The organism is Nocardia jejuensis NBRC 103114 (assembly GCF_001613145.1).
Taxonomy (GTDB): domain Bacteria; phylum Actinomycetota; class Actinomycetes; order Mycobacteriales; family Mycobacteriaceae; genus Nocardia; species Nocardia jejuensis.
Genome location: NZ_BDBU01000030.1, coordinates 113,747 through 171,417, shown reverse-complemented (window position 1 = coordinate 171,417; position 57,671 = coordinate 113,747). Strand labels below are relative to the sequence as shown.

52 protein-coding genes (2 of these 52 running past the window's edge) are annotated in these 57,671 nt (G+C 68.5%); 19 read left to right on the top strand and 33 right to left on the bottom strand.

From position 1 onward, the window contains the following. On the top strand, positions 1 to 369 hold the 3' portion of the coding sequence (locus NJ1_RS24700; RefSeq protein WP_067698431.1) for a GtrA family protein. Its footprint begins 174 nt before the window's first position; 369 of the gene's 543 nt are visible here — the last part of the coding sequence; the start codon falls outside the window, past its left edge; its stop codon occupies positions 367 to 369. Positions 370 to 478: 109 nt separating this feature from the next. Here the strand turns inward: NJ1_RS24700 and NJ1_RS40870 are convergent, their stop codons facing one another. The 6 genes from NJ1_RS40870 to NJ1_RS24670 form a co-directional block, all read right to left on the bottom strand. Next, the gene (locus NJ1_RS40870) at positions 479 to 1,954 is read right to left on the bottom strand and encodes a sensor histidine kinase (protein WP_067698429.1); all 1,476 of its coding nucleotides are present in this window, start codon (positions 1,952 to 1,954) and stop codon (positions 479 to 481) included. Positions 1,955 to 2,019: 65 nt separating this feature from the next. Then, entirely contained in the window at positions 2,020 to 2,721 is a 702-nt protein-coding gene (locus NJ1_RS24690; protein WP_067698427.1) for a response regulator transcription factor, read from the bottom strand. Positions 2,722 to 2,824: 103 nt separating this feature from the next. After that, on the bottom strand, positions 2,825 to 3,247 hold the full coding sequence (locus NJ1_RS24685) for a hypothetical protein (protein WP_067698425.1): 423 nt from the start codon (positions 3,245 to 3,247) through the stop codon (positions 2,825 to 2,827). 147 nt (positions 3,248 to 3,394) lie between these two features. After that, positions 3,395 to 4,708, bottom strand: a complete 1,314-nt coding sequence (locus tag NJ1_RS24680; protein WP_067698423.1) for a sensor histidine kinase — start codon at positions 4,706 to 4,708, stop codon at positions 3,395 to 3,397. Positions 4,709 to 4,788: 80 nt separating this feature from the next. Beyond that, entirely contained in the window at positions 4,789 to 5,466 is a 678-nt protein-coding gene (locus NJ1_RS24675) for a response regulator transcription factor (protein ID WP_067698421.1), read from the bottom strand. Positions 5,467 to 5,475: 9 nt separating this feature from the next. Further along, a complete protein-coding gene (locus NJ1_RS24670) occupies positions 5,476 to 6,018 on the bottom strand; it encodes a PH domain-containing protein (RefSeq protein ID WP_067698419.1) in 543 nt (180 codons plus the stop codon). Positions 6,019 to 6,233: 215 nt separating this feature from the next. Here NJ1_RS24670 and NJ1_RS24665 point away from each other — a divergent pair, with 215 nt between their 5' ends. Further along, positions 6,234 to 7,187, top strand: a complete 954-nt coding sequence (locus tag NJ1_RS24665; protein WP_067698418.1) for an acyl-ACP desaturase — start codon at positions 6,234 to 6,236, stop codon at positions 7,185 to 7,187. A gap of 158 nt (positions 7,188 to 7,345) precedes the next feature. Here the strand turns inward: NJ1_RS24665 and NJ1_RS24660 are convergent, their stop codons facing one another. The 5 genes from NJ1_RS24660 to NJ1_RS24640 form a co-directional block, all read right to left on the bottom strand. Beyond that, a complete protein-coding gene (locus tag NJ1_RS24660) occupies positions 7,346 to 8,146 on the bottom strand; it encodes a biotin--[acetyl-CoA-carboxylase] ligase (RefSeq protein WP_067698416.1) in 801 nt (266 codons plus the stop codon). A 421-nt stretch (positions 8,147 to 8,567) separates the two neighbouring features. Continuing rightward, positions 8,568 to 8,915 carry a hypothetical protein gene (locus NJ1_RS24655; protein WP_067698413.1) on the bottom strand — a complete coding sequence of 116 codons (348 nt, stop codon included), beginning with the start codon at positions 8,913 to 8,915 and terminating at the stop codon, positions 8,568 to 8,570. Beyond that, on the bottom strand, positions 8,915 to 9,325 hold the full coding sequence (locus tag NJ1_RS24650) for a DUF1707 SHOCT-like domain-containing protein (protein ID WP_067698411.1): 411 nt from the start codon (positions 9,323 to 9,325) through the stop codon (positions 8,915 to 8,917). The genes NJ1_RS24655 and NJ1_RS24650 overlap by 1 nt, the downstream gene beginning before the upstream one ends. A 144-nt stretch (positions 9,326 to 9,469) precedes the next feature. Next, on the bottom strand, positions 9,470 to 11,266 hold the full coding sequence (locus NJ1_RS24645) for an acetyl/propionyl/methylcrotonyl-CoA carboxylase subunit alpha (protein WP_067698409.1): 1,797 nt from the start codon (positions 11,264 to 11,266) through the stop codon (positions 9,470 to 9,472). A 104-nt stretch (positions 11,267 to 11,370) separates the two neighbouring features. After that, the gene (locus NJ1_RS24640) at positions 11,371 to 12,267 is read right to left on the bottom strand and encodes a sulfurtransferase (protein ID WP_067698501.1); all 897 of its coding nucleotides are present in this window, start codon (positions 12,265 to 12,267) and stop codon (positions 11,371 to 11,373) included. A gap of 165 nt (positions 12,268 to 12,432) precedes the next feature. Between NJ1_RS24640 and NJ1_RS24635 the strand changes: the two genes are divergently transcribed. Next, positions 12,433 to 13,242, top strand: coding sequence for a helix-turn-helix transcriptional regulator (locus tag NJ1_RS24635; RefSeq protein ID WP_067698407.1), 810 nt, complete (start codon positions 12,433 to 12,435; stop codon positions 13,240 to 13,242). Positions 13,243 to 13,308: 66 nt separating this feature from the next. Here NJ1_RS24635 and NJ1_RS24630 read toward each other — a convergent pair whose 3' ends face one another. The 5 genes from NJ1_RS24630 to NJ1_RS24610 form a co-directional block, all read right to left on the bottom strand. Next, entirely contained in the window at positions 13,309 to 13,932 is a 624-nt protein-coding gene (locus NJ1_RS24630) for a Maf family protein (RefSeq protein WP_067698405.1), read from the bottom strand. A 6-nt stretch (positions 13,933 to 13,938) separates the two neighbouring features. Next, positions 13,939 to 14,262 (bottom strand): acyl-CoA carboxylase subunit epsilon, encoded by a 324-nt coding sequence (locus tag NJ1_RS24625; protein ID WP_067698499.1) that lies wholly within the window; start codon positions 14,260 to 14,262, stop codon positions 13,939 to 13,941. A gap of 218 nt (positions 14,263 to 14,480) precedes the next feature. Further along, complete coding sequence (locus NJ1_RS24620) at positions 14,481 to 16,121, bottom strand: acyl-CoA carboxylase subunit beta (protein ID WP_067698404.1); 1,641 nt, start codon at positions 16,119 to 16,121, stop codon at positions 14,481 to 14,483. Positions 16,122 to 16,508: 387 nt separating this feature from the next. Then, positions 16,509 to 17,849 (bottom strand): L-lysine 6-transaminase, encoded by a 1,341-nt coding sequence (gene lat / locus NJ1_RS24615; RefSeq protein WP_422615775.1) that lies wholly within the window; start codon positions 17,847 to 17,849, stop codon positions 16,509 to 16,511. Between the two features lie 64 nt (positions 17,850 to 17,913). Then, on the bottom strand, positions 17,914 to 18,366 hold the full coding sequence (locus tag NJ1_RS24610; protein ID WP_067698399.1) for an Lrp/AsnC family transcriptional regulator: 453 nt from the start codon (positions 18,364 to 18,366) through the stop codon (positions 17,914 to 17,916). A gap of 62 nt (positions 18,367 to 18,428) precedes the next feature. Here NJ1_RS24610 and amaB point away from each other — a divergent pair, with 62 nt between their 5' ends. Next, positions 18,429 to 19,958, top strand: coding sequence for an L-piperidine-6-carboxylate dehydrogenase (gene amaB, locus NJ1_RS24605; RefSeq protein WP_067698497.1), 1,530 nt, complete (start codon positions 18,429 to 18,431; stop codon positions 19,956 to 19,958). Between the two features lie 130 nt (positions 19,959 to 20,088). On the opposite strand, the gene NJ1_RS24600 is transcribed toward amaB, so the two are convergent. After that, positions 20,089 to 20,931, bottom strand: coding sequence for an SDR family oxidoreductase (locus NJ1_RS24600; protein WP_067698397.1), 843 nt, complete (start codon positions 20,929 to 20,931; stop codon positions 20,089 to 20,091). Positions 20,932 to 21,001: 70 nt separating this feature from the next. Next, complete coding sequence (locus NJ1_RS24595) at positions 21,002 to 21,961, bottom strand: patatin-like phospholipase family protein (RefSeq protein WP_067698394.1); 960 nt, start codon at positions 21,959 to 21,961, stop codon at positions 21,002 to 21,004. A gap of 68 nt (positions 21,962 to 22,029) precedes the next feature. On the opposite strand from NJ1_RS24595, the gene NJ1_RS24590 reads away from it, so the two are divergent. After that, entirely contained in the window at positions 22,030 to 22,629 is a 600-nt protein-coding gene (locus NJ1_RS24590) for a TetR/AcrR family transcriptional regulator (RefSeq protein ID WP_067698392.1), read from the top strand. 13 nt (positions 22,630 to 22,642) lie between these two features. Here NJ1_RS24590 and NJ1_RS24585 read toward each other — a convergent pair whose 3' ends face one another. Further along, positions 22,643 to 23,188: a histidine phosphatase family protein gene (locus tag NJ1_RS24585; RefSeq protein ID WP_067698495.1), complete on the bottom strand. Its 546-nt coding sequence runs from the start codon at positions 23,186 to 23,188 to the stop codon at positions 22,643 to 22,645. A 177-nt stretch (positions 23,189 to 23,365) separates the two neighbouring features. On the opposite strand from NJ1_RS24585, the gene NJ1_RS24580 reads away from it, so the two are divergent. Both NJ1_RS24580 and NJ1_RS24570 read left to right on the top strand, forming a co-directional pair. Continuing rightward, entirely contained in the window at positions 23,366 to 28,621 is a 5,256-nt protein-coding gene (locus NJ1_RS24580) for an Lhr family ATP-dependent helicase (RefSeq protein ID WP_169813197.1), read from the top strand. Positions 28,622 to 29,083: 462 nt separating this feature from the next. Beyond that, positions 29,084 to 29,851, top strand: a complete 768-nt coding sequence (locus NJ1_RS24570; RefSeq protein ID WP_067698388.1) for a DNA-formamidopyrimidine glycosylase family protein — start codon at positions 29,084 to 29,086, stop codon at positions 29,849 to 29,851. A 201-nt stretch (positions 29,852 to 30,052) separates the two neighbouring features. On the opposite strand, the gene NJ1_RS24565 is transcribed toward NJ1_RS24570, so the two are convergent. Both NJ1_RS24565 and NJ1_RS24560 read right to left on the bottom strand, forming a co-directional pair. After that, the gene (locus NJ1_RS24565) at positions 30,053 to 30,598 is read right to left on the bottom strand and encodes a hypothetical protein (protein WP_157574185.1); all 546 of its coding nucleotides are present in this window, start codon (positions 30,596 to 30,598) and stop codon (positions 30,053 to 30,055) included. 12 nt (positions 30,599 to 30,610) lie between these two features. Beyond that, positions 30,611 to 30,859: a hypothetical protein gene (locus NJ1_RS24560; protein ID WP_067698384.1), complete on the bottom strand. Its 249-nt coding sequence runs from the start codon at positions 30,857 to 30,859 to the stop codon at positions 30,611 to 30,613. A 154-nt stretch (positions 30,860 to 31,013) separates the two neighbouring features. Here NJ1_RS24560 and NJ1_RS24555 point away from each other — a divergent pair, with 154 nt between their 5' ends. The 3 genes from NJ1_RS24555 to NJ1_RS24545 all read left to right on the top strand — a co-directional run bounded on the left by NJ1_RS24555 (position 31,014) and on the right by NJ1_RS24545 (position 33,762). Further along, positions 31,014 to 31,919, top strand: coding sequence for a helix-turn-helix domain-containing protein (locus NJ1_RS24555; protein WP_067698381.1), 906 nt, complete (start codon positions 31,014 to 31,016; stop codon positions 31,917 to 31,919). Next, on the top strand, positions 31,909 to 32,115 hold the full coding sequence (locus NJ1_RS24550) for a DUF397 domain-containing protein (protein WP_067698379.1): 207 nt from the start codon (positions 31,909 to 31,911) through the stop codon (positions 32,113 to 32,115). Before NJ1_RS24555 ends, NJ1_RS24550 begins: the two co-directional genes overlap by 11 nt. Before the next feature lie 159 nt (positions 32,116 to 32,274). Next, positions 32,275 to 33,762, top strand: a complete 1,488-nt coding sequence (locus tag NJ1_RS24545; RefSeq protein WP_067698377.1) for an HNH endonuclease signature motif containing protein — start codon at positions 32,275 to 32,277, stop codon at positions 33,760 to 33,762. Between the two features lie 1,095 nt (positions 33,763 to 34,857). Here the strand turns inward: NJ1_RS24545 and glpD are convergent. Further along, on the bottom strand, positions 34,858 to 36,594 hold the full coding sequence (gene glpD, locus NJ1_RS24540; RefSeq protein WP_067698375.1) for a glycerol-3-phosphate dehydrogenase: 1,737 nt from the start codon (positions 36,592 to 36,594) through the stop codon (positions 34,858 to 34,860). A 165-nt stretch (positions 36,595 to 36,759) separates the two neighbouring features. Between glpD and glpK the strand changes: the two genes are divergently transcribed. After that, the gene (gene glpK / locus NJ1_RS24535; protein ID WP_067698373.1) at positions 36,760 to 38,256 is read left to right on the top strand and encodes a glycerol kinase GlpK; all 1,497 of its coding nucleotides are present in this window, start codon (positions 36,760 to 36,762) and stop codon (positions 38,254 to 38,256) included. Here glpK and NJ1_RS24530 read toward each other — a convergent pair. The 4 genes from NJ1_RS24530 to NJ1_RS24515 form a co-directional block, all read right to left on the bottom strand. Then, positions 38,241 to 39,452, bottom strand: a complete 1,212-nt coding sequence (locus tag NJ1_RS24530; protein WP_067698371.1) for an aminotransferase-like domain-containing protein — start codon at positions 39,450 to 39,452, stop codon at positions 38,241 to 38,243. The two genes, glpK and NJ1_RS24530, sit on opposite strands and share 16 nt — an antisense overlap. A 158-nt stretch (positions 39,453 to 39,610) precedes the next feature. Continuing rightward, positions 39,611 to 40,717 carry a DUF8176 domain-containing protein gene (locus NJ1_RS24525; RefSeq protein WP_067698367.1) on the bottom strand — a complete coding sequence of 369 codons (1,107 nt, stop codon included), beginning with the start codon at positions 40,715 to 40,717 and terminating at the stop codon, positions 39,611 to 39,613. 118 nt (positions 40,718 to 40,835) lie between these two features. Then, on the bottom strand, positions 40,836 to 41,984 hold the full coding sequence (locus NJ1_RS24520; RefSeq protein WP_067698365.1) for a hypothetical protein: 1,149 nt from the start codon (positions 41,982 to 41,984) through the stop codon (positions 40,836 to 40,838). Between the two features lie 234 nt (positions 41,985 to 42,218). Then, positions 42,219 to 43,622 (bottom strand): NAD(P)H-quinone dehydrogenase, encoded by a 1,404-nt coding sequence (locus NJ1_RS24515; protein ID WP_067698363.1) that lies wholly within the window; start codon positions 43,620 to 43,622, stop codon positions 42,219 to 42,221. A gap of 246 nt (positions 43,623 to 43,868) precedes the next feature. On the opposite strand from NJ1_RS24515, the gene NJ1_RS24510 reads away from it, so the two are divergent. Continuing rightward, positions 43,869 to 44,348 (top strand): gamma-glutamylcyclotransferase family protein, encoded by a 480-nt coding sequence (locus NJ1_RS24510; RefSeq protein ID WP_067698361.1) that lies wholly within the window; start codon positions 43,869 to 43,871, stop codon positions 44,346 to 44,348. 129 nt (positions 44,349 to 44,477) lie between these two features. Here NJ1_RS24510 and NJ1_RS24505 read toward each other — a convergent pair whose 3' ends face one another. The 3 genes from NJ1_RS24505 to NJ1_RS24495 all read right to left on the bottom strand — a co-directional run bounded on the left by NJ1_RS24505 (position 44,478) and on the right by NJ1_RS24495 (position 48,071). Then, positions 44,478 to 45,647 (bottom strand): M20 family metallopeptidase, encoded by a 1,170-nt coding sequence (locus NJ1_RS24505; protein ID WP_067698493.1) that lies wholly within the window; start codon positions 45,645 to 45,647, stop codon positions 44,478 to 44,480. A gap of 152 nt (positions 45,648 to 45,799) precedes the next feature. Continuing rightward, positions 45,800 to 46,987, bottom strand: coding sequence for a M20 family metallopeptidase (locus tag NJ1_RS24500; RefSeq protein ID WP_067698492.1), 1,188 nt, complete (start codon positions 46,985 to 46,987; stop codon positions 45,800 to 45,802). 376 nt (positions 46,988 to 47,363) lie between these two features. Then, positions 47,364 to 48,071, bottom strand: a complete 708-nt coding sequence (locus NJ1_RS24495) for an enoyl-CoA hydratase/isomerase family protein (RefSeq protein ID WP_067698359.1) — start codon at positions 48,069 to 48,071, stop codon at positions 47,364 to 47,366. Positions 48,072 to 48,218: 147 nt separating this feature from the next. On the opposite strand from NJ1_RS24495, the gene NJ1_RS24490 reads away from it, so the two are divergent. After that, complete coding sequence (locus tag NJ1_RS24490; protein WP_067698491.1) at positions 48,219 to 48,998, top strand: purine-nucleoside phosphorylase; 780 nt, start codon at positions 48,219 to 48,221, stop codon at positions 48,996 to 48,998. Positions 48,999 to 49,007: 9 nt separating this feature from the next. Next, positions 49,008 to 50,615 (top strand): phospho-sugar mutase, encoded by a 1,608-nt coding sequence (locus tag NJ1_RS24485; RefSeq protein WP_067698358.1) that lies wholly within the window; start codon positions 49,008 to 49,010, stop codon positions 50,613 to 50,615. A gap of 204 nt (positions 50,616 to 50,819) precedes the next feature. Here the strand turns inward: NJ1_RS24485 and upp are convergent, their stop codons facing one another. Then, entirely contained in the window at positions 50,820 to 51,443 is a 624-nt protein-coding gene (gene upp, locus NJ1_RS24480) for a uracil phosphoribosyltransferase (RefSeq protein ID WP_067698356.1), read from the bottom strand. A 139-nt stretch (positions 51,444 to 51,582) separates the two neighbouring features. On the opposite strand from upp, the gene NJ1_RS24475 reads away from it, so the two are divergent. From NJ1_RS24475 to NJ1_RS24455, 5 genes are all read left to right on the top strand, one after another. After that, complete coding sequence (locus NJ1_RS24475) at positions 51,583 to 51,915, top strand: type VII secretion target (RefSeq protein ID WP_067698354.1); 333 nt, start codon at positions 51,583 to 51,585, stop codon at positions 51,913 to 51,915. Positions 51,916 to 51,982: 67 nt separating this feature from the next. Next, the gene (locus tag NJ1_RS24470; RefSeq protein ID WP_067698352.1) at positions 51,983 to 53,215 is read left to right on the top strand and encodes a C40 family peptidase; all 1,233 of its coding nucleotides are present in this window, start codon (positions 51,983 to 51,985) and stop codon (positions 53,213 to 53,215) included. A 118-nt stretch (positions 53,216 to 53,333) separates the two neighbouring features. Continuing rightward, entirely contained in the window at positions 53,334 to 53,675 is a 342-nt protein-coding gene (locus NJ1_RS24465) for a hypothetical protein (RefSeq protein WP_067698350.1), read from the top strand. After that, positions 53,672 to 53,968 carry a YbaB/EbfC family nucleoid-associated protein gene (locus NJ1_RS24460; RefSeq protein ID WP_067698348.1) on the top strand — a complete coding sequence of 99 codons (297 nt, stop codon included), beginning with the start codon at positions 53,672 to 53,674 and terminating at the stop codon, positions 53,966 to 53,968. The genes NJ1_RS24465 and NJ1_RS24460 overlap by 4 nt, the downstream gene beginning before the upstream one ends. Before the next feature lie 128 nt (positions 53,969 to 54,096). Further along, the gene (locus NJ1_RS24455; RefSeq protein ID WP_067698346.1) at positions 54,097 to 55,338 is read left to right on the top strand and encodes a SatS C-terminal domain-containing protein; all 1,242 of its coding nucleotides are present in this window, start codon (positions 54,097 to 54,099) and stop codon (positions 55,336 to 55,338) included. Positions 55,339 to 55,492: 154 nt separating this feature from the next. On the opposite strand, the gene NJ1_RS24450 is transcribed toward NJ1_RS24455, so the two are convergent. The 3 genes from NJ1_RS24450 to NJ1_RS24440 form a co-directional block, all read right to left on the bottom strand. Beyond that, the gene (locus NJ1_RS24450; protein ID WP_067698344.1) at positions 55,493 to 56,584 is read right to left on the bottom strand and encodes an adenosine deaminase; all 1,092 of its coding nucleotides are present in this window, start codon (positions 56,582 to 56,584) and stop codon (positions 55,493 to 55,495) included. A 231-nt stretch (positions 56,585 to 56,815) separates the two neighbouring features. Next, a complete protein-coding gene (locus NJ1_RS24445) occupies positions 56,816 to 57,058 on the bottom strand; it encodes an excalibur calcium-binding domain-containing protein (protein WP_218025257.1) in 243 nt (80 codons plus the stop codon). A gap of 438 nt (positions 57,059 to 57,496) precedes the next feature. Beyond that, positions 57,497 to 57,671 carry the 3' end of a thymidine phosphorylase gene (locus NJ1_RS24440; RefSeq protein WP_067698490.1) on the bottom strand. The gene runs 1,112 nt beyond the window's last position, so only the last 175 of its 1,287 coding nucleotides appear in the window; its start codon lies off the right edge, out of view; the stop codon is at positions 57,497 to 57,499.

The following is a 57,671-nucleotide window of genomic DNA, read 5'->3' as shown; positions in this document are numbered from 1 at the left end:
CGAATCCTCTCGGGCACGGTCGCGGTCATCGTGTCGTACATCCTGAACCGGGAATGGACCTTCGACAAGCGCGGCGGGCGCGAGAAGCACCACGAGGCGCTGCTGTTCTTCCTCGTCAGCGGCGTGGGCGTGCTCTTGGCCGCGGTGCCGCTGTACATCTCCAGCTACGTGTTCGACCTGCGGCAGCCGAACGTGAGTTTCACGGTCGAGAACATCGCCGACTTCTTCAGCGCGTTCATCATCGGCAACCTGTTGCAGATGGTTTTCCGGTTCTGGTCGATGAAGCGGTGGGTGTTCCCGAACGAAATGGAAGAACTCCAGGAGGAGTTCGAAGACCTCATGAACGAGGAACAACTCGGACATAGCTGAGGGCACTGCCCTGGGGCGCTCAAGGCAAACCCCTCGCTCTTGTCTGACGACAGCGTCGCGGCCCGGAACCTGACGGTTCCGGGCCGCGTTCGTTTCCACGCGCCGAAGTTCAGCTCGATGCCGCCGGGGCGCTCGGCGCGGCGGGGCGGAATTGCCCCGATGCGTGCGCTCGGTCCGGGACGAGGGTGACGATGAGCCGGACGCCGCCGAGCGGGCTGTTCTCGATGGTCGCGTCACCGCCGTGCAGGCGGGCCTGCTGAGCCACCAGCGCCAGCCCCAGGCCGAGTCCGGGGGTGGTGGCGGCGCGGTGGAAGCGGTCGAAGACGCGTTCGCGATCGGCGGCGGGGATGCCGGTGCCGTTGTCGTCGATGGTCAGGATCACCGCGCCGGAATCCGGGGAGTGTGGGACCGCGGGAGCCTCGGGGCCGCTCGAATGCGCCCGGCCGCGTGCATCCGCCCGGCCGGGCTGGTCCCCGGAGTCGTCCGTGGCCGGGGATGAGCGGGGAACGTGGTGGGCGGCGATGTCGATGCGGGTGGCCGCGCCGTGGCGGACCGCGTTGGTGACGGCGTTGTCGATGACCGAGCGCAGGCCCGCGGCCAAGCCGCGCAGGCGGATCGGGTCCACGCCGTCGGTGTCGATGGTGACCGCGGGGTGGGCGCGGCGGGCGTCCTCCACCACCTGGTCGACCAGTTGGCCGAGATCGACCTCCTCCCAGTCGGATTCGGTGGTCAAGTCGCCCACGGCCAGGCGTTCCAGGGCGGCGAGGGTGGATTCGACGGTGTGCTGGCTGGCCAGGACCTCACCGATGATCTCCGCGCGTTCGGCCTCGGACAGCGGCATGGATTGCAGCACTTGCAGATCCGTCCGCATGGCGGTGAGCGGGGTGCGCAGCTCGTGCGCGGCGGTCGCGGCGAAATCCCGTGCGGTGACCAGGGCTTCGTCGGTGTGGCGGCGTTCGGCCGAAATACGGCCGAGCATGGTGTTCATCGCCTCGGTCAGTTCGGCGGTCTCGCTCGCGACCGATCGGTTCGAGGTGGCCAGGGCGAGATGATCGGGGGCGTCCGGGCGAGTTCCCAGCCCGGCCGTCGCCGCCGTGAGCCGGCGCAGCGGAGCCACCGCGCGGGAGGCGAAGTACCAGCCGAGCAGCGCGGCCAGCGCGATCCCGGCCAGACCCACCGCGATGATCCGAACCCGTTGCTTGGCAACCGAATCCGAGGCCACGTTCTGCGGAACGGTCAACATCACCGTCTGCCCGTCCACCGGAACGGTGCGGGCGAATTCCGCGGGCAGCGGCGGCAGGGCGGACGCATCGGAATCCGTTCCGGGAAAGGGTGTTCCGGGGTTCACCGTGATGACCCGCTGCGGCGTCCGCGCGTCGGCCGGGCCGTCGGCCGGGGGCTCGGTGCTGAGCGGTTCGGCGCGCTGGATCGCCAGGGCGCTGACCACCGTCCCGACCTGCGTCCTGGCATCGGTGGGCGCGACCGCGAAGAGCACCGCGCTCATACCGCCCACCACGACCGCGGCGGTCACCGCGCTGGCGAGCGCGACTCGCGTACGCAGCGAGATCGGCCGCCCCACTGCCACGGCGGCAGAACCTCTGCCGCCGTGGCAGTTTCGCAGGTGATCGCGAAGGCTCGAGGGCACAAGCCTCATGCGTCGGTCCGTAGGACGAAGCCGACGCCGCGGACCGTGTGGACCAACCGGGGGCAGCCGGTGTCCTCGATCTTGCGGCGTACATAGGAGACGAACACATCGACCACCTTGGTCTGGGTTTCGAAGTCGTAGCCCCACACTCGATCCAGCAGCTGGGCGCGGGTGAAGACCTGGCCGGGGGCCGAGGACAGCGCGGCCAGGAGGTCGAACTCGCGCTTGGTGAGGTCCAGCAGGGCGTCGTTGGCGTAGGCGCGGCGGGCACTGGGGTGAATGGTCAAGGGGCCCACCGATACTCGGTCGGAACCATGGTCGGGGGCGGGGGCTCGGCGCAGCATGGCCCGCAGCCGGGCCACCAGTTCGCCGAGATCGAACGGCTTGGTCAGATAGTCGTCGGCGCCGGCCTCGAGCGCCCCGATCCGGTCGGTGACCTCCGACCGCGCGCTGAGCACGCAGATCGGGATGTCGTTGCCGAACGAGCGCAGTGCCGTGACCACCTGCACTCCGTCCAGCATCGGCATGTTCAGATCCAGCACCATGGCCTGCGGCGCGCTCGCGGTGATGCGCTGCAGGGCGGCGGCTCCGTCCGTCGCGGTCTCGACATCGAAACCGGACAGGCGCAGCCCCCGCGCCACCGAGGCCAGCACCCTGACGTCGTCGTCCACAACCAGAATTCGGGGACTACTCACCGCACCGACGATACTGATCCGCGGGAGTGGTCACCGTCAGGCAAACATCACAGCGGGCCGGTCCCGACGCAGGGTGTCGCTTCCGGATGCGAGGCACGGACCGGCGCCGACCGGATCAGGAACCGCTGCCCGTCGAGGGGCGCGCGGGCTGGATCGGGAGCGCCGGGAGCGTGTCGGCGCCCGGTCGCGCGCGCTGGACGATCGCGTGATCGCCGTCGCGCTGGATGATCACCGTGTCGCCGTCGCGGTCCGGCCCGCGCTGCACGATCACCGGACCACGGTCGGCCGGCTGGGCGGGATCCGCCGGGATCGCGCGATCGTCGAGCGGATGCGCGGGCTGCACCTGCACGGCCTCCGGCTGACCCGTATCCGGGTTCACCACGGTGAAGCTGCCGTCCGGATTCTGGGTGACGTCGATGGTGGTGCTCGGCGAGACCGGGGCGGCATTCGCGATGCCGGGCACGATCAGCGCGCCGAACACGGCGGCCCCGGCGATTCCGCCGACGATGACGCCGCGGCGAATCGTGGTCTTCTGCATACCTTCTCCTTCAGGTCGCCGGCGATCTCTCGCCGGTGTCGGTGAACGATTCCGAAGGTATGAAGCGTTTTCTCAGGCTCGGCTAGCGAATGGTTAGGGAATCGATAGAACTCGATTCGCCACCGGAAAACCCGGCGGAGAGCCGCCTCAGCGCGGCTCGGTGATCGGACCGTTCGGAATCCGGGCCACCCCGGACGAGCCCAGGAACACCGCGAACAGCGCCGGGCGGCGACGCTGCAGTTCGAGACGACCGCCATCGGCCTCGATGAGCGCACGCGCCAGCGCCAGGCCCACACCGGTGGATCCGGCGGCGGAGAAACCGCGGTCGAAGATGTGCGGGGCGAGTTCGTCGCGCACGCCGTCGCCCTCGTCGGCGATCTCCACCACCACCAGCGGTTCCCGGTCGTCGCGCACGCCGGTCACCGTGCGCACCGACACGGTGCAGGTCCCGGCCCCGTGCATGAGGGCATTGTCGACCAGCACCGCGACCGCCTCGCGCAGGCGGGATCCGGTCACCGGAGCCTTGAGGGTCGGATCGCCGAGCAGGACGAGTTTGCGGCCCGCCTCCGCGAACGGATGGCGCCATTCGGCCACCACGCCACGCAGTTCCGCGACCACCGGCACCGGATCGCGCTCGGCGGCGCCCTCGTCGCGGGAGGCGCGAACCAGATCGTCGATCGCGTCGGTGAGGCGATCCACCTGCGCCATGGCCTCCTCGGCCTCGTGCACGACCGCCGGATCGTCGTGGGTGGACAGTTCGTCCAGGCGCAGGCGCACGGCCGTCAATCGGCTGCGCAGCTGATGCGAGACATCCGCGACCAATGCGTGCTCGCGCTGCAAACGACCCGCTATCTCCACGGTCGCCGAATCGAGCACGTCCGAGACGCGATCGAGTTCGGTGATGCCGTGCCGGCGCGGATCCGCGCGGAAATCACCCATGGCCAAGCGCGCGGCGCGCCCCGCCACGTCGCGCAGCGGATCGGCCACCCGCCGCGCGGTCACCACCGCCACCGCGATGCCCGCACCGAGCGAGATCAGCACCAGCCCGGCCACCGCGCCCAGCGCTTGGCGCTGCATCGAATGCATCGGCGCCGCAGGCGTTTCCAGCCGCAACGAACCCGAGGTACCCATGGCGAGCGACTCGACCAGCGGATCCTGCACCGACTCCACGCCCACGTCGATGCGCGAGGCATTGTCCGAGGGCGTCGGATAGACGATGGTCAAGCGGCCGCCCTCCGGAATCAGCGGCGCGGCCGAGCGCAGATCGAGGGTGCCGTGCACCAGCCCGTCGTCCTTCTCCTGCGCCACCACCTCCACCGCGATGCGGTCCAGCCGATTGCGCAGTTCGTTGCGGGTGATGTCCTCGACCCACTGCCAGGCGGTGAAGGCCAGCGGCACCCCGAGCACGAGCGTGGTCAGGGTCAGCGCGGCCACCATGGACAGCAGGATCCTGCGCCTCATCGTCGAGATGCCTCGCTTCGCTGGGCTTTCGGGAATGCCGGCACTTTCCGGAGAGAACTGGATTCGCCTACCGCGCACCGCTAGTCGGTATTGAAGCGGAACCCTACGCCGCGCACCGTCACGATTCGCCGTTCGGCCACCGGACCCTCGTCGCCGATCTTGCGACGCAACCACGACATATGCATATCCAAGGTCTTGGAACCACGCAAATCGGCGTCACCCCAGACCTCGCGCAGGATGGTCTCGCGCGAGACCACCTGTCCGGCACGGTCGATGAGCACCTTGAGCAGCTCGTACTCCTTGTTGGCGAGATTCACCTCGGCGCCGTTCACCAGCACCCGGCGCGCGGCCGGCTCGAGCCGGATCCCGCCGACCTCCACCGCCTCGTCACCGATTCCGCTGCGGCGCAACAGCGCTCGCACCCGGGCCAGCAACTCCGCGAGCCGGAAGGGCTTACCCACGTAGTCGTCCGCGCCGGCATCGAGACCGACCACGAAATCCACTTCGTCGGTGCGCGCGGTGAGCATGAGCACGGCCAGATCGGCCCCGCGCGCCCGCACCTGGCGGCACACCTCGAGCCCATCCATGCCGGGCAACCCCAGATCCAGGATCAGCAGGTCATGGCCACCCTCGAGGGCTCGCTCCAGAACGGCGGGACCGTAACTCTCGACGGTCACCGCATATCCTTCGCGCCCCAGCGCTCGCGACAGCGGCGCAGCGATAGCCTCGTCGTCTTCGGCCAGCAGTACGGCGGTCACGGGACAAGACTACGGGTACGACGGGTCGGATCCGTAGGAGCCGCCATTCTGGTTGTTCTGCACCACATCGAAGACCTGGTGATAGAGCAGCGCGTGCACCTTCTGCACCTCCGGAATGTCGTCGTACTCCAGCGGGTCCTCCGACGCGGATCCGACGATCAGCGTTCCGGTGCCCAGCATTCGGTCGAACAGTCCATGGCGGAACTGCACATTCGAGATCCGGTTCATCGGAATGTCGATGCCGGTGTGCGTCAGCACGCCCTGCCGGATCAGCACCCGGCGATCGGTGATGATGAAATGCGTCGACTTCCACCGCATCAGCGGAGCGATGCACCGCCACACCACGATTGCCGTCCACGCCACCAGAATCGCGATCAACAGACCGGTGCGCAGGGTGCCCTCGGTGTTGTGCACCGCGACCCCCGCACCGAACCCGGCCAAAGCGGTGATCAGGATGAAAGTGACAGCGGGCCAGAACAACATCTTCCAATGCGGATGCCGATGCAGCAGCAGCCGCTCCTCCGGTGCGAGCGCGTCCTCCGGATAACCCATGCTGGAACATTAGCGCGAAGAGATGTCAGAATGCTTCACGCCGAACGATCGGGCAGGCGCGGAATCATCACGCACCGCGTAGCATCTGCGTCCACGATCTGCCTTATCTCGTTATCTCGCGTAACCGATTGCCGAGCTTTTCGAGCTTCACCCTTCGCTTTCCAGCGCTACACCCATCCCGGACGCCTTCGCGGCGCACTTCACAGGAGACGTGTGTGACCCGAGAGTTGACCCAGCATCAGATTCTCCACGAACTGGAGCCGGTGGCCGAGCAGAACCTCAACCGGCACCTGTCCATGGCCAAGGAATGGCACCCCCACGACTACGTGCCGTGGGACCAGGGCCGCAACTTCGCCGCCATGGGCGGACAGGACTGGGACCCCTCCCAGTCCACCCTGTCCGAAGTCGCCAAGATCGCCATGGTCACCAACCTGCTCACCGAGGACAACCTGCCCTCCTACCACCGCGAGATCGCCGAGAACTTCTCCCAGGACGGCGCCTGGGGCACCTGGGTCGGACGCTGGACCGCCGAGGAGAACCGGCACGGCATCGTGCTGCGCGACTACCTCGTGGTCACCCGCGGCGTGGACCCCGTCGCGCTCGAGGAAGCCCGGATGATCCACATGACCACCGGCGCACAGTCTCCCGACGACTGGGGCGGATTCCTCGAGAACGTCGCCTACGTGACCTTCCAGGAACTGGCCACCCGCGTCTCACACCGCAACACCGGCCGCGTCTGCAACGACGCCGTCGCCGATCGCATGCTCCAGCGCATCGCGGCGGACGAGAACCTGCACATGATCTTCTACCGCACCCTGTGCGGCGCGGGCCTGGACCTGGTCCCGGACCAGGCGGTCGCGGCGATCACCAAGGTGCTCACCAACTTCGTGATGCCGGGGGCGGGCATGCCGAACTTCCGGCGCAACGGCGTCATCATGGCCAAGCACGGCATCTACGATCTGCGCCAGCATCTGGAGGAGGTCGTACAGCCGGTGCTCAAGAACTGGAACATCTTCGAGCGCACCGACTTCGGCGCGCGCGGCGAGCAGGCACGGGAAACCCTCGCCGCCTACGTGGAGAAGCTCGAGGTCGATGTGCTCAAGTTCGAGGAGCAGCGCGATCGACTCCTCGCCCGGGAGGCCTCGCGCGGCCAACTCCAGCCCGCCTGAACGCTTTTCGCCGATCGACCGAACTCGATACGTTTCGAATCCCGGCGTGCGCCGGGATGACCGGGACCGCGCCTCACTCGCGGAATCCGCTCATTCCGGCGCACGCCGGGATTTCGCGCTGGGCGCGCCGCACGGTCCGTGCGGCGCGCGGCAGTCGCTCAGTACTCCGCGCGCAGGTGGGTGACGTCGCCCGCCGAGACCGAACGCTCGCCGATCAGCAGCCGGCCGTGCTCGTCCACGCCGGTCGCGACTCCGGTGAGCACGTCGCCGCCCGGCAGCTCGGCCCGCACGTGCGCGCCGATGGTCGAGCAGCGCTCGCGATAGGCCGCCGCGAGATCGGTGATGCTCCAGCGCGCGGCCTCCCAGGCGGCGAAACGCCGGGCGAACTCGCGGAGAATCGCGGCGGCCAATTCGGTGCGATCCGCCGCGGCCGCGCCCGACAGCTCGAGCGACGTGGCGTGCGGGACAGGCAGTTCCGCCTCGGTGAGACTCACGTTCAGGCCGATGCCGACCACGACGGCCGGATCCGGTCCGACGGCGGCGATCTCGGCCAGAATTCCGGCCAACTTACGCCCCTCGACCAGAACATCGTTGGGCCACTTCAAGATCGCCTTCACACCGGTGTCGGCGCGCACCGCGTCAACGACCGCGACTCCGGTCAACAGCGGGAGCCACCCCAGTACCGCCGGATCGATCCCGCGCACGCGCACCAGCAGCGACATCGCCAGCTGCGCGCGCGGTGGACTCACCCATTGACGCTCGTGCCGGCCGCGTCCGCGCTGCTGTTCCTCCGCGATCAAGACCAGCCGATCGGCCGACGAATCCGCCGCCCGCGCAACCAGATCGGCATTCGTCGACCCGGTCGAGGTCACCACCTCGACCTCGGTGAAGAACTTCGACTCCGGCGATTCGACGACGAGGTGCCGCAGTCGCGCCACATCCAGGGGTGCCCGGTTCATGCCCGCAGGCTACTCCATCGGGGTCCCCCGACCCGGTGGGCATGGACGCGGATTCGTCGAGCTCACGGGTGTAGCGCGCGGTGGCGCGCCCGCCGTCATCGGCGGGCGCGCCGTCCTCGCCCCCGGGGCGATCGGTGCGGAAATCGGGATCGGTCACGGTCGGCTTCGGGTCCCGGACCCGCCCGCTGGTGAACGCCGCGGCTTGCGCTCTGTCGAATTGATGTCTGCTCCAGCCCCACATGACCGTCTCCCCTTCGCCGGCTTCGGATGCCTTCTCAGGGTCCATCATCGAGTGGATGAGCACGAATGATTAATTGCCGGAAGGGCATCGAAACACCCGCTCACAGGCGGATAATCCGGCGCGAAAAGTCTTCCGGACCGGATGGATTCGCGGTCCCGGGAGTGCCGCACGAGCTCGGACTCAGGAGGCGTCGCGGGGTTCCAAGCCGAGGGCTCCGGCGGTGAAACGGCGCACCGAACTCAGCCCGTCCGCCAGTGCCTCGTCGTAGCCCGCTCTGGCCCAGCCGACCACCGTCGCCGTGCCGTCCGACGCGGGGGTGACGCCGATCTCCGCGACCAACTCCGCTGTCGTGGGGACGCACACCGCCCACGAGAAGTGCGTCTCGTCAGCCCATTCCGCGTTCCGGCGCTCGACGTAGCCGGGTTCGGTGATGCCGCCGTCCGCGAGCGCGGGACGATCGTCGATGCGCTCGTCCGCGCGCAGGGCCCGCAGGTACCAGTTGCCCGCGTTGATCTCGATGGGTTCCACTAGCGCTCACGCCTCCGGTCACGACGGTCACGGCGGTCGCCGCGGCGATCCCGGCCGCTCTCCCCGACCAGCAGGGCGCCGGCCAGTGGAATCAACAGGAACACCCACCACTGATGGAAGACGAAGAACAGGATCACCGCGAGGATCGGCACCACCGGCATGACCCGCGCGGGCCAGTTCGATCCGAACCGCGACTCCTGTTTCGCCGGAACCGGTTTCGCGATCACCGGTTCGGGGAGATCGGTGAACACCCGCTCCAGATCCCCGCGCACCACCGCGGCCGCGACGATCCCGCTGCGCTCGTCGAATTCGGCCACGCTGAGCCGGCCCGCCGCGAAGTGATCGGACAGCCGCTTCAGGGCGTCCTCACGCTCCTGCGTCCCGATGCGAATGTCCGGTGGTTCAGCCATGTGTCGACCTTAGCGCGGTGGGTCTGTGAACTGCCTGGGAGGAACGCGAACGGGCCGCTCGCGTGGGCGAGCGGCCCGTTCGGGAAACCTGTTGCCGGACATGTGCCGTCCGGCATTCGGAGGCGAGGCCCCCGGGATTCGGTCCTACTTGATCTCGGCGAGCACGGTGCCCTGCGTGATGGCGGCGCCGGCCTCGACGGACAGACCCGTGATCACACCGGCCTTGTGCGCGGTGACCGGGTTCTCCATCTTCATGGCCTCGAGCACCACGACCAGATCCCCGGCCTCGACGGTCTGGCCCTCTTCGACCGCGACCTTCACGACGGTGCCCTGCATCGGAGCGGTCACCGCGTCACCGGAGGCAGCGCCACCGGCCGCACCGCCGCGCTTGCGCGCCTTGGGCTTCTTGCGGATCGCACCCGCGGCACCGTTACCGGCGGCCGCGGCGTTGACCGAGAACTGACCCGGAAGCGACACCTCGAGACGACGACCGCCGACCTCGACGACCACCTTCTGACGCGGAGCCTCGTCCTCGTCCTCGATCGCGGCACCACCGGTGTACGGCTCGATGACATTGGTCCACTCGTTCTCGATCCACTTGGTGTAGACGTCGAACTTGGTGCCGTCACCGATGAACGCCGGGTTCTCCACGATGTGGCGGTGGAACGGGATGACCGTCGCCAGGCCCTCGATGTGGTACTCGGCCAGCGCGCGGGCGGCACGCTGCAGCGCCTGCTCGCGGTTCTCGCCGGTGACGATCAGCTTCGAGAGCATGGAGTCGAACTGGCCACCGATGACCGAACCCGCGACCACACCGGAATCGACGCGCACGCCCGGGCCCGAGGGCTCGGAGTAGACGACGACCGGGCCGGGGGCGGGCATGAAGCCGCGACCCGCGTCCTCACCGTTGATGCGGAACTCGAAGGAGTGCCCACGCGGAGTCGGGTCCTCCTTGATCGAGAGCTCGTGGCCCTCGGCGATGCGGAACTGCTGACGCACCAGGTCGATTCCCGCGGTCTCCTCGGTCACCGGGTGCTCGACCTGCAGGCGGGTGTTGACCTCGAGGAACGACACCGTCTCGCCCTGCACCAGGTACTCCACGGTGCCCGCGCCGTAGTAGCCGGCCTCGCGGCAGATGGCCTTGGCCGAAGCGTGGATCTTGCCGCGCACCTCATCGGACAGGAACGGCGCGGGCGCCTCCTCGACCAGCTTCTGGAAACGACGCTGCAGCGAGCAGTCACGGGTGCCCGCGACCACCACGTTGCCGTGCTGATCCGCGATCACCTGCGCCTCGACGTGGCGCGCCTTGTCCAGGTACTGCTCCACGAAGCATTCACCGCGACCGAAGGCGGCGATGGCCTCACGGGTGGCGGACTCGAAAAGCTCCGGGATCTCCTCGATGGTCTGGGCGACCTTCATGCCGCGGCCACCACCGCCGAAGGCGGCCTTGATGGCGACGGGCACGCCGAATTCCTTGGCGAACGCGACGACCTCGTCGGCGTTCTTGACCGGGTCCTTGGTACCCGCGGCCATCGGAGCCTTCGCGCGCTCGGCGATGTGCCGCGCGGTGACCTTGTCACCCAGGTCGCGAATGGACTGCGGGGACGGGCCGATCCAGATCAGACCGGCGTCGATCACAGCCTGGGCGAAGTCGGCGTTCTCGGAAAGGAAACCGTAACCGGGGTGGATCGCGTCCGCGCCGGCCTTGGCGGCGGCGTCGAGGATCTTGTCGAACACCAGGTACGACTCGGCCGAGGTCTGGCCGCCGAGCGCGAAGGCTTCATCGGCGAGCTTCACGAACGGGGCATCCGCGTCCGGTTCGGCATACACCGCGACGCTGGCGATTCCGGCGTCCTTGGCGGCCCGGATCACGCGCACGGCGATCTCGCCTCGATTGGCTACGAGGACCTTTGTGATCTGCGCGTTGGCATGGCTGGGCACTGAGCCTCCTGTGCTGTGAAAACTTAGTCTTGGGCAGTGTAGGCAGTCTGCCAACAACTACCGAACGGGGCTAGGGCTACCGAGCAGTAGGTGACAGATACCAACTACCGCACGATGTCCTTGGGGACCGGACCCGGCTCGGAGCCGAAGACGATCGGAGCCCCGACCGCATTAGACCATTCGGTCCAGGAGCCGTCATAGTTACGCACCCCGTCCACTCCCAGCAGGTAGGTCAGGACGAACCAGGTGAGGGCGGAGCGTTCCCCGATGCGGGAGTACACCAGCGGCGCACTCCCCTCGGCGACCCCACCGTAGATCACTTCCAGCTCGGCGCGCGGGCGGAATCGAGCATCCGCACCGACCGAGGAGGTCCAGGGGATATTGACGGCGGTCGGGATGTGGCCCGCGCGCAGCGCCTGCTCCTCCGGACGGTCCAGCACCACCAGCTCGCCGGTGTACTCGTCGAAGACCCGCGAATCGACCAGCGGTCCGCCCAGGTGCGCGAGGACGTCGGCGCGGAAGGCGCGGCTGGTCTTGTCGTCACGGTCCACGACCGGATATTCGCCGAAACCGGCGGACGGCACATCGAAGGTGGTGTCGCGGCCCTCGTTGATCCAGGCGTCGCGGCCGCCGTCCAGCAGGCGCACGTCCTCGTGCCCGAAGAGCCCGAACGCCCACAGGGTGGCTGCCGCGGTGCCGTTGGCCTTGTCGCCGTAGATGACTACGGTGTCATCACGGGTGACGCCCTTGATTCGCATGAGTTCGGCGAAGGCAGCGCCGTCGACCACGTCCCGGGTGCGAGGATCTATCAACTCGTTCCGCCAGTCGATCTTGATGGCGCCGGGCACATGGCCGATGTCGTATAGCAATATGTCTTCGTTGGACTCGATGATCTTGAGTCCCGGCGCGCCGATGTTTGCCGACAGCCATTCTGTGGTTACTAGTCGGTGAGGATGTGCGTAGGAGCCGAACGAGTGATGCGGATCCGGGGCGACGGGCACGGTGTGGTCCTTCACGCGTGGTGGGTTAGATAGTGACGGTTCGAATCTCTGCACCGATCGTAGGCAACTGGCGGTAACGAAACTCGTTTCAGATCACGAATCGGATGATTGAGCGAATTAAGCGCAGCTTCATCCGATAAAGTCTCCAGGGAGGAGGGGTGAGCTATGTCCGATTCTTGGCCGCGACGACGACTGCTCGCGATCCTACGTGGCGCCAGCGAGCCTCTCGACGCGCAAGAACTCGCGCGCGTCACCGGCCAGCATGTGACAACGGTACGTTTCCATTTGGATGTGCTCACTCGTGAGTCGCTGGTGCGGCAATTCCAACAGCCGCCACGCGGGCGCGGGCGCCCCCGAATCGGTTACACCGCAGTTCAGCGATCCGTCGGTTATCAGGAATTGGCACAGGTTCTAGCCGACCAGCTGGGCAGCGATCCGCGCCGGCGCTCGGACGCGGCCATCTCCGCGGGCCGCGCGTGGGGCTCGAAACTCGAAGCCGTGGACCAGCCGATCGAAACGCTCGAGGACGCCAAGGACCTGACGGTGACCGTCATGTCCGAACTCGGTTTCGCGCCCGAGCGCGATCACGCGAGCGAGACCGAGGAGAGCGCGCTCATCCGGCTCACCGCGTGCCCGCTGCGCGAACTCGCGCGCACCCACTCCGAAGTGGTGTGCGGGGTGCATCTGGGCCTCATGCGCGAAGTGCTCGACCGCAACGGCGCCCACGACGCGGTCGGTGTGCGACTGCACCCGTTCGTCGAGCCCGAATTGTGCGTCGCGCGTTTGGAACTGCTCGGGGTCCGGCCGCCGGACATCAAGCCCGGCGGTGAATCCATGGCCTCGGCGAGCGAGAACGGCGAACCCCGGCTCGCGACCGCGACCGGCCGAATGGCCCCGCAATTGCGCACACCGGATCCGCAGCAGCTGCGCGGGACGGAACCGCAATTCCGCGGATCGGATACTCAGCTGCGCTGATCGGGAACCTCGGCTGCGAACGCAGCCGGGGTGGGTCCGCCGATGAACCGGGGCGAGACGCGCCGCTCAGACCCAGAGACTCGTGATGTCGACGCCGACCTCGGTGAGCAGCCGCCGCACCAGCGGCAGCCCGATACCGATCACGCTCGACGGATCACCCTCGATCCGCTCCACGAACCAGCCGCCGAGGCCGTCCAGGGTGAAGGAACCGGCCACCTGCAACGGCTCGCCGGTCGCGATGTACGCGTCCAGCTGCTCGGGCTCGGGCTTGGCGAAATGCACTGTGGTGGAACTGCAATCGGCGGATTCGCCGACGATCTCCCCGCCCAGGATCCGCAGCACGGCGTGGCCGGTGAGCAGATCCGCACTGCGCCCGGCCATTTCGGTCCAGCGCGCCCGCGCCACCTCGGAGGTGAGTGGTTTGCCCTGCAGTTCGCCATCCACCAGCAGCATCGAATCACAGCCCACGACAACCGAATCCGGGAATTCGGCGGCGAGCTGACCGGCGACCTCGAGCGCCTTGGCCCGGGCCAGTTCGATCACCACTCGATCGGGGGCGGTGTCCGCGGGTAGTGCCGCGGCGACCGCGTCCTCGTCCACGTGCGACACCCGGACCACCGGCTCGATGCCCGCGTTGCGGAGCACTCCGAGCCGGGCCGGGGACTGGGACGCCAGTACGAAGACTGTCACAGCCCGTCAGTCGCGATTATGCGACAGCGCCGGAAAGGCATAGGGCGAGAAGGGCGCCGAGCCGCGGTGCAGCAGGGTCGGGCGACCCCACATGTCGGCGGGGCCGTGGTTGCCGTTGGGGGCAACGGAGGCGCTCGCCGACGCGGCGGCGAACACGGACACCAGTGCGGCGAGTTCCAGATCGGTCGGGTTGCCCTTGAGCACCCGGATGACCGGCTCGGTACTCGTCTCGACCTCGGTTACAGCTGCGTCGAGTTCGGCGGCGTTCGCCAGATCGTCACGGACTGCCAGATCCAGTTCGGCGGCGCGCAGTACTTCTTCATCAGCCATGGTCGTCACAGCGCCAGTCCTCCTGTCCAATCGCCACGCGGTGAGCGCGACTTTGTTCGCTCCGGAAGGATCTCCGGGTGCGCAAACGGTAATCGGTACGGCCCTCTCGTGTGAGGGTCATGCCATTCCATCTTTGCTCGGATGAGGCGATCATGCGCGGTACGAGTCCACTGTCCACAGGGATTCAGTGTGCGCCTCATACCGCGCATATCGTCGAATCAGAGCGGAATGTTGCCGTGCTTCTTGGGCGGCAGCGAGACCATCTTGCGCTCCAGCAGACGCAGCGCCGACACGATCTGGCCGCGGGTGTGCGACGGCGGAATGACCGCGTCGACATAGCCGCGCTCGGCCGCGACGTACGGGTTCACCAGGGTGTCCTCGTACTCGTTCTGCAGCTCGAGGCGCAGAGCGTCGACATCGTTGCCCTCGGCGGCGGCCTGCTGCAGCTGCTTGCGGTAGACGAAGCCGACCGCGCCCGAGGCGCCCATGACGGCGATCTGAGCGGTCGGCCACGCCAGGTTCACATCGGCGCCCATGTGCTTGGAACCCATGACGTCGTAGGCGCCGCCGTAGGCCTTGCGGGTGATGATTGTGATCTTTCCCACAGTGGCCTCGCCGTAGGCATAGAGCAGCTTGGCGCCACGGCGGATGATGCCGTTGTATTCCTGGCCGGTGCCGGGCAGGAAGCCCGGGACGTCCACGAGGGTGATGATCGGAACGTTGAAGGCGTCGCAGGTGCGCACGAAGCGCGCGGCCTTCTCCGAGGCGTCGATGTCGAGGCAGCCCGCGAACTGGGTCGGCTGGTTGGCCACGATGCCGACGCTGCGGCCGTCCACCCGGCCGAAACCGATGATGATGTTCGGCGCGCGCTCGGCCTGCACCTCGAGGAACTCGTCGTCGTCGAGCAGCCGCTTGATGACCTCGTGCATGTCGTACGGCTGGTTCGGCGAGTCCGGGACGATGGTGTCCAGCTCGAGGTCTTCGGCGGTGAGGTTCTCCTCGATCGCGCCGTCGATCGGATCGGTGATCTCGCCGCGCGGGGCCTCGGCCCGGTTGTTGCTCGGCAGGTAGGACAGCAGGTCCTTGACGTAGTCGAGGGCGTCCTGCTCGCCGGAGGCGACGTAGTGCGCGACGCCGGACTTGACCATGTGGGTCTGGGCGCCGCCCAGCTCCTCCATGGTGACCTCTTCACCGGTGACGGTCTTGATGACGTCCGGGCCGGTCACGAACATCTGGGAGGTCTGATCGACCATCACCACGAAGTCGGTCAGCGCCGGGGAGTACACGTGGCCGCCAGCGGCCGGGCCCATGATCAGCGAGATCTGCGGGATCACGCCGGAGGCCTGGATGTTGCGGTGGAAGATCTCGCCGTAGAGGCCCAGGGAGACGACGCCCTCCTGGATGCGCGCGCCCGCGCCCTCGTTGATGCCGACGAGCGGACGGCCGGTCTTGAGCGCCAGGTCCATGACCTTGACGATCTTCTCGCCGTAGACCTCGCCGAGCGAGCCGCCGAAGACGGTGACGTCCTGGGAGAACAGGCACACGTCACGGCCGTCGATGGTGCCGTAGCCGGTCACGACGCCGTCGCCGAGCGGACGGTTGTCGGCCAGGCCGAAGTTCACGCTGCGGTGCCGGGCCAGGGCGTCGAGTTCCACGAAGGAACCCTCGTCGACCAGGGCGAGGATGCGCTCGCGCGCGGTCATCTTGCCCTTGGCGTGCACCTTGTCGACCGCGGCCTCACCCATCGGGTGCTTGGCTTCTTCCAGCCGATTGCGCAGGTCCGCCAGCTTGCCGGCGGTGGTGTGGATATCTGGGGAGTCCGCCGACCCCGGCGAAGGCTGCTGCTGGACACTCGTCATGCCCGGCAGTGTAACCAGTAGCAGTGGTCTCCGGTAATCCCGGAATTCCTACTCATCAGTATGGTTATTGGCTACCCGCCAGTAGATATCCCCTGGTAGATGGGGTTATTCCGGAAGTGTAACCCCGAAACGATCCGAAAAATAATCTCGACGGTGATGCTCCCGATCCCGGGCCGAGAGCGACACGTTGCCGTCGGTGAACCGGAAACGCCGGGCCTCGAACGACTCCCGCGTGCGGATCCGGGTTCACCGCATGACTCCGGCGTGACCGGCACGGGAGCGCCCGGCCGCGGCCCCCGCGATTCGCCCGAAGTGGCAACTTCCGGCGCATCCGGGTGGGCGTCCTCGAGAGCGCGCGTCCAGGGGTCGGGCGCGCGCTCTCGAGGCTCAGGACAACACGCGGTCCAGGGCGTCCACCGCTTCGTCCAGTTCCGTCACGGTGACCGTGAGCGGTGGACGGAAGCGGATGCCGCGCTCCCCCGTTCCCAGCAGCAGCACGCGCTCGCGTTCCCGAAGCCGGGTCACCACCTCGTCGCGCAGTTGCGCCGATTCCAGCGTGAGGGCGCACATCAGCCCGCGACCGCGCGGATCGCCGACTTCCGGGTGGGCAGAGGCGATTTCGGTGAGCCGGTCCAGCAGATGCGCGCCGAGTTCACGCGCCCGGTCCACCAGCCTGTCGTGATCGAGCACCTCGAGCACGCGCCGGGCCCGCACCATATCGGTGAGGTTGCCGCCCCAGGTGGAATTGAGCCGGGAGCTGACGGCGAAGACATTGTCCGGCACCTCGTCGATCCGGCCGCCGGCCATGATGCCGCAGACCTGGGTCTTCTTGCCGAAGGCGACCACGTCCGGTTCCAGGCCGAGTTGCTGGTAGGCCCAGGTGCTGCCGGTCATCCCGACGCCGGTTTGCACCTCGTCGAGGATGAACAGGGCGTCGTTCTCGTGGCACAGGCGCTGCATCGCGAGCAGGAACTCCGGCCGCAGGTGCCGGTCACCACCCTCGCCCTGGATCGGCTCGGCGATGAAACACGCTATGTCGTGCGGGTTTTCGGCGAAGGCGTGAGCGGCCTGCGCCAGCGCGTGCCGCTCGGCGGCCTCGATGTCGGGATGGTCCGGACCGATATAGGGGGTGTCGATGCGCGGCCAGTCGAACTTGGGGAATCGGGCGGTCTTGACCGGATCGGTGTTGGTCAGCGACAGCGTGTAGCCGGTGCGGCCGTGGAACGCACCGGTGAGGTGCAGCACCTTGGTGCCGAGTTCCGCTGCGCGCCCGCGCATTTCGTTGTGCCGGGACTTCCAGTCGAAGGCGGCCTTGAGGGCGTTCTCCACCGCGAGCCCGCCGCCGTCGATGAAGAACAGGTGCGGTAGCCGCGGATCGCCCAGCACCCGCGCGAAAGTGCCCACGAAACGGGCCATCTCGACGGTGTAGATGTCGGAGTTGCTCGGCTTGTTCAGCGCAGCGGCGGTGAGGCTCGCCAGGAATCGCTTGTCACCGAGCAGGGCCGGATGGTTCATACCCAGCGTCGAGGACGCGAAGAACCCGAACATGTCCAGGTATGCCGTGCCGTCGCGCGCGTCGACGAGCCGGCGACCGCGTGATTTTCGCAGGTCGAGCACTAGATCGAAGCCGTCCGCGAGGATGCTCGCGGACAGGATGTCATGCACCCGGGCGGGGGTGACCAATGTGTTGTCGGCAACCGCCCCGAGCCGATCCATTTCGAGGGTCACCACCCCAGCGTAAATGAATTTTTACGGCTAGACCCGCAATTTCCGAACTAATTACGAGAGAAGGCTACTTGTCATAGAATGTCTGCAGAATGATGGTGCTTCGAGTCCTGACGTTGGCCGTCGCGCGAATCTCCTGCAGCAACTGCTCCAGGTGCCTGGGCGACGCCACGCGCACCAGCAGCATGTAGCTCTCGTCCCCGGCCACCGAATGGCAAGCTTCGATGCCCGGGATGTGCTGCAGCAGTGCCGGTGCGTCATCGGGTTGCGACGGGTCGAGAGGAGTGATGGCGACGAACGCCGACAGCATCTGCCCCAGGGCCTCGGGATCGACGTTCGCGGTGTATCCGCGAATCACGCCCCGAGCCTCGAGTCGTCGTACCCGCGACTGCACCGCGGAGACCGAAAGATTGGCCTTCTCGGCCAGATTGGACAGCGTGGCGCGACCATCGGCGATCAGCTCACGAATCAGGAGTCGATCGATGTCGTCGAGTGGGGGCTTCGCCGGTGTATCCGCCATCAGCGAAGGCTAACTCAGGGAACTGAACTCGTGGCCGGAAACCCCTCAGCATGGAGCCGCATATGACCTCTGTATCGACCGATCGAAGCACCGCGGAACTGCGCACCCGCACCGAGTCGCTGTTGCGCGCGCTCGGCGCGGAGTTGCCCGAACCCGGGGACCTCTCGGTGCGCACTCCGATCACCGGTGGCGAACTCGCCACTCTCCGGCCGAGTTCGGTCGCGGAGGTGGACGCGGCCGTCGATCGCGCCGCCGCCGCGTTCCGCACCTGGCGCACGGTGCCCGCACCGCAACGCGCGGCCGTGGTGCGCAGGCTCGCGGAACTGCTCACCGCGCACAAGGACGAACTGGGAGATCTGGTCACGCTGGAGGCGGGCAAGATCGGCGCGGAGGCGCGCGGCGAAGTCCAGGAGATGATCGACATCTGCGAGTTCGCCATCGGGCTCTCGCGCCAGTTGTACGGGCGCACAATGCCGTCCGAGCGTCCCGGGCACCGGCTGATGGAGACCTGGCATCCACTCGGCGTCGTCGGGGTGATCTCGGCGTTCAATTTCCCTGTCGCGGTGTGGGCCTGGAATACCGCGCTCGCCCTGGTGTGCGGCGACACGGTGGTGTGGAAGCCGTCGGACGCGACGCCGCTGACCGCACTGGCCTGTCACGCGCTGCTGCGCCGGGCCGCCGCCGACGTGGGCGCGGATCCCGAGGTGCACCAACTGATTCAGGGCGGCGGCGAGATCGGCGCGCGGCTCGTGGACGACGAGCGGGTCGCGCTGGTGAGCGCGACCGGCTCGGTGCGAATGGGGCGCACGGTGGCCCCGAGGGTGGCGGCGCGGTTCGGGCGCTGCCTGCTCGAGTTGGGCGGCAACAACGGTGCGCTGGTGACACCGTCGGCGGATCTGGACCTGGCGGCCCGGGGAATCGTGTTCGCCGCGGCCGGGACCGCCGGTCAGCGGTGCACCACGCTGCGCCGGCTCATCGTGCACGAGGACGTGGCGGAGCCGCTGCTCGAGCGCATCGAATCCGCGTATCGCTCACTGCGCGTGGGCAATCCGCTCGAGGAGGGCGTGCTCGTCGGTCCGCTGATCAACGGCGGTTCCTACGCCGTGATGTGCGATGCCGTCGAGCGCGCTCAGGCCGACGGCGGCGAATTGATCTGCGGCGGTGAACGAGTCGACGACTTCGGCGAGGACGCCTACTACGTGCGGCCCGCGCTGGTCCGCATGCCCGCCCAGACCGAGGTGGTCCGCGAGGAGACCTTCGCGCCGATCCTCTACGTCATGACCTACAGCGACTTCGACACGGCCGTCGAGCTGCACAACGCCGTCCCCCAGGGCCTTTCGTCGGCGGTCTTCACCCGGAACCAGCGCGAGGCCGAACGATTCCTGGCCGCCGACGGATCCGACTGCGGCATCGCCAATGTCAATATCGGCACCTCGGGCGCGGAGATCGGCGGCGCGTTCGGCGGCGAGAAGGAAACCGGCGGCGGGCGCGAATCCGGCTCGGACTCCTGGAAGGCCTATATGCGCCGAGCCACCAACACCGTCAACTACTCGACGGAACTGCCACTGGCCCAGGGCATTCGCTTCGAGTAGGGACACACGCGAGCACCCCGAGATCGAAGTCGGCGACGGCCCGCCCTCACGGCCCCAACCGATTTTCGGTCGGGGCCGGGCACGCATCCGGCCGGCCCCCAGCGCCGGTCGGATGTGATCGACCGCCGCGTCAGTCCTTGCTGATGGCGCGGATCTGCTCCTCGTAGGCGGCGCGGGTCGACTCGTCGGAGGGGTGCAGGGCGCGGTCGCCGTTGAAGAGGCGGCGGACCAGGCGGACGGCGGGCTCGGGCGCGGCGGCGAGGGCTACGTCGATGGGGCCCAGGAAGTTCGGGACGGCGACCTCGGCCCTGCGGGTGCGGACGGTGGCGACGATGGCGGCCGCCACGTCCTCGGGATCGACGGTGGGCATGCCGTTGCCCAGGGCCAGGCCCGAGGACAGGCGGGTGCGCACCGCCGAGGGCATCACGCAGCTGACGCTGATGCCCTGCGGCTCGAACTCCAGACGCGTTGCGGCGGAGAGGCCGACGGCGGCGAACTTGCTGGCGTTGTAGACGGCCAGGCCCGCGATCGGGATCTTGCCCGCCAGCGAGGCGACGTTCACCACGTGCCCCTTACCGCGATCGATCATGCCGGGGACGACCGCGCGCATGCCGTGGATGAGACCCCAGACGTTCACGTCCATCGCGGTGTGGCCCACCGCGTCCGGCTCGTCGAGGAACGCGCCCGCGGGCATCACGCCGGCGTTGTTCACCAGGATGTCGATCCGGCCGAAGTCGGCGACGATCTTGTCCCACTGATCGCGTCGGCGCACGTCGAGTTCGAAGGCGCGGCCGCCGAGCGCGGCGGCGGCGGCCTCACCCGCGGCGGTGTCCACGTCGGCGATGGCGATCTCGGCGCCCTTGGCGCGGAACAGTTCCGCGGTCGCCTGGCCGATGCCGCGGCCACCGCCGGTGACCAGCACCCGCGCTCCGTCGAGATCGATTGCGGGGTAGTTCTTTCCGAGAATGCTCATGGTGTGTCCTTTCGCGCACGACCGGGGCCCTGCGTGATTCGGGTCGGGGAATGCGTCCGGATTCGGACCCTCACGCGAAGACTTCGCGCTCGACGGCCTTGCGGGTACTGATCAGGCTGTGTTCGAAGGTGTCCAGGCGGCGGCGGCCGTCCATGAAGTTGGGGCCCATCACCGCGAGATCTTCGGCGGTGGCGTCCAGGCGCAGCACCTTGGTGCCGCTCGCGCGCAGCAGCGCGATCTCGGCATCGAGCTTCTCGCTCATCCGGTTTCGCATCTGACGCTCGAGGAAGTGCCCCGCGCTGGTGGCGGGGATGCGACCGGTGGAGGCCATCGGCGCGATGACGACGACCTCGTCGAGTCGCGCCGGAATCAGCAGATCGGCCGAGGCGGTGGAGGCCGCCCCGCCGTCGACGAACCGGCGGCCCGCGATCTCCACGGCGGGGAACCAGCCGGGCACGCCCCACGAAGCCCGCAGTGCCGCACCGAGAGTCGCGTCGGGGGCGGACGCCGAGCCGAAGGCCACGCGTTCACCGGTCGCCTGGTCCATGCCGACCAGCCAGGTCGCCGGATGCTCGACCCAGTCGCGGCCGGGGTTCAGTCGCTCGGCCAGTCGCTGCAGCCACGCCGGATCGCCGCTGCCCCGCGGCAGCAGTCCACTTCCGGCGGTGAGCAGGGCGTGACCGTTGCCGGGTCCGGCGAGCAGCGACTTCACCGCGCTCCTCGGCGCGCCGAGGAGCGGACGCGGCAGGGGCGGGAAGCGGCCCGGCTCGCTGCGCATATGGGCGGCCAAGACCGGATCGGTCGTGGTGCCGCGCTGCATGGCGACCAGGTCGTCCACGCCGATGCCGCTCCCGAGCATGGTCAGCATCTCCGCGCCCGCGGACGTGCCGATCATGACGTCGGCCTCGCGCGGATCCCAGTTCAGCGCATCGCGGACGGAGGCCAGCGCCGCCACGATCCACGCCGCGCCGACCGTGCCGCCGCATCCGATGGCCAGGCCACGTCGTCGTGACCCGTTCCTGTTACTCATGGTTTCAAAGACTAACAGGTTTCAAATACCCGCGGTATCCCGAAACTTCTGGTACGTAAGATATCCCCATGCCACGCCTCACCCGCACCGAGAGCCAGGCCCGCACCCGCGCGGATCTGATCGCGACCGCGCGTGACCTGTTCCTGACCGACGGGTACGCCAAAACCAGCCTCGAGCGGGTCGCCGAGGAGGCCGGATACTCCAAGGGCGCGGTCTACTCCAACTTCCGCACCAAGTCGGCACTGTGTCTCGAGGTGCTGACCCTGATCCACGAGACCAAGTTCGAGGAGGTCAGCGAACTGCTCGCGGGCAGCGACGGCCTGGACGAGCGGCTGGAGCGGTTCCAGACCTGGGCCGAGCGGACCCTCGGCGACGTCGGCTGGACCATGCTCGAATTCGAGTTCGCCATCGTCGCGCGGGACGACGCGGACCTGCAGGCCGCGCTGATCTCGGGGCTGGGGATCGTGCGCGGAACCGTCGCCGCCCAGTTGCAGGAGCTGGCCGATTCCATGGCCCTGGAACTGCCGCTGCCCGCCGAGGACGCGGCCACCGCCGTGCTGAGCCTGGGACTCGGGCTCGGCATTCAGCGGGCCATCGACCCGAGCCTGTCCGCCCGGCTGATCACCGATGCCCTGCGGGCCATGCTGCGCGGGGTCGTCGCGATCTGAGCGGACGCGGCGCTCACGGCCGGAAGTGCAGCGTCCATTCACCGCGGTAGTGCAGACGAGTGACGCTCACCGGCGGAACGTCTATGCGCCAGAAGGACTTCGCGGGAGCGTCGAGGGTCACCAGCAGTGCGGCGCGGATCACCGCCGGATGCGTGATGGCGATGATGGGTTCGCCCTCGACGGCGATATCGGCCATCCACTCACCCGTGCGCTCGACCACATCCACCACGGATTCGCCGCCGTGCCCGCGATAGCCGGGATCGGTGAGCCAGGAGTACAGCTCCTCCTTGGGCACCGACATGAGTTCGCCGCCGCGCCACGCTCCGGCGTCGAGGTCGCGTAGCCGGTCGTCCTCCTCGCCCATGAGTCCCATGAGGGCGGCGGTCTCGGTGGTGCGGCGTTCGGGGGCGGTCAGGACCCGCGCTTCCTGCAGCCGTCCGCAGGCGGACACGGCGCGGCGGCCGGCCTCGGTCAGTGGTTCGTCGACCGGAAATCGTGCCTTTCGCATCGCCTCGGTCATTCCGTGACTGACCAAGTCGAGTCGGAGCACCTTCTGCACGAATGGAACCTTACGCGCGGGGTCGATGGGCGTGATTCGATTGCCCGCCCTTCGCTCACCTCCAGGCCAGAGGCCGATCTTGGTCCGCCGGGCGGTTCGCGAGGTCACGACCGGGGTCCGATACGTACCGGATGGTCTGTGACCTGGGCTGTCGGTGCCCGGGTGCAGACTGGGGCAATGGAACGGTTCTCCCCCGCTACCCGGCAGTGGTTCGACGGCGCGTTCCCCGCGCCGACACCCGCACAGCTCGGGGCGTGGGAATCGATCGCCGCCGGGAACCACACCCTCGTCGTCGCGCCGACCGGATCGGGCAAGACGCTCTCGGCCTTCCTGTGGGCGATCGACAGGCTGGCCACCCGCGAACCGCGCGACAAGCGCAAGACCTCGGTGCTGTACATCTCTCCGCTCAAGGCCCTCGCGGTCGATGTCGAGCGGAACCTGCGGGCTCCGCTGGTGGGCATCACGCAGACCGCCAAGCGGCTCGGGCTGGACGCGCCGGAGATCCGGGTGGGGGTGCGCTCCGGCGATACCAGCGCGGCCGATCGGCGCGGCATGCAGCGCACGCCGCCGGACATCCTGATCACCACTCCCGAATCGCTGTTCCTGATGCTGACCTCCGCCGCGCGCGAGACGCTCAGCGAGGTCGACACGGTGATCGTGGACGAGGTGCATGCCATCGCGGGCTCCAAACGCGGTGCGCACCTGGCGCTTTCGCTGGCCCGGCTGGATCTGCTGCGAGCCGAGGCCGAACCGTCCGCGCGCCCGGCGCAGCGTATCGGGCTCTCGGCGACGGTGCGGCCACCCCAGGAGGTGGGCCGGTTCCTGGTGGGAAGCGCGCCCATCACCATCGTGTCGCCGCCCGCGCCCAAGACCTTCGATCTGTCGGTGCGGGTGCCGGTCGCGGATATGACCGAACCCGATGCCGGGAACGAGGATTCGGACCAGCCCGGGTCCATCTGGCCGCACGTGGACGAGGCCATCGTGGATCTGGTGCTCGAGCATCGGTCGTCCATCGTCTTCGCGAATTCGCGGCGGCTCTCGGAGCGGCTGACCGCGCGGTTGAACGAGTCGTACGCCGCCCGTGTCGGCGATGCGGTGGAGACCGAGCACGCGCCGCCCGCAACGCTGGGGCCCTCGACCGAGGTGATCCACGGCGCCGCACCGCTTTTGGCGCGGGCACATCACGGGTCGGTGAGCAAGGAACAGCGCGCGCTCATCGAGGACGACCTCAAGAGCGGGCGGCTGCGGTGCGTGGTGGCCACCAGCAGCCTCGAACTCGGCATCGATATGGGTGCGGTGGATCTGGTGGTGCAGGTCGAGGCGCCGCCGTCGGTGGCCAGCGGGCTGCAGCGGGTCGGGCGCGCCGGACATCAGGTGGGCGAGATCTCCCGGGGCGTCATCTTCCCCAAGCATCGGACCGATGTGATCCATTGCGCGGTGGCCTCCCTGCGGATGACCGCCGGGCAGATCGAGGAACTGAAGGTGCCCACGCACCCGCTGGACATTCTCGCCCAGCAGACCGTGGCCGCCTGCGCGCTGGAGCCGATCGACGCCGACGCCTGGTTCGAAACGGTCCGCGCCACCGGCAGTTACGCGGCGCTGCCGCGCTCGGCGTACGAGTCGGTGCTCGATCTGCTGTCCGGGCGCTACCCCTCGGACGAGTTCGCCGAACTGCGCCCGCGCATCGTCTGGGATCGCGACGCGGGCACCCTCACCGGGCGGCCCGGTGCCCAGCGCCTGGCCGTCACCTCCGGTGGCGCCATCCCCGATCGCGGCCTGTTTCCCGTCTTCATGGTCGGCGAAAAGGCCTCGCGGGTGGGTGAACTCGACGAGGAGATGGTCTACGAGTCGCGGGTAGGCGACGTCTTCGCGCTCGGCGCGACCAGCTGGCGGATCGAGGAGATCACCTTCGACCGGGTTCTGGTCACCCCCGCCTTCGGCCTGCCCGGCCGCCTCCCGTTCTGGCACGGCGACGGCCTCGGCCGCCCCGCCGAACTGGGCCGGGCCCTGGGCGAATTCATCCGCACCACGGGGCAGGCGGTCGAGCAGTCGCGGGAACTCCCCCGGTCGCGCGCGAAGGGCACACCGCCCGCGAACGGGAAAGCACCGGTCGAATTACGCGCCGCGCTGGACGAATTCGCGCGCGACATCGCCTCATCGGGCGAGGGCGGTGCCGATGCGGACGCTGAGACGCCGCTCGACTCCCCTGGAACAGGCGGTGGTCGACAGGGAAGCACTGCCCGGAAGGCGACATCCGAGGCCGGGAAGCCCTCGGCCGGAACCGCAGGACGCGGCCGGGCCCGCAAGACAGGCGAAAGCACCACCGAGGCAACGGAATCCCCGATGCAGCGGATCGCGGTCGCGGCGGGGCTGGACGGGAACGCGACGGCGAATCTGGTGTCGCTGCTACAGGAGCAGCGCGAGGCCACCGGTCAGTTGCCGACGGATCGGACGCTGCTGGTGGAGCGGTTCCGGGACGAGCTGGGTGATTGGCGGGTGGTGTTGCATTCGCCGTACGGACTGGCGGTGCACGCGCCGTGGGCGCTGGCGGTGGGGGCTCGGCTGCGCGAGCGGTTCGGGGTCGATGCCGCGCCGACACCGTCCGATGACGGGATCGTGGTGCGACTGCCGGACACCACGGACGATCCGCCCGGCGGCGAGCTGTTCGTGTTCGAGACCGACGAGATCGACGAGATCGTGACCGAACAGGTCGGCGGCTCGGCGCTTTTCGCGTCGCGGTTCCGGGAGTGTTCGGCGCGGGCGCTGTTGCTGCCGCGTCGCGATCCCGGCAAGCGCGCGCCGCTGTGGCAGCAGCGCCAGCGCTCGGCGCAGCTGCTGGATGTGGCGCGCAAGTTCCCGGACTTTCCGATGCTGCTCGAAACCGTGCGTGAATGCCTGCAGGACGTGTACGACCTGCCATCCCTGCGGGACCTGCTCGGGCAGGTGGCGCGGCGGCAGGTGCGGCTGGTGGAGGTCGAGACGGCCGCGCCCTCACCGTTCGCGAACTCGCTGCTTTTCGATTACGTCGGGCAGTTCATGTACGAGGGCGACAGTCCGCTCGCCGAGCGGCGGGCGGCGGCGCTGTCGCTGGATTCGAGTCTGCTGGCGGAACTGCTGGGGCGAGTGGAGCTTCGGGAGCTGCTCGATGCCGCGGTGCTGGAGCAGACCGAGCTGGAATTGCAGCGGCTCACTCCGGAGCGGCACGCCCGGGACATGGAGGGGCTGGCAGATCTGCTGCGGCTGCTCGGTCCCGTCACCGTGGCCGAGGCGACCGAGCGGTGCACCGAGGATCCTCGGCCGTGGTTCGACGAACTCGTCAAAAGCCGACGGGCGCTGTCGGTGTCGTTCGCGGGCTCGCAATGGTGGGTCGCGATCGAGGATTCCGCGCGGCTGCGGGACGCCCTGGGCGTGCCGTTGCCGATCGGCGTACCGGCCGCCTTCATCGAGCCGGTCGCCGACCCGCTCGGCGACCTCGTGGCGCGCTACGCCCGCACCCACGGTCCCTTCACCCTCGGCGCGGTCGCCCATCGATTCGGGCTGGGTACCGCCGTCGCCGCCACCGCGCTGCATCGACTCGGGCTCGAAAAGCGAGTCGTGGAGGGTGAATTCACGCCCGGTGCGGTCGGCGCCGAATGGTGCGACAGCGAAGTGCTGCGCCGCCTGCGCCGACGGTCACTGGCCGCCGCCCGCAAGGAAGTGGAGCCGGTGCCCACCGCCGCCCTGGGTCGTTTCCTTCCCGCCTGGCAGCACATCGGCACCAACGAACTGCGTGGCGTCGACGGCGTCGCGGCGGTCGTGGAACAGCTTGCGGGCGTGCCGATTCCGGCTTCGGCCTGGGAATCGCTGATTCTGCCCTCCCGAGTCCGGGACTACTCCCCCGCCATGCTCGACGAACTCCTGGCCACCGGCGAGGTGCTGTGGTCCGGTCACGGCTCCATCACCGCCAAGGACGGCTGGGTCGCCCTGCACCCCGCCGACCAAGCCCCGCTCACCCTGCTACCGCCCGACGACATCGATCTCAGCGAGATCCAGATCAGCCTCCTGATGTCCATGGGCGCAACGGTTGTCGGTCCCACGACCCCCGAGCGAACCAGTGCTCGCTCCGCTTCGGGCAGAGCTGGATCGGGTAGGGCTGGATCGGGCAGGGCTGGATCGGGCAGGGCTGAGTCGGGCAGGGCTGAGTCGGGCGGTGCCGGATCAGGCAGGGCCGGATCGGCAGGCGGGACGACGGCGTCCGAGGTTGCGGGCGGGAGCGCCGGTTCCGGCGCAGCATCGGGTTCCGGGAAGCGCGGGAAAGCCGAGAGCGCCGACGCCGTCCCGGATCCGGCCGGTGCGAACGGCGATGCCGTCCCCGCCCCTTCGACAATCGCCGAGACCGGCGCTCTCACCGAAGGTTTCGCCGGTGACTCCGCTCCGGCGAGTGAGGCTGTCGACACCGATGCGCGCGGATCGACCGCGGGAGTGGCGGGTTCCGGGTACCAGGTCGTGGACATGTCCGGAGGCGGGGCGTACTTCTTCCGGCAACTGGTGGAAGCGGCCGACACCGAGATCGAGAGTGCCGTGGTGGCGGCGCTGTGGGAGCTGGTGTGGGCGGGGTACGTGGCGGGCGATACCTTCGCCCCGGTGCGGGCGCTGCTGTCCGGGACCACCCGCACCACCACCGCGCATCGGACTCCTCGGCGCGCGCCCCGAGGTCGGATGTATCTGCCGCGCAGCGGGGTTCCGGTGTGCAGCAGTCCGCCGAGCGTGGCGGGGCGGTGGTCGCTGCTGCCGGAGCGGATGACGGACAACACGGTGCGCGCGCACGCCACGGCGGATGTGCTGCTGGAGCGGTACGGCGTGCTGACTCGCGGATCGGTGCAGAGCGAGGGCGTACCGGGCGGGTTCGCGTTGATGTACCGGGTACTCACCGAATTCGAGGATCGCGGGCGGTGCCGTCGCGGGTATTTCGTGGATTCGCTGGGCGGGGCGCAGTTCTCGACCACCGATGTGGTGGATCGACTGCGCTCCTTCGACACCGACCGCACCTCCGGTGAGACCGGCCGCGACGCGAGCGGACAGGCACTGGTGCTCGCGGCCTGCGATCCGGCCAATCCCTACGGCGCAGCGCTACCGTGGCCCAAGGCCGCCGCCGAGGGCGCCGGGCATCGTCCCGGGCGCAAGGCGGGAGCGCTGGTGGTCCTGGTGGGCGGCGAGCTCACGCTCTACCTCGAACGCGGCGGCAAAACCCTGCTCACCTTCACCGAGGACGCGGACACCCGAACCGCCGGGGCAGCGGCCCTGGCCGCCCTGGTCACCGGCCGACGCGTGGATTCCCTGGTCATCGACCGCGTGGACGGAGAATCGGTGCACGGCAACACCTTCGCCACCTTCCTCGCCCAGGCGGGCTTCGCCGCGACGCCGAAGGGCTTCCGCCTCCGGAGCAAGCCGTGAGCACTTCTCACCTCCCGGCGCAACCGCCGGTGGACCGCGCGAGAGCCGACGAAACACCTCGTACGCGCCGAAGCGGACTTCACCCCGACACCGAGAAGCTTCCGACTCCAGAGCAAGCCGTGAGCACTTCTCACCTCCCAGCGCAACCGCCGGTAGACCGCGCGAGAGCCGACGAAACACCTCGTACGCGCCGAAACGGACTTCACCCCGACACCGAAAAGTCTCCGCCTCCAAAGCAAGCCGTGGACCTTTCGCATCTCCCGGTGCAACCGCCGGTGGACCGCGCGAGAGCCGACGACATGCATCGTGAGCATCGAGGCAGTCGGATCAAGATGTGCGGTGGTCGCGATCACTCGCCGACCGAGGTGTGCCGTAGTCGCAATCCCCTGCCGACAATCACCGTGCGCCTGGCGCAGGCCCGTGCGATCCGGGCCCTGGGCTCGCGTCGATCGGCGGGTGGCGATGCCTGAGGGCGACACCGTGTTCTTCGCCGCTGCCCGGCTGCGGCGTGGACTGGAAGGGAAGACGCTGACGCGCAGCGACTTTCGGGTGCCGAGGTATGCGACGCTGGATTTGAGCGGGCAGGAGGTCGTGAGCGTTGGGTCGTACGGAAAACACCTGTTCGTGCGTACTCCCACGGTCAGCATCCATACGCACTTGAAGATGGAAGGCGTGTGGCGCGTGTACGCGCCCGGACAGCGCTGGACCAAACCGGGTTTCACGGCGCGACTGGTGCTCGCCGCGGCGGACGCGGAGGCGGTGGGGTTCTCACTCGGACTGGTGGAGGTGCTCCCCCTGGCCGAAGAGCACACCGCCACAGACCATCTCGGGCCCGATCTGCTCGGCCCCAACTGGGATCCGGCCGAGGCGGTGCGCCGGTTGCGGGAGCGTCCCGAACTCCCCATCGGCCTGGCCCTGCTGGATCAGCGAAACCTCGCCGGAATCGGCAACATCTACCGCAGCGAGATCTGTTTCCTGCGCCGCGTCCACCCCGCCACCCCGGTCGGCGACATCGAGGACCTCCCCGCTCTGGCGGACGAGGCCCACCGCGTCCTGATGCGCGCCGCCCACCATCCCCCGTGGCGCGCACTGGCTTACGGCCGCCACCGCCGCCCCTGCCGCCGCTGCGGCACCAACATGCTCGTGCACCTCCTCCCCGACCCCGACAACCCGACCCGATCCGACCGAGGCATCTACTTCTGCCCCCGCTGCCAACCGGTCACACCCTGACTAGTTGGGCCACGGCGCGAACCCGAGCGACCAGGGCTTCGTTCGGCCGGGCGAGTTGCCCGTCCCGACGGCGAAATCCGTTCCCGCCCAGGCGGGATTACGCACTGTGTGCCGCCCGAGGCTCTGATCTTCGTAGGCGAGGCGAGCGGAAACGCGTGCGCGACCATCGCCGCTGCCGGTGCGATGCGCGCTGTGCGGGGATCACGCACGGTGCCGCCCATGCAGGCGATGACGGTTGTGGACGGGCACTCGATGAAACTCACAACCGCCCGCGATCAACCATCCGCTATCCGGAACGGATGAGGTCTGCGATCGGTCAGCGGAAATCCCCCAGTACGCGAACGCCACGACGGCAGCGCACCACAGCAGGACGAGCACGAGCTGAAGCGGCGTCATTCGGATACTCCCGTCACCGTCGGTAGAGCGTGGCGGCGGGTTCCCCGGCCACACGAAACGTGGATGATCCAGCGGCAGAATCACATCCCAGTACTGCGCGCGGACCGCGTCCCACAGCGCGCCGTGCTTCGGGAACCACTCGCGCACCTGGACGAGATCCGGCCGCTCGCCGTCGACACCGAAAAAGACTGTGCCCCTGTCACCTTCGGAGTTCGGGTACACCGTGCCGTCGGCCGAGATTCGATACGCACACCGATGAGTCGCCGCACGATCGATCAACATCTCCATCGCGATCCGATAGCCGACAATCCGCCAAGCGGCCGACACTTCACCGCTCTCCGTGTTGCGCAACATGATTCGGCGCTATCGGTAGTAGCGACCGCGCGCGGCAAGGGTGCGCCGGCCACGATCGGCGATCTGCCACATGCCGCGCCCACCACGGTGCCGACCGACGATCAGCCCCCGCGAAGTCAGTTTCGAGACCGCACCCCGGGTGCGCCACAGGGTCAACTGCGCAGACCGCGCAATCGACTCCACACAGAGAATCCCGCCGGGTGCGAGGGAGTCCAGAACCGCAACCTGCGCTTGGTCGAGCCGGTCAGTGAACGTCATGCACCGAGGATGCGCCCGGGCTATTTCCGGAATGCGCCACCGCGTGAACTGGGTAAAAGTTGCACGAAACCCCAGTTCGCGTTGTGCAACACGACTTACGATGGTGCATTCTGCAACAACTCTCGACCGCGCACTGCAACGGAGGCGAGCGAGCGTGACAGATGGGGACGAACCGACGGAGACCGGGAGCACCCTGCCCCGCAGGCAACTTGGCCGATTTCTCAGGGAGGCCCGAGAAGGTGCCGGGCTGACCGTGGAACAGGCCGCCACAGTCATGGAGTGGAACAAGTCCACTCTCAGCCGGCTCGAGCGTGGGCTGACCGAAAAGGTAAGAGTCCGAGACGTTTTAAGTCTATGTGACGCATACGGCCTCGATGACAAGAAGACTGCCGCCGCGAAATCCCTCGCCGAGCAGACACCAGCCAAATCTTGGTGGCATGCATACGCCGATCTGATTCCGGCACATTCCAACCTCTTCGTCGGATTGGAAGCTGGTGCAAAGGTTTTGACCATATTCCAGCCGCTGATTGTCCCCGGACTGTTGCAGACGGCCGACTACGCACGCGCACTCGATCGGACCTACTTTCCCGCAGACACCGAATCGGAGCTGGACCGGCGCATAGAGCTCCGGACCCAACGCCAGCACGTGATCCTGCGACAGCGGCGCCCCGCGGAAGCGCTGATAGTTCTGCATGAAGCGGTTCTACACACCGTCGTCGGCAGTCGTCGTGCAATGGCCGCCCAGCTGCGGCACATCGCAGATCTGAGCACCCGGGAAAATATCGAGATAAGACTCATGCCGTTCCGAGCGGGATTCCCGCTGGGTATGCCACTTCCGCCGTTCATCATCTTTCAGTTCGGGAAGGACCCGCGCGGAAAGCTGACGGAACCCACGGTTGTATTCGCTGAAAGTTTCGCTGGTGCAATGTATTTTGAGCGCCCAACCGAGGTAGGAATGTACCGCGAGGCCTTCAACAAGGTGCAGCACGCGACCTTGGACGCCCGCCCGAGCAGAGATCTGATCCGCGAGATAGCAAGGGAGCACGACAGTGAACGTTGATCCGAGCCGGGAAAGATGGTTCAAGTCCAGCCACAGTTCAGGAGGCCAGGACTGCGTCGAGGTCGCGTTTTTCGAGAGCGGCGGCGTCGGTGTGCGTGACTCGAAGAACCCCGGCGGCGGGGCGCTGGTCTTCACGCCGAGCGAGTGGGACACCTTCACCGCCGGCGTCGTCAGCGAAGAGTTCGACCGCTCTTGATCCGGCATGTCCGGAATCTTGACGCGGTTCTGGTCGGCGACGCTCAGAGGCTCGGCCAACCGAGGCCCATAAGAACCGAATCGCGGGTAGGTCTGAATACGTGCAGTTCAGATAGGGTTTTCTGTTCCCATCCGTGATCTCACACGGTAGAATTAGCACATGCGTTCGAACGAGATGGGGATCGGAGACACTGCGGGGGCCGACCTGGCCACCGCAGTCGACACCCTGCTCGATGCGAACCTCGCGCCCTTGACCGATGACGGGATCACCGAACTCATGCGCTCGGTCGAAACCAGCAAACGACGCCTCGCTGCCCTCGAGCACCGGTTGGTGATCGAAGTCGTGGAACGGTCCATCCCGCAACGCGCAGGAGTCCGAGACGTAGTGCGGTTCCTGGAACAAGCATTGCGCTTGTCTCACCGGGAAGCATTCGGGCGCATGAAAGCCGCCCAACAACTCGGGATCTGGCACGACATCACCGGACAAGACCTCGAACCCATGCTGGCGTACACCGCGAAAGCCCAAGCCGCCGGGGAAATCTCGGCCGAACACGCCCGCACGATCGGCAACATCATGCACCGACTCCCGCACGCGATCTCGCGTGCAGACCGGGAAGCCGCCGAACAGGTCATGGCTGAGCACGCGCGGTGTGGGTCTCCCGATGACCTGCCCCGGATCGGCAATTCCCTGTCCGCGCACCTGGACCCCGACGGCACCCTCACCGACGACACCGACCGCGCCCGTATGCGCGGGATCGTGCTGTGCGACCAACGCCTCGACGGCATGAGCTTGCTCAAAGGCGAGATCACACCCGCGTTGCGGGCGCTGCTGGAACCGGTCCTGGCGAAACTGGCCCGCCCCGGCATGTGCAACCCCGACGATCCCGACAGCCCGTTCGCTGACACCGAGCATGTGACCCGGGAGATCCTCGACGCCGCCGCGCAACGGGACTCGCGTTCGGCCGCGCAACGCAATCATGATGCGCTGCTGGCATTCCTGCGCCCGGAAATAGGGCCCGGCAAGCTCGGATCTCATCGTGGGCTGCCGGTGGAAGCGATCGTCACCATGACCCTGTCCGAACTCGAAGACGCTGCCGGTGTGGCCACCACCGCTTCCGGGGGCACGGTGTCTATCCCCGAAGCCCTCAAACTCGCGGAGCGGTCCAAGCCGTTCTTGGCTTTGTTCGACCACACCGGGATGCCCTTGCACCTCGGACACGGAGAGCGTTTGGCCAGTCCCGCGCAACGCAGGGTGTTGATCGCCGCCGAGCGTGGCTGCACCCGCCCGGGGTGCAATGCTCCCGCGACATTGACTGCGGTGCATCACATCACCGAACACAGCAAAGGCGGACCCACCGACATCGAGAACCTCACCCTGGCGTGCGACGCCTGCCACGCACTCGTGCACGACGGCCCCGGTGGCTGGAAAACGATTGTGATGGGCAAGAATTCAGAATTCCCCGGCCGTACCGGATGGATAGCGCCGATCCATATCGACCCCACGCGCACCCCGAGGGTGAATCACCGTCACCATCCCGGTGAGATGCTCGCCGCCGCCCAAGCACGACTGCGTGCCCGAGAACGACGAGAGCGGGCTCGTCATCGTGAGTTCCTCGATCACCGTGATTCTCCGGTCGATCGAAGCTGAACCACACCCACTACACCAGGTAACACCGGCTCCTTTCGGGGACCGGTGCTGTCCTGGTTCGCCGGGTGCAAGCCTGGGCGCCCGCACGCGATCACGCGACGCCTCACACACACTCGGACACGGAGATGAAAGGGATTGCGCCAGTGACCGAACCACACCCGCCGCACCCAGAAACACCGGACCCCGCTTCCAGCAGCGGTGCTGACCTGTTTCTCCTGCGATGCAGGCTTTCACCAGTCTCGTACCGAGGCCCCTACTTACTGCGGGCCCATATCTGCCGGGAGTCAGCATCCACGAAAGCCCTTGGCACCGAACCCGTTCCCGCACCGGTGCCATCCACACCCGCGACAAGCCCGTCCTCCCGAACCCGAAATCCGTCGTCGGCTATCTGCTGTGCCAGTTCGCGCTGCGCCTGGGCGCACCCTGGTACGCCTACGACACGCTCCGTGCGCCGGGGACATCCACACCCCGCGACAGGTCCCCGCCCCGGGTCCGCGCGCGACCGGAAAGACACTGCGCCTGCCGCTCTCACGCACTCATCTCACTGCACAAGAGCCGACGCTGGTTCCGCACCCGCACTCGTACACCCCTGTGGGGTTGCTGCGGAAAAGATGGCAGTGCTGGTCACTTCGCCTGCCGTACCCGACCTGGGCTCCCCAGCCAGGAGCCGTCATCTCTCGTCCCGGCCTGGCTGGATGGCTGTGGTCACCACTCGAGAACAACACGACCACCACCCACATGCCCTACCGACCCGCATGCCCTTACTAGCCCACGTGCCCTACCGACCCGCATGCCCTTAGTAGCCCACGTGCCCTACTGGCACGAGTGCCCCGCACCCCCTCCAGGAGAAGGCCTCCACACCCGACATCCGGCAGACCTGGAAACCGCCGGTTGCGCGGGCTCTTCTTCCCTTCTCTTCCAGGCATCTTTTGTCTTTTTCCCTCACCAACAATCCCGCCCACCCCTTCACGGCACAGGAGGTTTGCGACCATGACGCGAAAGGCTCTGCACCGCATGCCCTCTGAGCGAACCGGACTCCGACCTGCCCGGCGCCCGATCCACGTGAAGTCGATGCCAGAGCCTCGCGGGCCCGGCTCACTTCTCGATCGGGACCGGCTCGAGGATCTTGGGCCGGGGTTCGGGAGCGGCGGCGCGGAGGGCGTCGGCGGAGGTGTCGTCGGGGCGGGTCTGGGATTCGATTTCGGCGGTGACGCGGGCGTTGTAGGTATCCACCTCGCGGGTGATCTCGGATTCGTCCCAGCCCAGGACGGGGGCGACGAGGCGGGCCACCTGGTCGGCGCACTCCACGCCGCGGTGTGCGTATTCGATGGAGATGCGGGTGCGGCGGGCCAGGATGTCCTCCAGGTGCAGGGCCGCTTCGGCGGCCGCGGCGTAGACGGCTTCGACCTGGAGGTAGCCGGGAGCGGCGGTGATCGGCTGCAGCAGTTCGGGTTTGCCGTCGGCGAGGCCGAGCACCTCGTCGATGAGCGAGCCGTACCTGTTGAGCAGGTGCTGGATTCGGTACGGGTGCACGCCGTACTTCTCGGCCAGGTGCGGGGTCTGGTTCATCAGCGCGTGGTAGCCGTCCGCGCCGAGCAGCGGCACCTTCTCGGTGATGGTGGGCGGTACGCGACGCGGAATGTCCTGTGCCGCTTCGTCCACGGCGTCGTAGGCCATGACCCGGTAGGTGGTGTACTTGCCGCCCGCGATGGCGACCAGGCCGGGAGCGATCCGCGCGACGGCGTGCTCGCGGGACAGCTTGGAGGACTGCTCGCTCTCACCGGCCAGCAGCGGCCGCAGGCCCGCGTACACCCCGGTGATGTCGTCGTGGGTGAGCGGCGTGACCAGCACCTTGTTGACATGCTCGAGCAGATAGTCGATATCGGATTTGGTGGCGGCCGGATGCGCGAGATCCAGGTTCCAGTCGGTGTCGGTGGTGCCGATGATCCAGTGATCGGTTCCCCACGAGATGACGAACAGCACGCTCTTCTCGGTGCGCAGGATGATCGAGGTGTCACTCGCGATGCGATCACGCGGGACCACGATGTGCACACCCTTGGACGCTCGCACATGGAATCGACCACGCTGATGCGCGAGAGCCTGCAATTCGTCCGTCCACACCCCGGTGGCGTTGATGACGACACTGCCGCGCACCTCGGTGGTGCGACCGTCCTCGCTGTCGTGCACCTTCACCCCGATCACCCGATCGGCCTCGCGCAGGAAGCCCACCACCTGCGTGGAGGTGCGGATGACCGCGCCGTAGTGGGCGGCGGTCCGCGCCACCGTCATGGTGTGCCGCGCGTCGTCGACCACCGTGTCGTAGTAGGTGAGCCCGCCGGTGAGCGCGTCGTCCTTCAGGCCGGGCGCCAGCCGCAGCGCCGCGGACTTGGTCAGATGATGCTGTCCCGGAACGGATTTCGCGCCGCCCATGGTGTCGTACAAGGTGAGCCCGGCGGCCACGTACGGCCGCTCCCAGACGTAGTGGCTCAGCGGATAGAGGAACTTGAGCGGCTTCACCAGATGCGGAGCCAGCGAGGAGAGCGCGAGTTCGCGCTCCTTGAGCGCCTCGCGCACCAGCCCGAATTCCATCATCTCCAGGTAGCGCAGGCCGCCGTGGAACATCTTCGAGGAGCGGCTCGAGGTGCCGGACGCCAGGTCCCGGGCCTCCACCAGCGCGACCTCGAGCCCGCGGGTGGCGGCGTCGAGGGCGATGCCCGCTCCGACCACGCCCGCGCCGATCACGATGACGTCGAAGGTGTCCTTGCCGAGCCTGGCCCAGGCGGCTTCGCGCTGCTCGGGACCGAGGAACTGCGACTGCGGATGCTTCGTCATGCTCGACTCCTCCAGCCTGCACCGCGAGACCGGCGCGGCGCTCGTGTAGATGACGCTCTGGCTACCCGCAAGCAACCGTAGCCCAGGATGATCCTCCACCACGTGATCCGCATGGCACCGGTGTCATATCGACACCCACGCGCGGGGGTCGAGTAGCCTGCAGAAATGTCTCGCTATGTGGCCGCCATCGACCAGGGCACGACCTCGAGTCGGTGCATCGTCTTCGACCACAGGGGGCGGATATTCGGGGTCGCACAGCGCGAACACGAACAGATCTTCCCTCAGCCCGGCTGGGTCGAGCACGACGCCGAGACCATCTGGCGCAATACCGACGCCGTGATCGCCGAGGCGCTCGACAAGTGCGGCCTGGTCGCCTCGGACATCGCGGCGGCCGGCGTCACCAATCAGCGCGAGACCACCGTGGTATGGGAGCGATCGACCGGCAAACCCATTCACCACGCCATCGTCTGGCAGGACACCCGCACCGCGGACCTGACCGTGGAACTGGCCGGTTCCGAGGGCGCGAACCGGTACGCGGACCGCACCGGGCTGCCGCTGTCCACCTATTTCGCCGGCCCCAAGCTGCGCTGGATCCTGGATCGCGTGCCGGGCGCGCGGGCGCGCGGCGAAGCCGGGGAGCTGTGCTTCGGCACCATGGACAGCTGGATCCTGTGGAACCTCACCGGTGAGCACATCACCGACGTCACCAATGCCTCACGCACCATGCTGATGGATCTGCGCACCCTGCAGTGGGATCCGCAGATCTGCGCGGAATTCGGCGTGCCGATGGCCATGCTGCCGCAGATCCGCAGCTCCTCGGAGGTGTACGCGGACATCACCTCCGGTGCGCTGCAGGGGGTTCCGGTCGCGGGAATCCTGGGCGATCAGCAGGCCGCCACCTTCGGGCAGGCGTGCCTGTCGCCGGGTGACACCAAGAACACCTACGGCACAGGCAATTTCATGCTCATGAACACCGGAACCACACCGGTCTTCAGCCAGCACGGCCTGCTCACCACCGTCTGCTACCGGCTCGGCGACCAGCCCGCCGTGTACGCGCTCGAGGGCTCGATCGCGGTCACCGGTTCGCTGGTGCAGTGGCTGCGCGACAACCTCGGCATGATCGACTCCGCCGAGGAGATCGAACCGCTGGCCCGCACCGTCGAAGACAACGGCGGGTGCTACATCGTCCCGGCCTTCTCCGGCCTCTTCGCACCGCGCTGGCGACCGGACGCGCGCGGCGTCTTCGCCGGCCTGACCCGGTTCGTCAATCGCGGGCACATCGCGCGAGCGGTCCTGGAGGCCACCGCTTTCCAGACCCGCGAGGTCATCGAGGCCATGCGGGCCGACGCCGAGACCCAGCGCCTGGACGTGGAGCGGGTGACGCTCAAGGTGGACGGCGGCATGGTGGTGAACGAACTGCTCATGCAGTTCCAGTCCGACATCCTCGCCGCCACCGTCGTGCGCCCCGTGGTCACCGAGACCACCGCCCTCGGCGCGGCCTACGCCGCGGGTCTGGCGGTCGGCTTCTGGCAAAGCACCGACGAGATCCGGGCCAACTGGGCCGAGGACAAGCGCTGGAACCCCACCATGGATCCGGCCGACCGCGACCACCTCGTACACGAGTGGGACAAGGCCGTGGAGCGCACCTACAACTGGGCCTGAGCGCGGGCGCCTTCCGACACCGCCGTGTGGGCCGCCGCCAGGCGATCCACCGCGGTCGTCAACACCGTGGCATCCGAGGTCGTGAAGCACAGTCGCATGGAGTGGGCGTAGTCGGTGGAGACCGCGAACGCCGAGCCCGGAACGTAGGCGACGCCCGCGTCCAGGGCGTGCGGGAGCAGTGCCCGGGTATCGGTGCCGTCGGTGAAGTCGGCCCAGAGGAACATGCCGCCCGCGGCGTCGGTGGTCACGATGCGATCGCCGAAGCGCGCCCGGACGGCCTCGACGAGGGCATGTGCACGCTGCCCGTAGCGCGTGCGCACCGAATCGATGTGCGCGGCAAGCCATTCGGTGTCGGACAGCAGGTCCGCGGCGATCTGCTGGGTGAGCGCGGATCCGCAGAGGTCGGCGCCCTGCTTCAACAGCTCCACGGCACGGCAGACGCGGTCCGGAGCGATCATCCAGCCGACCCGCAGCGTGGGCGCGAGAATCTTGGAGGCGCTGGACAGCCGAATCACGTTGGGCGAGTAGGTCGCCACCGGCGCGGGAGCGGGAGCGTCGAACCACAGCTCGCCGTAGGGATCGTCCTCGATGACCCAGAACCCGTGCGCGTCGGCCAGTTCCGCGAGTTCGCGACGCCGGGCGGTGCTCATGGTGACGCCGCCGGGATTGTGGAAGTTGCTCACGGTGTGCACGAACGCGGGCCGCTCACCGCGCGCGAGCAGCTCGCGCAGCACGTCCACGCGCATGCCCTCGGCATCCAGCGGCACGGCCACGATGCGCGCCCCGGCGGCGCGGAACACCTGCAGCGCACCGACATACGCGGGATCCTCGACGATCACCAGCGCGCCCGGATCCAGTAGCACCTCCGCCAGCAGGGACAGCGCCTGCTGCGAGCCGTGCGTCACGAAGATCTCCTCGATCGACACCGGACGGCCGGTGCGAGCGGATTCGCGAGTGCGGAGCACCTCGCGCAACGGACCCCAGCCCGGAGACTCGGTGTACTGCAACACCCCTCGGCTCGACAGCGCCGCATCCGCGGCGGCGGCGATGCGGTCGCGCGGCATGAGTTCGGCGTCGGGCAGCCCGCCGGCCAGGCTGATGATGTCGGCGCGGGCGGTCAACTTGAGCAGGTCGCGAATGGCCGAGCTCTGCAGTCCGTCCAGACGCCGGGACAGCGGCGGGGTGGTCGCGCGCATGAAACACCTCCGAGGGGACGCCGGGGTATACGAAAAACCACCATGTCACACGGTTACCAGGATATGAAACTCGATTCCCACATATTGGAAATCAAGGTCCACAACTCGCACACTGGACCGTCCCTCGATTGCCGCCGTTCTACCGTGCGACCTGCGAATCAGCGCTCGTCGATGGCGAAGATGAGGTGTTTGCCGTCACGGTCCACGGTGGTCACGTGCTGCTGATACACCGACGTCGTGCCGTCCGGGCGATGCACGGTCAGGTCCGCGTCGTAGGACTCCGGAGCCAGCTCCACGATCCGCAGGCAGTAGCTGGTCCCGGCCGGAGTCGGATCGATGCCGTCCTTCTGGATCACCTCGGCCGTGGACACATTGGCCGCGTCCGGCGCGACGAACGAGCGCGCCTTCGCCCCGTTGCGGTCGGCGTAGAACGCGTGCTGGAACCCGAGAATCGCCTCGACGCCGCTGGCGGTCCCACCCGGACCGTTGCCGATGCTGAGGTTGCCCTCGCGCCGAGCCGGACAGCTCAGCGCGGCCGTGGTCGAGGGCGAGGCCGACACGGACCGGGAGGCGGTGGACGTGGTGCCCAGCGGCAGCGCCACCTCCGGCTCGGGATCGGAGTCGCCGCCGGTCATCGCCACGACACCGGCGCCGATCGCCACGAGCACGACCGCCGCGGCACCGCCGATCATCGCGAACTTCTTCCAGGACCGTTCCGATTCTTCTTGCGGCGGAGCGGTTTTGGGCTTCGCAGCCCCCTTCGGCGCGAGCCACTGACCGATCGGATCATCCGCCCAGTCCAGCGACTCCCCCTGCGGAGCACCGGCGGGTTTCGCGGCGGGTGGCCGGGACTGCCCCACCACCGACGGCCGTCCCGCGACCGGCTTGATGCCACCGGCCCGGGCCCAGCCGTTGGACACGGGGCGCTCCTGGGCGCCGAGTCGCACCGTCTCCTCGGTCGGATCGACCCCTGATTCCGGACCGACGACCGGGAACTGCCCGGTCGCCGGCGGCGTCCAGGATTCAGGTGCGCGGTACTCCGGGGGCGGGGCCGGAATCGGCGGCGCGGCATCGGCCGGACGCCAGGCGAGATCGGGAATCTGCGCGGGCGGCGGCGCGGGCGTCCAGCCCTGCGCACCCGGCTCGGGCGCGGGGCCGAAACCCGTGAGGGACGGCCCGAACTCGGACAGCGACGGCCCGAACTCGGACTCCGACCCCTGCTGGGGATCCGGTCCGTCCGCGGACTCATCCTTGCCGGATGCCATCACCCGTCCTTTCGCCACACACGCGTGGGGCGGTCGTTGACGACCGCCCCACGCGACGACTCTGTTCCCACCGGCAGCGTGCCGCACCGGTGCCGGTGCGGTGCGTGCCGGGCCTTGCTCAGTACTGGACCGAACCACCCAACTGCGTGGTCAGGCCGCCGACGTCGACAGACTGTCCGGGAATATCACCCTGCGGGAGCTTACCAATCTGACCGGCCGCGTCCAGGATGGTGGCACCGCCGGGCATCAGGCGCACCCAGTTCTCGACATCGGCCTTGGCCGCGTTGGCCACGGTGCTGTCCAGAATGAACTCCAGCTTGCGGTCGTCGCCGCCACCGGCGGTCGCGAACGCGGTCACCTTGATCCGGTTGACCTGCGTGAAGTCCAGCGACATGCCGGCCTCGCCGACACCACCCGGGGTGGTGTAGCCGATGGTCCCGACGTAGCCGTCCAGGTTGCTGAAGTGGTGCGTGTTGGCCGCGAAACCGGGGAGCGCGCCGCCGCCGTCGATGTTGGCGCCGATCTCGGTGTGCGGACCCGTCATTTCGACCACAGGAGCCGCCGGGGCCGCTTCGACGGCCGGAGACTGCCAACGCGGCTGCGGGACCGTCTCCTGGCCCGTGAGAGTGCTGCGATCGGGGTCCTGCGCGCCGCCGCCGGTGGCGCCCGGCACGGTCTGCTGGTTCGGCTGCGCGCCCGGCACGGTCGGCTTGGTCTCGGCATTGGGCTGACCCGGGGTCACCACGGCCGGAACGGCCGGCACCGTGTCCTGGCCGGGCACCGGCAGCGGGGCCACGCGGGGCACCGTCACACCGGGCTGGGTCGGGCGCGAGTTCTTCGGCTGCGTCGGCGCCTGCGGAGTGACGACGGCGGGCTGCGCCTCGCCACCGTCCGCCTTCGGAGTGTCACCGGCGGGCTGACCGCCGTTCGGCTGCGTCGCGTCCGGCTTCTTCTCGTCGGTCTTGGGCGTGGTGGTGTCCGGCGACGGCGAGCCCGGCGTGGTCACGCCCGGCTGACTCGGCTGCTGCTGGTTCTTCTCGGGCTTGCTCGTGTCCGGCTTCGCGCCGGGAACGACTTCGGCTTTCTGATTCTCGGGGATGACGTTCTCGTCGGTGGTCCCTGGCTGTTGGCCGGGCGCGGCCGGTACCGCACCGGGATCAGCGGGCGCGGCGTTCGCGGGCGAACCCAGCAGGCTCATCACGGCGGCCGCCCCGGCCAGCGTCAGGGAGGTGCTGGCCTTGATCCGACTCGGCTTGCGATGCTTCACTTTTCGCTCTATTCCTTCGTCCCTCGTCGGCACGATCGGAAAGGGAGGGCGAGAAGGAGCCGCGTCCCGGGCGTATGGAGCATCCCCGCTACGTCACACTCAGCGACCGCCCTGCCGATCGCTTCCGTCGCGGATTGAATCACAAGGGCGACAAGGCAGCAAGGCGAGGACGGTCACCTGGGCTTTCACAGCGCTGCCGAAAACCCCTGCGCCGCGCGCCGAATCGATTCGGGCTCAGTCCAGATCGTCGTGGCGCATCAGCTGACGCGCCGCCTCGGTGACCGATCCGGTCAGCGAGGGGTACACCGAGAAGGTCTGCGCCAGGTCGTTGACCGTCAGATTGTTCTGCACCGCAAGGGCGATCGGCTGGATCAGCTCCGAGGCGATCGGCGCGACCACGACACCGCCGATCACCACACCGGTGGCCGGACGGCAGAAGATCTTCACGAAACCCCGTCGCAGACCCAGCATCTTGGCGCGCGGGTTGGTGTTGAGCGGCAGCATGACCGTGCGGGCCGGGGTCTCGCCGTTGTCGATCGAGGTCTGGCTGACGCCGACGGTCGCGATCTCCGGACGGGTGAACACCGCCGACGCCACGGTCTTGAGGCGAATCGGCTGCACGCCCTCACCGAGCGCGTGGTACATCGCGATCCGGCCCTGCATGGCGGCCACCGAGGCCAGCGGCAGCAGGCCGGTGCAGTCGCCCGCGGCGTACACGCCGGGCGCGGTGGTCCGCGAAACCCGGTCCACGCGCAGGTATCCGCCCTTGTCGAGTTCGACGCCGATGCGCGCGAGACCCAGTCCCTGCGTGTTCGGCACCGAGCCGACGGTCATGAGGGCGTGCGAGCCGGTGACCGTGCGGCCGTCGGACAGCTTCACCACGATGCCGTCGGCGGTGCGCTCCACGGCGTCGGCGCGCGCGTGCTTGACCAGTTCCACACCGCGCTCGGCGAGCGCGTCCTCGAGCACCAGCGCGGCGTCGGCGTCCTCGCCGGGCAGCACGCGGTCCCGGCTGGACACCAGCCGCACCTTCACGCCCATTTCGGTGTAGGCGGAAACGAATTCGGCGCCGGTGACACCGGAACCGACGACCACCAGGGTCTCGGGCAGTTCCTTCAGGTCATAGAGCTGGCGCCAGTTCAGGATTCGCTCACCGTCGGGCTCGGCGCCCTCGAGCACGCGCGGGCTGGCGCCGGTGGCCAGCAGCACCACCTCGGCCTCGATGAGCCGCTGGCTGCCGTCGGCGAGCGTGGCCTTCACCAGATGGGTGGCCAGACCCGGGGCCTGGTCGATGATTTCGCCCCGCCCGGGCAGCACCTCGACGCCGGCAGTCTGCAGCTTCACCTTGATGTCGGAGGACTGCGCCTGCGCGAGCGCCTTCACGCGCGAGTTCACCTCGGCCAGGCGGACCTGCGCCTGCGAGGGATGCACGGTGATTCCGAGATCGCGGGCGCGGCGCAGATCGGTGCGCACGCCCGTGGACGCGATGAAAGTCTTCGACGGCACACAGTCCCACAGCACACACGCACCGCCGATACCGTCGCAGTCGATCAACGTGACCGGCGCCCCGTGCTGTGCGGCCACCAACGCCGCTTCGTAACCGGCGGGGCCGCCTCCGATGATCGCAATGCGGGTCATTGTCCCTCGCTTCTGCCTCGGCCCCGGGATCTCCGGTGCCGGTCTACCACGTTATCGGTTCACGTTCGTACAGGTCCGACCACGTCTGAAGACATCTTCGTCACAATTTCGGTCCGGCCACCCGGGCTGCCGCACGGGGTCCCACCTCGTCTCGGAGTCACGAACCGAGCGGTTGCTGAGCCGGTGCGAACCGCCATTGATAGGGATCCGGGATGGTTGGGCCGGATTGTTCGATAGGCTTCTACCGTGCCGATTTACGCCGCCTATGGATCCAACATGGATCCCGAGCAGATGCTCAAGCGCTGTCCGCACTCCCCTGTGTACGGAACCGGCTGGCTGGAGGGGTGGCGCCTCACCTTCGCCGGGGACGACATCGGCTGGGAGGGACCGCTCGCGACGGTGGTCGAGGAGCCGGGCTCACGCGTCTTCGTAGTGCTCTACGACGTCCCGAGTGAGGACGAGTCGAGTCTGGATCGCTGGGAGGGCTCCGACTTCGGCATCCACAAGAAGATCCGGCTTCGCGTCACCGCCAACCAGGGCACCGGATCCGATCCGGTGCTGGCCTGGCTGTACGTGCTCGATTCCTACGAGGGCGGTCTACCCTCGGCCCGCTATATCGGCGTGATCTCCGATGCCGCCGAAAAAGCAGGCGCCCCAGCCGATTACGTGCTCGCTCTGCGCACCCGCAACAGCAAGAACGTGGGGCCGGGCACCTTCGGTCCGTAGCTTCGATTCCCTGATACATCCGATACCGGGCCGCACCCTGCTGGGTGCGGCCCGGTCTGTTTCACAGAAGCCGGGAAAAGGCCGGGCCCGCACCCTGTCACAGGGTGCGGGCCCGGCCTTTCGGACGCGTCAGCGCGCGTTGAGCACGATATTCGTCATGACCCGGACACCGGCGGCCAACGCGCGCTCGTCGATGTCGAAGGTCGGCTGGTGCAGATCGAGCTGTTCACCCTGACCGGACCAGACGCCCAGGCGCGCCATCGCGCCCGGAACCTCTTCCAGGTACCAGGAGAAGTCCTCGCCGCCGCCGGACTGCTGGGTGTCCGCGAGCGCGTCCGGGCCGAGGCCGCGAATGGCCTCCTCGAACATGCGGACCGCGGTCTCGTCGTTCACGACCGGGGGCACGCCGCGCTTGTAGTTGAGCTGGTAGCGCACGCCGGTCGGGGCGAGCAGGCCCTCGACGATCTCGCGCACCATCGGCTCGAGCAGCGACCAGGTGGCGTGATCGCCGGTGCGGACGGTGCCGGTGAGCATGCCGGTCTGCGGAATCGCGTTGGGCGCCTTGCCCGCCGACACCGCGCCCCACACCATGACGGTGCTGGTGCGCGGATCGATCCGGCGGCTCAGCAGGCCCGGCAGACCGGTGATGACGGTGCCGATGGCGTACACGAGATCACTGGTGAGATGCGGGCGCGAGGTGTGGCCGCCCGGGGAGTCGAGCACGAGTTCCACCGTGTCGGCGGCCGAGGTGATCGCGCCGACGCGAATGCCGACCTGTCCGACCTCCAGGCGCGGATCGCAGTGCACCGCGAACATCCGCGACACGTCCTCCATCGCGCCCGCGGCGACCATGTCGATCGCACCGCCGGGCATGACCTCCTCGGCGGGCTGGAACACCAGCCGCACACCCACCGGCAGCTCCGGAACCTCGGCGAGCGCCATGGCCGTGCCGAGCAGGATGGCCGTGTGCGCGTCGTGCCCGCAGGCGTGCGAGACGCCCGGCACGGTGGAGGCGAACGGGAGACCCGTGTACTCCTGCATCGGCAGCGCGTCCATGTCGGCGCGCAGGCCGATGCGCGGGGTGTCCGGGCCGATGTCACAGATGATGCCGGTCGAGCCCGGTAGCTTGCGCGGCTCGAGTCCCGCCTTCACCAGCCAGGACGCCACGAACTCCGTGGTCCCGAACTCGGTGCGGGAGAGTTCCGGGTTGGCGTGGATGTGACGGCGCCACGAAATCAGATCGTCCATGTGCTCCGAAAGCCAGGAGTCGACCACTTCGTGTCCAGATGCCGGTCCCATGGCGACGCTCCCCGCGGCCTGCGTGTTCACGCACACCGCTTTCGGTCCGATACTGCGCGCTGTGCCTGTCAGAGCGCTCGCATGGCCTTCCACGGTTGCGCGAGCTGCCGTCTCCAGGCTTGATGCTCCCGCCATGGACCGGCCGGTTGTGCTCACCGAATGTCCTCCTGTCGCTGAAACTGCCGTTGTATGACGCGTTCCGACAACCTGTCCCTGTGCGACTCGTCGCCTGCGATGGTTATCGCAGTACGAGCCAAAGCCGTTGCCCCGTCCAGGACGGCGCGGTCGGCCGAGGCGTTCACAGCCGCTGCCGCGAAGGCAGGCTGGTGCGTCACCGCACCACCGGCGTCGATGCCGATCACCGGATGAATCCCCGCGATGACGTTGGTGACGTTGCCCATATCGGTGCTGCCGAGCGGCCGCTGCGCCTCGAGTTCCGGGGCAATGGGCTCACGTCCGAGTTCGCGGATCTGCTCGCGATAGGCACACAGTAGTGCGCTATCGGGAGTGAGCTCGGTATATGTCGGCGCGAGCTTCCGGATTTCATGTGTACATCCGGTCGCCAGGGCGCCTGCCTCGAAACAGGCCGATGCGCGTTGCATCAGATCGTCGAGGGTCGCGGAGTCGACTGCCCGTAGGTAATACAGCAGTTCCGCGTGTCCGGGCACGATATTGGGGGCCACGCCGCCCGAGGCGACTATACCGTGGAGTTGCTGTCCGGGAAGGAGATGTTGCCGGAGCAAACCCAAGGCAACTTGAGCGACGGTGACGGCGTCGAGGGCGTTTCGTCCGTGTTCGGGCGCGGCGCTGGCATGCGATTCGCGGCCACGGTAGACCACCGAGAGATCCGCGAGCGCGAGCGAATGCGCACCGGCGATATCGACCGGACCCGGATGCACCATGAGCGCCATCGCCAGATCGTCGAAGACGCCGCGCTCGAGCATGAGCACCTTGCCGCCGCCGCTCTCCTCGGCGGGCGTGCCGAACACCTTCACCGTGATGCCGCAGGCGTCGGCCACCGCGGCCAATCCCAGTGCGGCGCCGACGGCGGACGCGGCGATGATGTTGTGCCCGCAGGCATGTCCGATCTCCGGCAGCGCGTCGTATTCGGCGAAGACGCCGACCACCAGATCCCCACTGCCGTACTCGGCGGTGAAGGCGGTCGGCAGGTCGGCCACGCCCGAGTCGATCCGGAAACCGTGCTCGCGCAACGGTTCGATCGTCTTCGCGACGCTGCGGAATTCCTCGAAGGCGAGTTCCGGCTCGGCGTGAATGCTGTGCGACAGCGCGAGCAACTCGGCGCGGGCGGCGGCCACCGCCGCGTCGGACTTCGCGATCAGCGCCGGATCGGGCTTCGGGATCAGGGCCGTGCCGGCCGCCACGGCCGAGGCCGGGCCGCCCGGCGACACGGCAGCAGCCGGCGACGACATGGTCGAGTCGTGCCGACTGATCGGTATTCGAAGGCTCCGGTCATCGCCGTGGCGCGATGGTGGCATGGCACACAGTCTTGCACTCGCATGCTGAGGTGTCGCAGCAGGTGAGCCCGAAATCTCCTTCGACGCGCCGGTAACCAGGAAAATTTCGGGGGCGCAACCCGGGAATCACCCGGAACAAATCTATGAGACGGGTTACCGAACCCGACGAATAGGACACGCAGACAACGTGATCCCCGGCCGGAAGCCCGGCCGGGGATCACGAATCGAATGAATGTCCAGCTCAGCTGGGGCTGAAGCCCAGATTCTCCGGGGTGGTCTCGACGGCCAACCCGGCCAGCGCACGCTCGTGCAGGGCGCGCTTGATGACCTGAAGGTTCGGCTTGCGGTTGCCCTTGAGCAGGTCCGCACGCGCGACGGCCACCGACAGCAACGACTCCGCATCCGCCTTGGCGTCCACGATGCCTGCGGCGATGGCGTCGTCCGCGCCGTAGCGGCGGCCGGTGGTCATGGCCTCGACCGCGACCTGATTGATCAGGCGGTTGGTCAGCAGCGAGTTCATCGCGACGGTGAAGGGCATGCCCAGGTGCACCTCGGGCAGGCACCAGAAACCGCGGTCCGCGCGCATGACGCGGAAGTCGCAAGAGGTGGCGAGCATGGCGCCGGCGCCGAAGGCGTGGCCGTTCACCGCGGCGACGGTCGGGGTCGGGAAGGTCAGCAGGCGGGTGTAGAGCGAGTGCACCCGGTCCAGGTACCAGCAGTTCTTGTCGAAATTGCCGAACAGCCAGTCGGTGTCGAGCCCATTGCTGAAGAACTTGCCATTGCTGGTGACGACCAGCGCGGCCGGGCCCTCGGACGCCTCGACCTCGTCGAGCAGCGAGTGGACCTCGGTGATCCAGTCGGGGTGGAAACGGTTCTCGCTGTCGATGTTCTGGCCCTCGGCACCGAGGTACAGCACGAACACGTCCCCATCACGCTTCAAAAACGGCATGGATGCAGCGTAGCGGGGGCGGATCCGGTTACCTACCGACGGGTAGCCGTGGCGTTGCGACCGCCGAGAGAACCGGCAAAGGGATTGAACCGGCAGGTCGGGGCGGCCATCGCGCACGCGAGATCACCGAGTACTAGGGTGGGCGACATGCTAGCCGAGCAGGCCGCGAAGGCGATTGCCGAACGTACGGGAGCCGAGCATCACCGGGTCGCGGTGATTCTCGGATCGGGCTGGCAGGAGGCCGCCGCGGAAATCGGCGAACCGGCCGCCTCGCTGCCGATGGCCGAGGTGCCCGGGTTCGGATCGCCCACCGCGCAGGGACATCAGGGCACCATCCACTCCGTCGTGGTGAACGACGCACCCGTACTGCTGCTGATGGGACGTCAGCATCTGTACGAGGGCCATGAGCCCGCGCAGGTCGTGCACAACATCCGCACCGCCGTCGCGGCGGGCGCGCAGACCATCCTGCTGACCAATGCCGCGGGCGGAATCCGCGACGGACTGTCCGTCGGCGAACCCGTGCTGATCAGCGATCACCTCAACCTCACCGGGCGCACGCCCATCGAGGGCGCGAACTTCGTCGACCTGGTCGACACCTGGGACCCCGAATTGCGTGCGCTGGCACAGGAGATCGACCCGAGCCTGACCGAAGGCGTGTACGCGGGCCTGACCGGACCGCAGTACGAGACCCCGGCGGAAATTCGCATGCTCCGCACGATGGGCGCGGATCTCGTGGGTATGTCCACCGTGTTGGAAGCCATCGCCTGCCGCGCGGCAGGAGCCCGGGTCCTCGGAATTTCGCTGGTCACGAATCTGGCGGCCGGCGTGACCGGTGAGCATCTGTCCCATGCGGAGGTGCTCGCCGAAGGTCACGCGGCCGCACCACGATTGGGCAAACTGCTGCGCGGCGTGCTCGAACGAGTTTAGGAGGCGCGCATGTTGCGCTTCGGCACCGCCGGGCTGCGCGGTCCACTGCAGGACGGCCCGGACGGCATGAACGTGGACACCGTCGAGCGCGCGAGCGCGGGCATCGCGGCGTGGCTGCGGGATCGCTGCCTCGGCGGCGGACTGGTCATCGTCGGGCGCGACGCCCGGCACGGCTCGGCCGAATTCGCCCTGGCCACCGAGGAGGTGTTCGCCGCGGCGGGATTCTCGGTGCTGGCCCTGCACCGCCCGCTGCCCACACCGGTGGTGGCGTACGCGGTGCGCGCGCTGGGCGCGGTGGCGGGTGTGCAGATCACCGCGTCGCACAATCCCGCGACCGACAACGGCTACAAGCTCTACCTCGACGGCGGCTCGCAACTCGTGCCGCCCGCCGACGCCGAGATCGAGAAGTTCATCGAGGCGGTCTACGGAAAGATCCCTCGCTCCCCCGCCGCGAAATCCGCGCCCGGACCCGACATCGTCGGCCTCGCACCCGGAGCCACGCTCGAGGAGATGAGCAAGGAGATCGTGCGCCGCTACCTCGCGCGCGTCGGCTCTCTCCCCGATCTGATCGGCGGCGACAGCGACGCACCGGCGCGGGCGGCGGAGGCCGGTGAGCTGGGTTACGACGCGCGAAACCTGGCACTGCGCAAGGATATTCGGATCGTCCTGACCGCGATGCACGGTGTCGGTGGCGAATTGGGGGTGGCCGCGCTGCGCGCCGCCGGGTTCGACGACGTGCTGGTGGTGTCCGAGCAGTTCGCGCCGAATCCGGATTTTCCGACCGTGGCGTTCCCGAATCCGGAGGAGCCGGGGGCATCGGATCTGCTGCTCGATCTCGCCGCGCGGATGGGGGCGGACGTGGCGATCGCACTGGATCCCGATGCCGATCGCTGCGCGGTGGGGGTGCCCGGTCCGGAGGGCTGGCGCATGCTGCGGGGCGACGAAACCGGTGTGCTGCTCGGCGATTTCGTGCTGCGGACGGCTGCGGCGGATTCGCTGGTGGCGACCACCATCGTGTCCTCGCGACTGCTCGGCAAGCTGGCCTCGGCGCGCGGAGCGCGGTACGCCGAGACACTGACCGGATTCAAATGGCTGGCGCGCGCGGGTGACGGCCTGGTCTACGCCTACGAGGAAGCCATCGGGCACTGCGTCGATCCGTCCTTCGTCCGCGACAAGGACGGGATCTCGGCGGCGGTGCTCGCGGCCGAACTGGTGGCGCGGACGAAGGCCGCGGGTCGCGGCCTCGACGACGTACTCGATGATTACGCACTCGAATTCGGCCTGCACACCGGCGCGCAGGTATCGCTGCGCCTCGCCGATGCGGCGGAGGCCGCCGCGGTGGTGGAGCGGCTGCGCGACACCCCTCCCACTCGGATCGCGGGCGAAACGGTCACCTGCACCGACATGTCCCGGGTGCGCGGCGCGCTGCGCACCGACGCCCTGGTCTTCGAGGGCCCCTCGCTACGACTGGTGGTCCGCCCCTCCGGCACCGAGCCGAAACTCAAGTGCTACCTGGAGACCGTGACGCCGGTCCCGGAGCGCACCGCCCTGAAATCCGCGAAAGCCGATGCCGCACAGCGACTGTCCGAGCTCAGGAAGTTCTGCGAAGGGCTCTGAGGGCAACCGTCGGTTCTTCTGGTTCCGGGGCCGCCGGAGCAAGTGCCGGGTCGATCATGCCCTGGTCTCCCGGGGCGTGGATTCGTCCCGGACCCGGGCTGTGAATCGCGCCCGGGGCGATGGGCCGAGTCCGCAGGCGCGCGATCGATCGTCGACGGCTTCGCGAATCGGGGGCCGTGGTCCGCATCTGAGGCCAAAAGTTGTTCAGCGGGGGCCGAATTGGCGGTCGCCCGCGTCGCCGAGGCCGGGGACGATGTAGGCGTTGGAATTGAGGCCGCGGTCCACCGACGCCACCACCAGGCGCACGGGGTGGCCCGACTTCTCCAGGGCGGCAATGCCTTCCGGTGCGGCGACGACGCAGATCACGGTGATGTCGCGGGCATTGCGGGTGGCCAGCAGGTCCAGCGTGTAGACCATGGAACCGCCGGTGGCGAGCATCGGATCCAGCACGATCACCGGCGTATCGGACAGATCCTCGGGCAGCGACTCCATGTACGAGATCGGCTGATGGGTGTCCTCGTTGCGCGCCACTCCGACGAAACCGATGCGCGCGTCCGGGATCAGATTCTCCGCCGTCTCGACCATGCCCAGCCCCGCACGCAGCACCGGGACCAGCAACGGCGGGGCCGCCAGGCGCGTGCCCTCGGCCGCCGCGACCGGAGTCGCGATCGGGAATCGCACGACCGGCACCTCGCGCAGCGCCTCGTAGACCAGCAGTCCGGTGAGGTCGCGCAGAGCCGCCCGGAATGTCGGATTCGTTGTGGCGACATCCCGCATGGTGGTCAGCAAGGCAGCAGCGAGCGGATGGTCCACGATGTGAGTGCGCATGGGAAAACGATAGGTCAGCTCGCCGTTCGGAGTTTCCCGCCCGCCGCAATTTCCTCCCCGGCGGAACCCGATCGCCGTGTCCCGCGTCCAACCTCCTACAGGACGTAACCACCCAGCGACCGGCATGAAGGGGGCTTTCATGCACAGGATGTCGATCGATCCGGACGGCCTCACGGCCTATTCCACGACCACGGCCGTCATGGCCACCGACCTCACCGCGGCCACCGCCCGCGCCGCCACCGCCGCACCCGAGCTACTGACCCCCACCCTGGGCGTCGTCGCCACCGATTTCCTCGCCGCCTACACCGCCGCCCACACCACCCACCTGACCTCCCTCGGCGCCCTGAGCACAGCCTGGTCCAGCGTCTCCACCTCGACCACCGACGCGGCCGCCACCTACACCGCCACCGACGCCGCCTTCGCCACCGCGCTACGCACCGGGCTCCCGCCGGACGAGGAGCCCACCGCATGAGCACGACCGGCGGTGGTACCGGAGGTCGCAGGTCGCCGACGTATCCGAGCGAAGGGGAGGTGGGGTGATGGGTGCGGGGGTGGATGTGGAGGGGTTGGCTCGGCCGATCGTGGAGTTGGGGGCGAGCCTCGGGGTGGATCGGGGGCTCGGGGAGGCGGGGCGGGGGTTGCGGGACGCGTCGGGGGTCCTCGACGAGGTGTACGGGGTCGGGAGTACCGGGATCGATGGGGTCTACGCGGCGTGGCGGGGACGGGGCGGGGATGCGGCGATGGACGCGGCGCTGCGGGTACAGACCTCGGCGGCAACGGTTTCCGATCGGGGGCGGGCCCTGGCGGACGTGGTGGATCGGGCCGAGGCGGACACAGCGGCGGGGCGGCGCGAGATCGAGGAGATTCTGCGGTCGTTCCGGAGCGAGGTCGAGAGCCTCGAGGCGTCGGGGCCGACGCCGAGCGTGATGGCCTTGATCGTGGAGTCGGCGCTGGATCATCTGGGGCGCGCGCTACGGGTGGTCGAACGGGTGCGCACGGAACTCGCGGAGCAGACCGCGGCGCTGGCCGAGTTGAGCTCGCCGACACCGATTTCGGCTCCCGGTGCGCCCGCGGCGCTCGGCTCGGATGCCCTCGGCGGGCTCGGCTCGGATGCCCTCGGTGGACTCGGCTCGAACGGGTCCGGCGGACTCGCCTCGGGCGGTGCGGACGTGATTCCGGCGTCGGTGAGCTCCTCGGGTGGCGGCACGCCATCGTGGAGCGCGGGCTCCGGCCGCGCGATGGAGACGGGCTCGGGAACAACGAGCAACCCGCTGTCGACGATGGCCGCGACGATGCCCGCCTCGGCGGGCGGGTCCGGTGCGCGAGCCCGCGCGCATCGGACGGATGCGGCGCTCTCGACCCGGGCGTCATCGGGCGGGGTGACGCTCACGCTGCCGGACGGCAGTACCGTGGTCGCCCCGAACCAGCAGGCGGCGGATGCGGTGCGCAACGCGTTGAGCGAGCTCGGGACGCCCTATCTCTGGGGCGGCACCACACCGGGCGTCGGCCTCGACTGCAGCGGTTTGACGCAGTGGGCGTACGCGCAGGCCGGGGTCTCGCTGCCGCGTTTGGCACAGGAACAGGGCTATGGCCACCCGCAGATCGGTCCAGGGGACTTGATGCCCGGTGATCTGGCGGTGTGGGACGGGCACGTGGCCATGGTGATCGGGAACGGCCAGCTGGTGGAGGCCGGCAACCCGGTGCAGATCGGACCGATTCGAACGGAGAACAGCGGCATGGGTTTCCTCGGGTTCTACCGGCCGACAGCATGAGCGCGCCTCGGACAGCGGCCCGCGCCGCAGCGCCCGCAGGCCGCCGCCGCACCCGTGTGCCCGGCGCACCGCCGAACCCTCGCGCCGACCGGCGGGGCGCGCCTTCCCAGGAGCGGGCATGACCGGCGATCCGGTGCCGAAGGTGACCGTGGCGTCGAGCGCCAATCGAGCGGGCACGGTGATCGTGCGGGCCACCGATCAGGGACTACCGGTGGAGATCAGCTTCGAGCGCGGCGAATACCGTTACGGGGCACAGGCTCTGGCGGCGGAGATCCTGCGGCTCACCCGGCGTTCGGCGCTGGTCGCCAAATCCCGGCGCAGAGAACAGCTGGCCGAGGCGGGCATGCCGCAGGACCTGCTCGACAAGCTCGGTCTACCCACCCGCCGATCCGCCGTCCAGGAGCTCGACCGGCTGGACGACGCCGACACCGGTCCGACGAGCTGGACGAGGAACGTATGAGCGCGGAAATGGATGCCCTGGTCGAGGCGGCGAGCACCCGGCTCGAGGCCCTGGAGGCGACCCTGCACGGCCTCGCGGAGGTGCGCGGCCGCTTCACCACCGAGGACCGCTCGGTCACCGCCGAGGTCGACGGCGGCGGCGCCCTCACGGAACTGTGGCTGGCCGAGTCCGTGACCTCGCGCCCTCCCGCCGAGGTCGCGACGCTGATCCTGTGGGCGTGCGGGCAGGCCGCGGCCGAGGCCACCACCCGGCGGGCCGCGGTTCTCGCGCGCTTGAACACGTCCATGGGGTGAACCCGAACCTGCCTGCGGGCGAACGGCGCGCCCGAATCGGCCTGCCGCGCGACCGGCCGGGGCATGGCGGAAAATGTTGGGGCCGACCCGGATAGTGCCTGACGCGGCCACTAGATAGGCTTCCGGTCATGGCTTCTGGAGACATCGTCCCGATCGCGCTCGGCCTGACCAAAGGCGATCTCGTCACCCTGTGGGCACCGCGCTGGCGAGACGGCGACGATGAGTGGCAGGCATACCTCGGCCACGAGGAAGACCTGTACGGCTTCGAGTCGGTCGCGGAGCTCGCTGCTTTCATTCGGACCAATGCCGAGAACGATCTCGTGGACCACCCGGCGTGGAAGATCATCGCCGGGCTTTCGGCCGCTGAGCTGGAGCCGGAGGAGCAGTACGTCTTCGATCTGGTCGGCGTGCCCGAGCTGGCCGCCGACGATCCGGACCCGGAGATCGTGTCCGAGCTCGAGGAGACTCTCGAGATGGTCCGCAATATCGGCGACGTGTGCGAGCTCGACACCGTCACCAAGTTCTTCGGCTCGCATCCGGTGCTGGGCGCGCTGCCCGGCGGCGTGAGCGCCTTCGCGGGCACCGAGGGCGAGGAACTCTGGGACCAGATCGGCGCGGCCATCGCCAAGGACTGGGACGCGGTGCTCGATGCCATCGACTCGGTGGTGAGCATCCCCGAGGTGGACGCCGACGCGGTCGCGGTCGCCGAGGCGGAACTGCTTGCCGCCGAGGAGAACATCGTCGACGCGGAGGACGTCGCCGAGGGCGACGACGAGATCGAGACCGTCGATCTGGACGAGGACGACGAGGAGGACGAGGAGCTCTCGTTCTGGCACGAGGTCGGCATCGACCCGGTCAAGATCGTCACCTCCGAGGGCACCCTCTTCACGCTGCGCTGCTACGTGGACGACGAGCCGATCTTCCTCGGCACCGAGGGGTCGATCACGGTCTTCCCGTCCGAGCGCACCCTGGCCCGCTACCTGGCCGACGATCACGAGCACGATCTGGTGCGGGTCAGCACCTACTCCGAGGTGCAGACCGCGGCGGTGGACGGCTCGCTCGAGGTCGAGGTGGACGAGGAGAACGTCTACGTGCTGCCCGGCCTGGCCGACGACCTCGGCAGCGGCCCGAAGGCGGTGGACACCGATCAGCTCGACCTGGCGGTCGAATTGTTCACCGACGCGGCCGATTACGCCGACGACGACTCGGTCGAGTCCGCGCTCGCGGTCTCCACCCCGCTCGGCTGGTACGTCTCGTACCTGCTCAACCCCGACCCCACCCGCCTCGCCCCGAACCCCCCGTTCGCCGCCGAGGCGGAGCAGTGGAAGGCACTCGAGGTGGCCTTCGAGGCGCGCCTCACCAAAGAGTGAGCGGCGCGCCTCACCAAGGAGTGAGCGGCACGCTCACCGAGGTATGAGCGGTAACAGCTGAAGCCACGCAATGCAATTCGGGCCGCACCCTAGGGTGCGGCCCGAATTGCATTGCGCCCAGGGTCAATCGATCAGGACGGCATTGCGCCCAGGGTCAGCCGATCAGGACGGCGTAGCCGGGCTTGATGATCTCGTCGATCAGCCGGAGGCGTTCGGGGAACGGGATGAAGGCGGACTTCATGGCATTGATGGTGAAGCGTTCCAGATCGCTCCAGCCGTAGCCGAAGGTCTGCGCGAGTTTGTGCATCTCCTCGCTCATGGAGGTGTCGCTCATGAGCCGGTTGTCGGTGTTGACCGTGACGCGAAATCGCAAGCGCGCCAACAGATCGAAGGGGTGCTTGTCGAGCGAGGGCACCGCGCCGGTCTGCACGTTGGAGGACGGGCACAGCTCGAGCGGAATTCGCATGTCGCGCACGTAGTTCGCGACGCGCCCGAGCACCGGGCCGTCGGCGGAGTCGGTGATGTCGTCGGTGATCCGCACGCCGTGCCCGAGGCGGTCGCAGCCGCAGAAGGCCAGGGCCTCGTGGATGGACGGCAGACCGAACGCTTCGCCGGCGTGAATCGTGAAGTGCGCGTTGTTGGATCGCAGATATTCGAAGGCATCCAGATGGCGGGTGGGAGGGTACCCGGCTTCCGCGCCCGCGATATCGAAGCCGCCGACGCCGCGGTCGCGCCAGCGGATGGTCAGCTCGGCGATCTCGCGCGAGCGGGCGGCATGGCGCATGGCGGTGAGCAGACAGATCACCCGGATGGGGGTGCCCGCCGCCGCGGCGTTCGCCTCGCCCTCGCGGAATCCGGCCAGGGTGTGCTCGACGACCTCGTCGAGGGTGAGCCCGCCCTCGAGGTGTTGTTCGGGCGCGAATCGCGACTCCGCGTAGACGACGCCGTCCGCCGCGAGATCCTCGGCGCATTCGCGCGCCACCCGGCGCAGGCCCTCGGGGGTCTGCATGACCGCGACGGTGTGCGCGAAGGTTTCCAGGTACCGCTCGAGGGATCCGCTGTCGGCCGCGTCGCGGAACCAGTTGCCCAGGGTTTCCGCGTCGCCTGCCGGTAACTGGTCGTAGCCGCAGTCGCGGGCGAGCTCCAGCACCGTGGCGGGGCGCAGGCCGCCGTCCAGGTGATCGTGCAGGACCGCCTTCGGCGCCTGGCGGATCGAAGCGAGAGTGAGGGGCGTCGGTCCAGTCATGTTCAAACGGTAGCCGCATTCCCGTTCTGCGGCATGGCAGTTGAGCTGTGTCCACCCACTCGTAGGCGTGTCGTTGCCCACCCATTGCTGGACTTATCGCGATCGTCACCGCGCGGACACCGAAACCGGGCCTCGAAAACCCGGGGATCGATGGTGGCGGTCGCCATCATCGCCCGCACGAGCGCGGACCCGGATGCCGCCGGACGATCGTGTCGAGCCGCTGCCGCGAAATCAGCCGCAGGCGATGCCGTCACCGTCGGGATCGAGCTGGCGGCGGTAGCCCGGCTGCCCGGCGAGCAGCGGTCCCTTGCCTTGGGACAGCACCTGGGTGCAGTTGGTATAGAACGGGTACGGCTCGGATTTGGGCGTCGCCGGCGGGGCCGGATCGATTCGCGGTTCCGCGCCCGCCACACCCGCGTGAATCGCGGTCAGCGGCAGCGCGACACCGACCGCCACCGCTCCCACCCATCTCATCGTCCGTACTCGGAAATCAGCTCTGCGCATCACCTTTCCCAGGCTAGGCCGACCCGGAGCTCCGCGCCGAACCCCAGTTCAGGACCGCGTGACGGTTCGCGCAGGCTCCGCCACCGAACTCGATCGGCCGACGCCGCGTCCAGGGCGGAGATCCCGACGCGCAGCTGCGTCCGCCCGCCACACCGAAACGGTGCCCCGCACCGGGCGGCGCACGCACCCCAGCCACATCCCGCCTGGTAGTTCACCTCCGCGTATCCATCCGCGACCGGCGGCCCGGGCCAGGCCCCGTGGCCGTCGCCGTCGCGCGATCCGAGCCGTCCGGCCCCGAGTCGGTTCCGGTGGGTCAGGGGGCTCACGCGGCCGACGATCGGGGCCGAGTGTGGACGTGGGTCAGGCGGGTGACACGGCCGAGGATCAGCGGCTCGGTCTGGACGTGAATCAGGCGGTCACACGGCCGAGGATCAAGGGCTGGGTGTGGACGTCCTCGGCGGCCCCGATGGTGCACGCGTCGCGCAGCAGGTCCGTCGCGACGGGAATCGCCTCTGGCGTGTCGGTGTGCAGGGTCAGGATCGGTTGCCCCTCGGTGATCTCGTCGCCCGGTTTGACGTGCATC

Coding starts and splice junctions, on each gene's coding strand:
- NJ1_RS24685 (WP_067698425.1), bottom strand. CDS start 3,247: ATGCAGAAGACCACGATTCGCCGCGGCGTCATCGTCGGCGGAATCGCC.
- NJ1_RS24680 (WP_067698423.1), bottom strand. CDS start 4,708: ATGAGGCGCAGGATCCTGCTGTCCATGGTGGCCGCGCTGACCCTGACC.
- NJ1_RS24670 (WP_067698419.1), bottom strand. CDS start 6,018: ATGGGTTATCCGGAGGACGCGCTCGCACCGGAGGAGCGGCTGCTGCTG.
- NJ1_RS24660 (WP_067698416.1), bottom strand. CDS start 8,146: ATGAACCGGGCACCCCTGGATGTGGCGCGACTGCGGCACCTCGTCGTC.
- NJ1_RS24650 (WP_067698411.1), bottom strand. CDS start 9,325: ATGGCTGAACCACCGGACATTCGCATCGGGACGCAGGAGCGTGAGGAC.
- NJ1_RS24635 (WP_067698407.1), top strand. CDS start 12,433: ATGTCCGATTCTTGGCCGCGACGACGACTGCTCGCGATCCTACGTGGC.
- NJ1_RS24625 (WP_067698499.1), bottom strand. CDS start 14,262: ATGGCTGATGAAGAAGTACTGCGCGCCGCCGAACTGGATCTGGCAGTC.
- NJ1_RS24620 (WP_067698404.1), bottom strand. CDS start 16,121: ATGACGAGTGTCCAGCAGCAGCCTTCGCCGGGGTCGGCGGACTCCCCA.
- NJ1_RS24610 (WP_067698399.1), bottom strand. CDS start 18,366: ATGGCGGATACACCGGCGAAGCCCCCACTCGACGACATCGATCGACTC.
- amaB (WP_067698497.1), top strand. CDS start 18,429: ATGACCTCTGTATCGACCGATCGAAGCACCGCGGAACTGCGCACCCGC.
- NJ1_RS24600 (WP_067698397.1), bottom strand. CDS start 20,931: ATGAGCATTCTCGGAAAGAACTACCCCGCAATCGATCTCGACGGAGCG.
- NJ1_RS24595 (WP_067698394.1), bottom strand. CDS start 21,961: ATGAGTAACAGGAACGGGTCACGACGACGTGGCCTGGCCATCGGATGC.
- NJ1_RS24590 (WP_067698392.1), top strand. CDS start 22,030: ATGCCACGCCTCACCCGCACCGAGAGCCAGGCCCGCACCCGCGCGGAT.
- NJ1_RS24580 (WP_169813197.1), top strand. CDS start 23,366: ATGGAACGGTTCTCCCCCGCTACCCGGCAGTGGTTCGACGGCGCGTTC.
- NJ1_RS24570 (WP_067698388.1), top strand. CDS start 29,084: ATGCCTGAGGGCGACACCGTGTTCTTCGCCGCTGCCCGGCTGCGGCGT.
- NJ1_RS24560 (WP_067698384.1), bottom strand. CDS start 30,859: ATGACGTTCACTGACCGGCTCGACCAAGCGCAGGTTGCGGTTCTGGAC.
- NJ1_RS24545 (WP_067698377.1), top strand. CDS start 32,275: ATGCGTTCGAACGAGATGGGGATCGGAGACACTGCGGGGGCCGACCTG.
- glpD (WP_067698375.1), bottom strand. CDS start 36,594: ATGACGAAGCATCCGCAGTCGCAGTTCCTCGGTCCCGAGCAGCGCGAA.
- glpK (WP_067698373.1), top strand. CDS start 36,760: ATGTCTCGCTATGTGGCCGCCATCGACCAGGGCACGACCTCGAGTCGG.
- NJ1_RS24530 (WP_067698371.1), bottom strand. CDS start 39,452: ATGCGCGCGACCACCCCGCCGCTGTCCCGGCGTCTGGACGGACTGCAG.
- NJ1_RS24525 (WP_067698367.1), bottom strand. CDS start 40,717: ATGGCATCCGGCAAGGATGAGTCCGCGGACGGACCGGATCCCCAGCAG.
- NJ1_RS24515 (WP_067698363.1), bottom strand. CDS start 43,622: ATGACCCGCATTGCGATCATCGGAGGCGGCCCCGCCGGTTACGAAGCG.
- NJ1_RS24505 (WP_067698493.1), bottom strand. CDS start 45,647: ATGGGACCGGCATCTGGACACGAAGTGGTCGACTCCTGGCTTTCGGAG.
- NJ1_RS24495 (WP_067698359.1), bottom strand. CDS start 48,071: ATGCCGTTTTTGAAGCGTGATGGGGACGTGTTCGTGCTGTACCTCGGT.
- NJ1_RS24490 (WP_067698491.1), top strand. CDS start 48,219: ATGCTAGCCGAGCAGGCCGCGAAGGCGATTGCCGAACGTACGGGAGCC.
- NJ1_RS24485 (WP_067698358.1), top strand. CDS start 49,008: ATGTTGCGCTTCGGCACCGCCGGGCTGCGCGGTCCACTGCAGGACGGC.
- upp (WP_067698356.1), bottom strand. CDS start 51,443: ATGCGCACTCACATCGTGGACCATCCGCTCGCTGCTGCCTTGCTGACC.
- NJ1_RS24475 (WP_067698354.1), top strand. CDS start 51,583: ATGCACAGGATGTCGATCGATCCGGACGGCCTCACGGCCTATTCCACG.
- NJ1_RS24470 (WP_067698352.1), top strand. CDS start 51,983: ATGGGTGCGGGGGTGGATGTGGAGGGGTTGGCTCGGCCGATCGTGGAG.
- NJ1_RS24465 (WP_067698350.1), top strand. CDS start 53,334: ATGACCGGCGATCCGGTGCCGAAGGTGACCGTGGCGTCGAGCGCCAAT.
- NJ1_RS24460 (WP_067698348.1), top strand. CDS start 53,672: ATGAGCGCGGAAATGGATGCCCTGGTCGAGGCGGCGAGCACCCGGCTC.
- NJ1_RS24455 (WP_067698346.1), top strand. CDS start 54,097: ATGGCTTCTGGAGACATCGTCCCGATCGCGCTCGGCCTGACCAAAGGC.
- NJ1_RS24450 (WP_067698344.1), bottom strand. CDS start 56,584: ATGACTGGACCGACGCCCCTCACTCTCGCTTCGATCCGCCAGGCGCCG.
- NJ1_RS24445 (WP_218025257.1), bottom strand. CDS start 57,058: ATGAGATGGGTGGGAGCGGTGGCGGTCGGTGTCGCGCTGCCGCTGACC.